The organism is Actinoplanes subtropicus (assembly GCF_000721705.1).
GTDB classification, from domain to species: Bacteria; Actinomycetota; Actinomycetes; order Mycobacteriales; family Micromonosporaceae; genus Actinoplanes; species Actinoplanes subtropicus.
The window spans coordinates 285,179-341,754 of record NZ_JOJL01000021.1 but is presented as its reverse complement, the minus strand read 5'-3'; the positions used below and the strand labels follow the sequence as shown (position 1 = coordinate 341,754).

The following is a 56,576-nucleotide window of genomic DNA, read 5'->3' as shown; positions in this document are numbered from 1 at the left end:
GAGCAGACGCAGTCCGAGGTTCGCACCGAGTTCCTCAACAAGCTGCAGAAGGGCCAGGTCCGCAAGGGCGTCGTCTCCTCGATCGTCAACTTCGGCGCGTTCGTCGACCTCGGCGGCGTCGACGGCCTGGTGCACGTCTCCGAGCTCTCCTGGAAGCACATCGACCACCCCTCCGAGGTCGTCGAGGTCGGCCAGGAGGTCGAGGTCGAGGTGCTCGACGTCGACCTGGACCGCGAGCGCGTCTCGCTGTCGCTGAAGGCGACCCAGGAAGACCCGTGGCGCCAGTTCGCCCGGACCCACGCGATCAACCAGATCGTGCCGGGCAAGGTCACCAAGCTGGTTCCGTTCGGCGCGTTCGTCCGCGTCGACGACGGTATCGAGGGCCTGGTGCACATCTCCGAGCTGGCCGAGCGGCACGTCGAGCTGCCCGAGCAGGTCGTCCAGGTGGGCTCCGACGTCCTGGTCAAGGTCATCGACATCGACCTGGAGCGCCGGCGCATCTCGCTGTCGCTCAAGCAGGCCAACGAGGGCTTCGTCGAGGGCGAGGAGCACTTCGACCCGACCCTGTACGGCATGGCCGCGACCTACGACGCCGAGGGCAACTACATCTACCCGGAGGGCTTCGACCCGGAGACGGGCGAGTGGCTCGAGGGCTTCGAGAAGCAGCGCGAGACGTGGGAGAAGCAGTACGCCGACGCCCGCGAGCGCTGGGAGGCGCACACCAAGCAGGTGCAGGCGTCCCGCGACGCCGACGCCGAGGCCGCGCTCAACCCGGCTCCGGCCGCCGCCGGTGGTCCCGCCGCCGCGTCGGCCACCTCGTCGAGCTCGCCGGCTCCGGCGCGGGCCGCCGAGGAGCCGGCCGGCACCCTGGCCACCGACGAGGCCCTCGCCGCCCTGCGCGAGAAGCTCGCCGGCGGCAAGAGCTGAGGTAACACACGGCAGTACGAAGGGCCGTCCCGGTTCGGGGCGGCCCTTCGCCGTGCCCGGGACCGTTCGTGGGCCGGCGGTCCTTCGCCAGCTCCGGACCGGCGAGCCGGGCCGGGCGGGCACGTGGGTCCGCCGGCGACGATAATTGAGCCGTGCTGAGGGTGGGATTGACCGGCGGGATCGGGGCGGGCAAGAGCGCGGTCGCGAGCCGGCTGGCCGAGCGCGGCGCGGTGATCATCGACGCCGACAAGCTGGCCCGCGAGGTGGTGGCGGCCGGCACGCCGGGGCTGGCCGAGGTCGTCGAGGCGTTCGGGTCCGGGGTGCTCACCGGCGACGGCGAGCTCGATCGGCCGGCGCTGGGTGCCAAGGTCTTCGGCGACGAGCCGGCCCGCCGCCGGCTCGAGCGGATCATCCATCCCCGGGTGCGCGCGCGGACCGTCGAGATGACCGCGGCGGCCGCGCCCGACGCCATCGTGGTCAACGACGTTCCGCTCCTGGTCGAGGCGGGGCTCCCCGGCACGTACCATCTGGCCCTGGTGGTGGAGACCCGGCTCGAGTCAAGACTGCGGCGTCTCCGGGAGACCCGCGGGATGGCCACCGAGGAGGCGACCGCGCGGATCAGCGCGCAGGCCGACGACGCCCGGCGCCGGGCCGCGTGCGACGTGCTGCTGGAGAACAACGGCACCCTGGAGCAGCTGCACGACCGGGTGGACCGGCTCTACCGGGAGCGGCTCGTGCCGTTCGAGAGGCACCTGCGGCTGCGCACCAGCGCGCCGCTCGGCCCCGAGTTGGTCATCGCCGAGCCCGACCCGACCTGGCCCGAGCAGGCGGCCCGGCTGATCGCCCGGATCCGGCACGCGACCGGCGCCGAGGCGGCGGTCGAGCACATCGGCTCGACCGCGGTCGCCGGGCTGCCGGCCAAGGACATCATCGACCTGATGCTCGCCGTGCGCACCCTCGACGAGGCCGACGCGCTGGCCGACCGGCTGGCCGAGGCCGGTTTCCCGCGGCGGCCGGGGGAGTGGGCGGACAACACGCGCGGCGTACCCGGCGAGACCTGGCCGAAAAGGCTGCACGGCAACGCCGACCCGGGGCGCCCGGTCAATCTGCACGTGCGGGTGACGGGTTCGCCGGGCTGGCGGTTCGCCCTGCTCATGCGGGACCACCTGCGCGCGATCCCGGCGGCCCGCGAGGCCTATGCCGCGGCGAAGGCTCAGTGGGCCCTTCAACATCAAGACCGTTCGGCGTACGGCGAGGCCAAGGAGCCGTGGTTCGACACCGAGGCGCGGGCGGCCGACGACTGGGCCGAGGAAACCGGCTGGGAGCCCGGCACATAGCCCCTCCCCGGCCGGACAAGAGAAGGGCGCTCGCGGCGGCCGGTCAGCGCTCAGCGCGACCCCCGCGGGTGCGCTCGCCCGGAAGAGCCGGGGCGCATCAACCACGGTCCGGCCGGACGGACCGTGTGGTGATCCGTCATCGTGCCGGGCGGCCGCCGCGAGCGGCCTACCCGAACAGGCTAGGCGAGGCGCGCAAGGCCGGACAACGCGGCGAATGTGCACCCTCAGCACGCCGGTTCGCCGAGAGCGGACCTCGACGGGGAGAACTTGTCATACCCCCGACGTACCGTGGTCCCCATGGCGCTCGACATCCCAGTTCTCGACGGCCGCTTCGAGGTCGTCAGTGAGTTTCAGCCCGCCGGTGACCAGCCGGCGGCCATCGACGAGCTGGAGCGACGGGTCCGGCGCGGCGACCTGCACACGGTGCTGCTCGGCGCCACCGGCACCGGCAAGAGCGCGACGACCGCGTGGCTGATCGAGCGGCTGCAGCGGCCCGCGCTGGTGCTCGCGCCCAACAAGACGCTCTGCGCCCAGCTGGCCAAGGAGTTCCGCGAGCTGCTGCCCAACAACGCGGTGGAGTATTTCGTCAGTTACTACGACTACTACCAGCCCGAGGCGTATATCGCGCAGACCGACACGTACATCGAGAAGGACTCCTCGGTCAACGAGGAGGTCGAGCGCCTGCGCCACTCCGCCACCATGTCCCTGCTGACCCGGCGCGACGTCATCGTGGTCGCCACGGTGAGCGCCATCTACGGCCTGGGCACCCCGCAGGAGTACATCGACCGGTCCGTCCGCCTGAAGGTCGGCGAGGAGGTCGACCGCGACAAGCTGCTGCGCCGCCTGGTCGACATTCAGTATGCGCGCAACGACATGTCCTTCCAGCGGGGGACCTTCCGGGTCCGCGGCGACACGCTCGAGATCATCCCGGCGTACGAGGAGCTGGCCGTCCGGGTCGAGCTGTTCGGCGACGAGGTGGAGAAGCTGTACTACCTGCACCCGCTCACGGGCGAGGTGATCCGCGAGGTCAACGATCTGATCATCTTCCCGGCGACGCACTACGTGGCCGGCCCGGAGCGGATGGAGCGGGCGATCCGCGGCATCGAGGCCGAGCTGGCCGAGCGGCTGGCCGAGCTGGAGCGGCAGGGCAAGCTGCTCGAGGCCCAGCGGCTGCGGATGCGCACGACGTACGACATCGAGATGATGCGCCAGGTCGGCTTCTGCAACGGCATTGAGAACTACTCGATGCACATGGACGGCCGCACCTACGGCGAGCCGTCGTACACGTTGCTCGACTACTTCCCCGATGACTTCCTGACGGTCATCGACGAGTCGCACCAGACCATCCCGCAGATCGGCGGCATGTACGAGGGTGACGCCTCCCGCAAGCGGATCCTCATCGAGCACGGCTTCCGGCTGCCCAGCGCCGCCGACAACCGCCCGCTCCGGTGGGACGAGTTCCTCGAGCGGGTCGGCCAGATGGTGTTCCTGTCGGCGACCCCCGGCCCGTGGGAGATGCAGCAGGCGCAGGGCGAGTTCGTCGAGCAGGTGATCCGGCCGACCGGCCTGGTCGACCCGCAGGTCGTGGTGAAACCGACCAAGGGCCAGATCGACGACCTGATGCACGAGATCCGGCTGCGCACCGAGCGCAACGAGCGGGTCCTGGTCACCACGCTGACCAAGAAGATGGCCGAGGACCTGACGGATTACCTGCTGGAAAACGGCATCCGGGTGCGGTATCTGCACTCCGAGGTGGACACGTTGCGCCGGGTGGAGTTGCTGAAGGAGCTGCGCAAGGGCGACTACGACGTGCTGGTCGGCATCAACCTGCTGCGCGAGGGTCTCGACCTGCCCGAGGTGTCGCTGGTGGCGATCCTCGACGCGGACAAGGAGGGCTTCCTGCGCAGCGGGCGGTCGCTGATCCAGACCATCGGCCGGGCCGCGCGTAACGTCTCCGGCGAGGTCCACATGTACGCCGACAAGGTCACCCCGTCGATGCGCGACGCGATCGACGAGACTGACCGGCGGCGGGCCAAGCAGATCGCCCACAACGAGGCCAACGGCATCACCCCGCAGGCGCTCCGCAAGAAGATCCACGACATCCTCGACGACATCTACCGCGAGGCCGAGGACACCGACGCCGCGGTCAGCGGCCCGATGGTCGGCGGCGGCGGCCGCCAGATCTCCCGCGGCAAGGCCCCCGTCCCCGAGACCAGGTCGAAGGCGCGGGCGTCGAGCGGCACGGCCCGCGAGGGCATGGCCCGAGCCGAGCTGGCCCAGCTGATCCAGGACCTGAACGACCAGATGCTGGCGGCCGCGCGCGAGCTGCAGTTCGAGCTGGCCGCCCGCATCCGCGACGAGATGCAGGAGCTGAAAAAAGAACTACGAGGCATGGACATGGCCGGCGTCAAGTAACCACCGGCGCCAGGCCAGCAGCCGCCCAGGATCGCCCGGCCGCCCCGGACCCCGGCCGCGTGAACCGGCGCAGGGCTCCGACGCGGGCGGTGTGACTCGGCGTGTGGGCCTCCGAGCCGGGCCGCGTGGCTCGAGTGCGCGGCTCCGGCCCGCCCGCGTGACTCGGCCCGCGCGGCCCGGACCCGGGCCGCTCAGCGTGCGTTCCCGAACTGGGCAGCGTAACTCGGCCTGCGCAGCCCCGACCCGAGCCGCGCGCGCGTTCCCGAGCCTCGCCTGCGTTGCGGAGGTGGGCGCGTGCCCGAGCTGGGCGCCGTGACTCGGCGTGCGCGGTCGTGAGCCCGGCCGCGTGTCTTGGTGTGCGGGGTTCCGAACCTGCCGTGCGAATCGGCGGCCGGGTCTGAGCTCGGGTGGGTGGGACTTTGTCGGTGGGGCCTGACCTGCTTGCGCGGGTTCGGCCGGCCTGGGTCGTTGCCTCGTCAGGTCGTGGGGTGGCGAAGTGAGCTAGCCTCCTAGGAAGCCTGGGTCGCTGCGGGTGGGGGCACGCCGGTGGAGTGATGGGGTCGGGCGACGTGGGACACAGTGGGGGTGATCTGGTCGTCCGCTGCGGATGACGGATGGCGGGTGGGGGCGCGGTAAGCTGGTTAGCGGAACCTAACTGGATGGGTGGTTCCGGCTGCGGCCGGGCTTGCTTTCCGGGGTGCCGTGCCATTGGGTCTGGGATGAGACACAATGGCTGCCGTAGGAGGGGAGTATTCCCTCGCGCCGGTCTCGTCAGCACGGAATGCCCACGTGGGCTACCCGGGGCCGGTGGTCGCTCAGGCGGCGGAAGAGACCTCCGACAGCCGCACGTCGCTGTGCTCGCTCGACCTCGGGCGGACATGGCGATGACTCGTGTCTGCCGGAGGTTTTCGTTGACTGTGTCGTCCTGGGCGTGGATCGCCACCCTAGTTGCCCTCGTCGCCGTGCTGGCCGTCGATCTGCTGATCATCGGCCGGCGGCCGCACGAGCCCTCGATGAAGGAGTCGGGCGCCTGGGTCGCGTTCTACGTCGGGCTGGCGGTGCTCTTCGGGGCCGGCGTCTGGCTCGTGGCGGGCGGCAGGTACGCGGGGGAGTTCTATACCGGTTGGCTCACCGAGTACTCGTTGAGTGTCGACAATCTTTTCGTCTTCGTCATCATCATGGCGCGGTTCGCGGTGCCCCGGCGGTTCCAGCAGGAGGTGCTGCTCGTCGGCATCGTGCTGGCGCTGGTGATGCGTGGCCTGTTCATCGCGGCCGGCGCGGCGTTGATCGCGCAGTTCTCCTGGGTCTTCTACATCTTCGGCGCGTTCCTGGTGTACACGGCGGTCTCGCTGTTGAGGGAGGGGCAGACCGACGAGGACGACTTCCAGGAGAACGTCCTGATCCGGTGGGCGAAGCGGGCCCTCCCGGTGTCCTCCTCGTTCGGGAACGGGCGGCTGACCATCCCGACGTCGAGTGGGAAGCGCCTGTTCACGCCGATGCTGATCGTGATGATCGCGCTCGGGACCACGGATCTGCTGTTCGCGCTCGACTCGATTCCGGCGATCTTCGGCATCACCAAGGAGCCGTACCTGGTCTTCACCGCGAACGTCTTCGCGCTGATGGGGCTGCGCCAGCTCTACTTCCTGCTGGGCGGGCTGCTCGAGCGGCTGGTCTACCTCAACTACGGGCTCGCCGCGGTGCTGGCCTTCATCGGGGCCAAGCTCTTCGCCGAGGCGCTGCACACCAACAGCCTGCCGTTCGTCAACGGCGGTGACGGGGTGGACTGGGCGCCGGAGATCCCCATCTGGCTGAGCCTGCTGGTCATTCTCGGCACGCTGGGCGCCGCGACGCTCGCCAGCCTGGCGAAATCGAGCCGCGACCGGAAAAGAGAACTGACCGAAGCGAAAGCCTGACCCGGCAGAGGACCCGCGCGGCGAGGGACGCGGCGGCCAAGCGGGCGCGGCAGGCGCGGCAGGCGCGCGGGCGCGGCGGGCAAGCGGGCGCGGCAGGCGCGCGGGCGCGGCGGCCGAGCGGGCGCGGCGGGCAAGCGGGCGCGGCAGGCGCGGCAGGCGCGCGGGCGCGGCGGGCGCGCAGGCGCGGCAGGCGAGCGAGCGGGGTGCGGCAGGCGAGCGAGCGGGGTGCGGCAGGCGAGCGAGCGGGGTGCGGCAGGCGAGCGAGCGGGGTGCGGGCGAGCGGGGTGCGGGCGAGCGGCGGGCGAGCGAGCGAGAGTGTGGACGGCCGCGGCGAGGAGCCTGACCCGGCAGCTCAGCCCGGTGGTCGCGGCAAAGGCGCGACCACCGGGAGAGCTTGCGAGGTGACGCGGGGGCGGCCTCGATGCGGTTGGGGAGCCGCCGGGCGTACGGCCGGATGGTTTTAGGCTTGGTGTTTGCGGCGGGCTGCCTGGCGACCGCGGGTCTGCTGGTCGAGGATGACCTTGCGGATGCGGACCGCGGAGGGGGTGACCTCGACGCACTCGTCCTCGCGGCAGAACTCGAGGGCCTGTTCGAGGGAGAGCTTGCGCGGGGGGATCAGCTTTTCAGTCTCATCGGCCGTCGACGAGCGCATGTTGGTGAGCTTCTTCTCCTTGGTGATGTTGACGTCCATGTCGTCCTGGCGGGAGTTCTCGCCGACGATCATGCCCTCGTAGACCTCCGTCGTGGGCTCGACGAAGAGTTGGCCGCGTTCCTGCAGGTTGGTCATCGCGAACGCGGTGACCACGCCGGCCCGGTCGGCCACCAGCGAGCCGTTGCTGCGGGTGCGCAGCTCGCCGAACCAGGGCTCGTAGTCTTCGAACAGGTGGTGCATGATGCCGGTGCCGCGGGTCTCGGTGAGGAACTCGGTGCGGAAGCCGATCAGGCCGCGCGCGGGGACCAGCCACTCCATCCGCAGCCAGCCGGTGCCGTGGTTGGTCAGCTGCTCCATCCGGCCCTTGCGGGTGGAGAGCAGCGTGGTGATCGCGCCCATGAACTCGTCGGGGGCGTCGATGGTCAGGCGCTCGACCGGCTCGTACACCTTGCCGTCGATGGTCTTGGTGACCACCTGCGGCTTGCCGACGGTGAGCTCGTAGGACTCGCGGCGCATCTGCTCGACCAGGATGGCCAGGGCGAGCTCGCCGCGGCCCTGCACCTCCCACGCGTCGGGGCGGTCGGTGGGGAGCACCCGCAGCGAGACGTTGCCGACCAGCTCGCGGTCGAGGCGGTCCTTGACCATGCGGGCGGTGACCTTGCCGCCCTTGACCCTGCCGACCATCGGCGACGTGTTGGTGCCCAGGACCATCGAGATCGCCGGCTCGTCGACGGTGATCAGGGGCAGAGGCTGCGGGTTCTCCGCGTCGGCCAGGGTCTCGCCGATCATGATGTCGGGGATGCCGGCGATCGCCATGATGTCGCCGGGGCCGGCGCTCTCGGCGGGCTTGCGCTCGAGGCCCTCGGTCATCAGCAGCTCGGAGATGCGCACGTTGGCGATCGTGCCGTCGGTCTTGCACCAGGCGACGGTCTGGCCCTTGCGGATGGTGCCCTCGTGCACGCGGCACAGGGCGAGCCGGCCGAGGAACGGCGACGAGTCGAGGTTGACCACGTGCGCCTGCAGCGGCGCCTCCTCGTGGTAGGTCGGCGCCGGGATGGTCTCGAGGATCGTGGTGAACAGGGTCTCGAGGTTGTCGCTGTCCTGCGGGACCGTGCCGTCGGCGGGCTGGGTGAGCGAGGCGATGCCGTCGCGGGCGCAGGCGTAGACGATCGGGAATTCGATCTGTGCCTCGTCCGCATCAAGATCGAAGAAGAGGGCGTACGTGTCGTCCACCACCTCCTTGATCCGGGCGTCGGGCCGGTCCACCTTGTTGATCACCAGGATGATCGGGAGGCGGGCCTGCAACGCCTTGCGCAGCACGAACCGGGTCTGTGGCAGCGGGCCCTCGGACGCGTCGACCAGCAGCACCACGCCGTCGACCATGGTGAGGCCGCGCTCGACCTCGCCGCCGAAGTCGGCGTGCCCGGGGGTGTCGATGATGTTGATGGTGACCGGACCGCCGTCGACCGGCTGGTAGCTGATGGCCGTGTTCTTGGCGAGAATGGTGATGCCCTTTTCCCGCTCCAGGTCCATGGAGTCCATGACGCGGTCGGTCATCTCGCCGCGTGCATGGGACTGTCCGCCTTGCCGGAGCATGGCGTCGACCAGGGTGGTTTTGCCATGGTCGACGTGAGCGATGATGGCGACATTGCGGAGGTCGGTGCGGGTCTGCATGCATCCATTGTCCCCGGTCTCGGTTGCTGTCACGGCTGCGGGGTCAATCGACGGAGGGTGGGCGCTTTATCCGTTTCGCCGGGCTGCGGGCCAGGTGCGAGGCCTGTTAGCGTTCGCCTTCGGCGCTTAACGGGGAGGTTGTTCGTCGATGGGTCATCGAGGAAAGTTGCTGGCCGCGGCCATCGCGCTGGTGGTGGCGGCCGGTTGCGGCCTGACCGGGCACGACAAGGGGACGGCCGCCGCGCCGCCGTCCGTCGATCCGGTCGGGGCGTCGTCGACGCCGTCCGAGGAGCCGACCTCGGCCGATCTGTCAGCGGAATCACCCAGCCCGACCCCGTCCAGGACGACCACCAAGCCGAAGCCGAAGGCGACCGAGCCGACGGCGCCGCCGTTCTGGAGCCAGCTGCCCGCCTGCGCGCACTACGACAAAACCACGCCGGTCGCCAAGGGCAAGGTCAAGGCGGCGCTGAAGTCGGCGGCCGGGCGCGTCTACTGGCAGACCGAGGCGCCCACGCTGAAGCTGAACTACCCGCTGGTCAAGGCCATCGCCTGGCAGGAGAGCGGCTGGAAGAGCAACATCCACAACTGCGACGGCGGGGCCGGCATCATGCAGGTCATGCCCGCCACGGTCGAGATGATCAACCAGCGCTTCGGCCTCACCTACGACCCGTCGAAGTACCAGGACAATGCGTACGTGGGCGCCAACTACCTGGCGTGGCTGACCAAGTGGGCGTCGTACAACTACTTCAACAACAGCTACGACTTGAGTGCGGGCAAGTGCAAGTCGCACACGTCGTGGTGCCTGCTCAACGTGGTGATCTCGGGCTACAACGCCGGCCAGGGCGGCATCGAGGCGGCGGCCGCGACCAAGACCCTGCCCAATCCCGAGTACGTGGCGGCGGTGCGCGCCCTGATGACCCGGTGTCAGTGCGACCAGTACTAGCGAGCTACACTTGCCGGTGGTACCCGGGACCTCCGTTTTGACCCGTCCGGCGACGCGGTTGTAAGGTCCCGGGGTTGTTGTGTGTTGATTTCAAGCTGGCGAGCTGCGACTTACGGCCCGTGCAGCTCACCTAAAGGAGCCCTACGCAATGCCGCCCAAGAAAAAGACCCATGAGGTAACCCTCGCGCTTGAGGCGGGTAACGCCGCGATGGTCGACCTCGGCAAGATGCTTGGTCCGACCGGGGCCAACATGCGTGCCGTGAAGGTGGAGTACGACGAGGCGACGGCGAAGAACCGTGGCGAGATCATCCCGGTGATCGTGTCGGTCTACGAGGACCGCAGCCACACGCTGGCCTACAAGACCCCGCCGACCAGCTTCCTGATCCGCAAGGCCCTGGGCATCCAGTCGGGCGCGTCGAACCCGTTGACGCAGACCGTCGGCACGCTCAGCGCGCAGCAGATCAAGGAGATCGCCGAGCGTAAGCTCCCCGACCTCAACGCGAACGACCTCGACGCGGCGATCAAGGTCGTCGCCGGCACCGCGCGCTCGATGGGCGTCAAGACCCCCTGAGCGACGCGCTGAAAAGCCCCCGGGATTCCCGGGGGCTTTTTTCATGCCTTCCCGACGATCTCGTCGATCAAGCCGTACTCGACGGCCTCCTGGGCGGTGAGCGACCGGCCCGCCTGCAGATCGTCCTCTATCCGGCTGCGGGTCTGCCCGGTCACCTCGACCAGCCGCAGCACGACCTCCTCCAGCTCGCGCAGGTGCTGCCCGGCGGCCCGGGTCACCTCGTCGGCGGTGCCGGTCACCCCGGCCGCGCGCGGCTCGGTGAGCTTGAATCGGGCGTGCCGATAGGCCGCCCGCTTGTCGGCGGCCGCCAGCACGGCCACCACGGCGCCGCCGGCCTGGGCGGTGACCAGCGCGTGCACCGGCGCGGCCATCGCATCGATCACGTCGATCACGGAGAGCGCCGCGGCGAGCTCGCCGCCGTCGCTGGCCACGTGCAGCTGGACCGGGGCGGGGCCGGCCGCGTCGAGGGTGAGCAGGGCGGCGGCGACGCCGGTGGCGGCCTCGCCGGTGAGCGCGCCGCGCACCATGACGATCCGCTGGTCGAACAGGCGCTCCTCGAGCCAGCCGGGCAGGGCCGGGCCGGCGCCGGGGTGGGACGCGGGCCAGGGCTCGGGGGAGTGGTGCGGGGGCTGGCCCCAGCGCATCGGGTCGTGTCGCAGCTCCACCAGGTACCTCCTACCTCATCAGCCTAGGTGCGGACCCTCGCTGGTATCGACCCATTCCGCTGTCGGCGGATGTGGTACGGTCTAGACAGTCTGGACAGAGTGTCGTTGCGGTTGGGGATTGATCGATATGCGCTGGCAAGTGCAAGAGGCCAAGCAGCGCTTCAGTGAGTTGCTCCGGGCCGCGGCAACGGGTGAGCCGCAGATCGTCACCCGGCACGGCGAGGAGATAGCGGTGGTGATGGACATGCGGGAGTATCGACGCCTGCAAGGCGAGGAACGCATGACGATCCTGGAATTCCTGATGAAGCGGCCCAAGGAGGGTGAGGAGATCCCGGACGACTTCGACATCGAGCGAAGCCGCGAGCCGCTCCGCGAGATCAACTTCTTCGACTGATGGTGGCGTATCTGCTCGATACCAACGTCATATCGGAGCTGCGCAAGGCCACTCCACACCGGCGGGTGGTGACCTGGCTGCGGCGCCTCGAGGCGGCGAGGGCCGAGGTCTACCTCAGCGTGCTGTCGGTCGGCGAGATCCGGAAGGGCATCGAGATGCTGCGCCCTCGCGATCCCCGGCGAGCCGTCGCGCTGGAGGCGTGGCTCGGGGAACTGGTCGAGGCCTACGGCGGCCGGATCCTGCCGGTAACGGTGGCCGTGGCCGAGGAGTGGGGGCGGATGGCCGCCGCGGCGCAGCCGCCGGTGATCGACGGGCTGATGGCGGCCACCGCCCGGGCGCACCGGCTCACGCTGGCCACGCGGAACGTCGCCGATGTCGCACGGACGGGCGTGCCGGTGGTCAATCCGTTCGAGGGCTGACGGGCCGGGCTCGCGTGGCATGCTGAAGGGAGTGATCAGGGCCACAGGAGGCTGGCATGGCGGAGGCGTTGCAGCTGGACCCGGCGAAGACCGCGGTCGTGCTGATCGAGTACCAGAACGAGTTCACCAGCGAGGGCGGCGTGCTGCACGGGGCGGTGGCGCCGGTGATGGCGAAGACCGGGATGCTGGAGAAGACCGTCGCGCTGGTCGAGGCGGCCCGGGCCGCGGGCGTGACCATCATGCACGCGCCGATCACGTTCGCGCCGGGGTATGGCGAGTTGTCGCGGCACCCGTACGGCATCCTGAAAGGCGTTGTCGACGGGAACGCCTTCGTGAAGGGGACGTGGGGCGCCGCGATCGTCGACGCGTTGACGCCGGCCGCGGGGGACATCGTGATCGAGGGCAAGCGGGGGCTGGACACGTTCGCGAGCACCAACCTCGACTTCATCCTGCGCAGCAAAGGCATCGAGACGGTCGTCCTCGGCGGGTTCCTGACGAACTGCTGCGTCGAGTCGACGATGCGCAGCGCGTACGAGAACGGCTACCGGGTCGTCACGCTCACCGACTGCACGGCGGCGACCTCGGCGGAGGAGCACGACAACGCCATCGCGTACGACTATCCGATGTTCTCGATCCCGGTGGAGTCGGCGCAGGTGATAGCCGCTTTGTAACGCGGGCGGTCTAGGGTCCGGGCATGCCTGGTCCACGCCGCCGGTCGGCTCTGGTCGCCCGGCTGGCCGGCCGTCCGCCGGCCGGGGCGCAGAGCGCGATAGTCGACGAGCTGCGCGGCGTCATCCTCGACGGGGAGGTGCCGCCCGGCTCGGCCATCCCGGTGGACGCGGTGGCGGCCGCGTTCGGGGTCAGCCGTATCCCGGTGCGCGAGGCGCTGATGACGCTGATCGGGGAGGGCCTGGTCGATCACCGGCCGAACGCCGGGTACCGGGTGGCGATGATGACGGCGCCCGAGTTCACCGAGATCTACCTGGTGCGCGAGGCGCTCGAGACGGCGGCGCTGCGGGCCGCCGTCGAGCTCGCCACGGCCGAGGACGACCAGCGGGCTGGGGCCGCGCTCGGCGCGCTGGACGTGGCCGTCCGCGCGTACGACGGCCGGCTCTACCACCGGGAGAGCCGGCGCTTCCATCTCGCCCTGATCCGGCCCTGCCGGATGCGGCGCCTGCTGCACATGCTCGACGTCGCGTGGAACATGACCGAGCCCCTCCAGCCGATGTCCCACCTCGGCGATGCCGAGCGGGCCGCGCTGCACGCCGACCACGCCGGCATGCTGGCCGCGTTCCTCGATCGGGACGCCGGCGGGCTCACCGCGGTCTTCGCCGCACACCATCATCGGCTGCAGCGGGCGATCGGTGCGCTTCCGCAGGACACGGGGTTGTTCGAGCCGGGCTGAGGTTCTGTTCTACATTGCTTGAATGACCTACATCATCGCCGAGCCCTGCGTCGATGTCCTCGACCGGGCATGCGTCGAGGAGTGTCCCGTGGATTGCATCTACGAGGGCAACCGGATGCTCTACATCCACCCGGACGAGTGCGTGGACTGCGGGGCGTGCGAGCCGGTCTGCCCGGTCGAGGCGATCTTCTACGAGGACGACGTGCCGGAGCAGTGGAAGGACTACACGAACGCGAACTACGAGTTCTTCGAGGATCTCGGCTCGCCGGGCGGTGCCGCCAAGCTGGGCAAGATCGACAAGGACGCGGCGTTCGTGGCGGCGCAGCCCTCGACGTGAACGCCGGTCGGTGAACGGAAGATATACAGTTCCGCTCATCGCCGCGAAACAGCGGGTTCCTAGCGTGATCGCATGGCCGACACCCGCGAGAGCACGCCACAGGACCTGGTCGAAGCCGCCGGCATGCCGGTCGGCAGCGGCATCGTCGAGCCGGGGTACGACCCTCGGCTCACCAACGAGGACCTCGCGCCCCTGAAGGACCAGCACTGGGGCTCGTACAACATCTTCGCGTTCTGGATGTCCGACGTGCACAGCGTCGGCGGGTACGTGACGGCGGGCAGCCTGTTCGCTCTCGGGCTGTCCAGCTGGCAGGTGCTGATCTCCCTGGTCGTGGGCATCACGATCGTCTACTTCTTCTGCAATCTGGTCGCCAAGCCGAGCCAGCGTACCGGCGTGCCGTACCCGGTGATCAACCGTTCGGCGTTCGGGGTGCTCGGGGCCAATGTCCCGGCGATCATCCGGGGAGCGATCGCGGTCGCCTGGTACGGCATCCAGACGTACCTCGCGTCGGCGGCGCTCGACGTGGTGGTGCTCAAGATCTGGCCGAGCCTGGCCCCGTACGCCGATGTCCATCAGCACGGCTTCCTCGGGTTGCCGCTGCTCGGCTGGTGCACGTACGCGATCCTGTGGGTCTTGCAGGCCGCCGTGTTCTGGACCGGGATGGAGACGATCCGCAAGTTCATCGACTTCTGCGGGCCGGCCGTCTACGTCGTGATGATCATCCTGGCCGGCTATCTGATCTACAAGGCCGGCTGGTCGTCGATCAACCTGAACCTGGGCACGGTCAAGTACACCGGGCTCGACGCGATTCCGATCATGCTCGGGGCGATCGCGCTGGTGGTCTCGTACTTCTCCGGACCAATGCTGAATTTTGGTGATTTTTCCCGCTATGGGAAGTCCTTTGCCGCCGTCAAACGGGGCAACCTGCTCGGGCTTCCGGTCAACTTCCTGGCCTTCTCGATTCTCGTCGTCGTGACCTCTTCGTTGACGATCCCGGTCTTCGGCGAGCTGATCACCGACCCGGTGACGACCGTGTCGAGGATCGACAGCACCTTCGCCATCGTCCTCGGCGCCCTCACCTTCACCATCGCCACGATCGGCATCAACATCGTGGCCAACTTCATCTCCCCGGCGTTCGACTTCTCCAACGTCTCGCCTCAGCGGATCAGCTGGCGGGCCGGCGGCATGATCGCCGCGGTCGGCTCGGTGCTGATCACCCCCTGGAACCTCTACAACAACCCCGAGGTCATCCACTACACGCTGGAGACGCTGGGCGCGGCGATCGGGCCGCTGTTCGGCGTGCTGATCGCGGACTACTACCTGGTCCGCCGGCAGCGGGTAGTGGTCGACGACATGTTCACGATGGCGCCGGAGGGCCGCTACTGGTACAGCAAGGGCTACAACCCCGCGGCGATCATCGCGACCGTGCTGGGCGCGGCCGTGGCCGTGATCCCGGTCCTGGCCACCGGCGTGCCCGGCATGCACACCACCGCGCAGTACAGCTGGTTCATCGGCATGGGCCTGGGCCTGCTCGGCTACCTCGGGCTCGCGTCCCGCTTCCGGGTGGCCGCGTCCAGCCGGGTCACCGAAGCCGTCCCGATGCCCGTGCCCGAGCCGGCCTGATGCACCTCCGGGTCGTCAATCCGAACACCACGGAGTCGATGACCGCGCTGATCGAGGAGAGCGCCCGGGCCGTGATCGGCCCGGGCACGACCCTCGACGCGGTCACCTCGGCCATGGGGCCGGCCTCGATCGAGAGCCACTACGACGAGGCATTGGCGGTGCCCGGCGTGCTGGCCGCCGTGGCCGAGGGGGAGAGCGCGGGCGTGGACGGCTACGTGCTGGCCTGCTTCGGCGACCCCGGGCTCGACGCGGCCCGGGAGGCCGCGGCCGGCCCCGTGGTGGGCATCGCCGAGGCCGCGATGCATGCGGCCACGTTGATCGGTCGCGCTTTCAGCGTGGTGACAACCCTTTCCCGTACGCGTGGGCGCGCCCACGATCTGGCGGCGCGCTACGCACCGGCGGGCGCGTGCCGGGGCGTCCACGCCTGCGACATCCCGGTGCTGGCCCTCGACAGCGACCCGGCCGTGCTCCAGCGGGTCGTCGCCCTGGCCCGCGCGGCGCTCGATCGCGACGGCTCCGACGTCATCGTCCTCGGCTGCGCCGGCCTGGCCGGGCTGGCCGCCGCCGTCCAGGCCGAGCTCGAGGTCCCGGTGATCGACGGGGTGGCCGCCGCGACCATGTTCGTCCAGTCACTGGTGACCCTGCGGCTGAGCACCTCACGGCGGAGCGAGTACGCCCGGCCGCCGGTCAAGCCGTACGCCGGGATGCTCGCGGCCTTCGCCCGTTAAAGCCAATGGTTGTCGTGCTCCAGGTAGAAGGCGAGCCGCTCCTGTTCGCTCATCTCGGAGAGGTGCAGCAGGCCCTCGAAGTAGCCCTCGCGCGGCGCGCCCGGCGCGAAGTGCAGCAGCATCGAGGCGGGCTCGCCGGACTCGTTCTTGAAGCCGTGCACGCCGCCGGCCGGGACGTGCACCCAGTCGCCGGGCTCGGTGTCGAGCCACTGCTTGCCGTCGTAGATCCGCATGGTGCCGGACAGGATGTAGAACGACTCGGCGAGGCTGCGGTGGAAATGCGGGTCGGGGCCGGTGACGCCCGGTCCGCACGCCCAGCGGTAGATGCCGAACAGGCCCCCGGTCGACGCGCCGGTCGACAGATAGTGGACCTTGGTCCCGTTGGGGTAGACGAGTTCCGGCTCGGTCGCGGCCGGCCGGTACGTCGCGCTGATCTCACCGGATTCGCCGTGGTAGAGCGGTGGTGGATAGGTCATACTGTGCCCTCCTTAGGCATGCCCTTCTGGCCTCGCCTGCGACGCCGCCCGCACGTTGCGGCAGGTGCCGCTCGGTGCAGGCGGTCATGCCCTCATCATGTGCGAAATGGATGAATTGCGCTGTCCCGGGTAATAACCGGGGATGACCAGTCCCGATCGCTACCCGCCGTTGGACCCGGGAGCACCGATTCCGGACGATCCGGGCGAACTCACCCCGGAAGCGCCGGATCCGTTGCCCCCGCCTCCGATCGAGCCCACACCCGAACCTGAACCGTCCCCGGGAGGGGTGCCCGAACCCGCCTGATGAATATTTCGTGGCCGCCGGCGATCATCGCCGGCGGCCACTTTTTGTGCGGCCCATGCAACCTCGTGGGGGCGGCGAATCGTCAGGGGCGTGTGAGAGCGAAGGAGGGAACGTGAGGACAGAGCGGGACGAGCAGTTCCACAGCTTCGTGCTCAACCACCGGGCGGCCCTGATCCGGACGGCGACGCTGCTGACGGCCGGCGACGGTCACCTGGCCGAGGACCTGGTCCAGTCGGCCCTGACCAAGCTTTATGTCGCGTGGCCGTCGTTCCGGCGGGCCGACAATCCCGAGGGTTACGTACGCCGCACGCTGGTGAACGCGCTGACCGACGAACGCCGCCGGTGGTGGCGCCGCCACGAGCGCAGCGTCGCGGAACTCCCGGATCGGCCGCACGCCGCGGGCACGGGCGAGGACGATCAGGACGACGGGTTGCGGGCGGCGCTGCGCGAGTTGCCGCCGAGGATGCGGGCCGCGCTGGTGTTCCGCTACTTCTACGACCTCGACGTCGCCGACACCGCCGATGCCCTCGGATGCACCGAGGGAACGGTGAAGAGCCAGACCGCGCGAGCGCTCGACCGGCTGCGCGGGGTGCTGGCCGAGACCGAGATTCCCCTGACAGGAGTGACCCGATGATGGATCTGCACGACCGACTCGCCACCCTCGCCGGGCCGTCCGGCGCACCCTCGGCCGAGCAGGCGGACGCGGACGTGGCCCGCGGCCGGCGGGCGCTGCGCCGGCGCCGGCTGTTCCGCTCCGCCGGCGCGTCGGCCTTCGCCGTTGCGGCGCTGGTGGCCGTGGTGGCCTACGGCACCTCGGCGGTGTCCCACCCGGCGACCACGCCCACCGTGGCCTCCGCCCACCTGGTCGCCTACCAGGGTGCGCAGCCGAAGGGCTTCACGATCGACAAGGTACCGGCCGGCTGGGAGGTGCAGGGCGTGAGCCCGGGCGCGCTGACCATCGCGCCGGTCGGCGCGAAGGACAAGAACCCGGACAGCTTCGTGGGCAAGATCGCCGTCATGCTGCAGTCGCAGGACGACCACTCCACGCCCTCCGGCACCGGGGTGACGGTGGGCGGTAGGCCGGGCGTCATCAACGGGGGCCTCGGCACCGAACACGGCAAGAACCTGTGGGTGAAGCAGCCCAACGGGATCTGGCTGCTGGTGCAGATCTGGGATGCCCGCGGGTGGACCGACGCCGACATGGTCGAGTTCGCCGGCGGTATCCACGTGCTGAAGGACGCCGTGCAGGGCCGCGGCTGACCCCGCCCGCGGCGAGGCGCCCCCATCAGCCGGCTCGGCAGGCGGGGGCGTGACGCCCTGAACGACGTGTGCTGGGTGGACCTGGGGCCGGTCTCCGGGCAGGCGGTGCCGGCGCACTACGACCCCGACGACGTCTGGCGCGTCGCCCGGACGCGGCAATGCGGCGAGTAACGAGGTGGACGGCTGGTCACCAGCCGCGGGTGCGCCACTCCGCGAGGTGGGGGCGCTCGGCGCCGAGCGTCGAGTCCTTGCCGTGGCCCGGATAGAAACAAATGTCGTCGGGGAGCCGGTCGAACAGTTCGTGCTCCACGTCGTCGATCAGGGACGTGAAGTTCTCCCCTGTTGCCGCGCGTGTTGCCGACGCCGGCGGGGAACCCTTGCGCGCCCGGTATCGACCGTGCCGACATCTGATCACTTGTGCTGTGGCCGTGGCGGCTTCACGGCGCCACGCGCCACAGCGCATCGAGCGGTACGGCCCGGATCTTGTCGCCGAATGGCAGGGTCTGTGCCCCGGTGTAAAGGACGAAGCCGGCGACGAAACGCTCACCGAGCGCCACGTTCATCGGACCAGGTGAGCTGCCGGGCCAGCCGAGTCAGATTCGAGGACCAGGCCGGGATGGTCTTGATGAGAAAGACCGAGGCAAGCAGTTCCAGGTAACGCACGAGCGTTGTGCGCGGAAGGCCCGACTGGCTCGACAGTGCGGCCGGCACGAGGAGCTGACCGGTACGGCTTGCCCGCAGGGCGAGGAGTTTCAGCAGGTCGCCGCGGCGGCAGCTGGCCGGTCGATCACCAGCCGCGGGCTCGCCACTCCGGGATTGACGGCCGCTCCTTGCCGAGCGTGCTGTCCCGCCCGTGACCCGGGTAGAACCAGGTCTCGTCGGGGAGCCGGCCGAAGACCTTGGTCTCCAGGTCCGTCATGAGTGAGTGGAATTCCGTCGGGTTTGTTGTCCGGCCAGGACCGCCGGGGAAGAGGCTGTCGCCGGTCCACAGGTGGGCGTGGCCGTTCGGGTCGCGGTAGAGCAGGGCGATCGAGCCCGGCGTGTGCCCGACCAGGTGGATCACCTCGAGCTCGCAGTCGCCGACGGTGACCGTGTCGCCCTCGGCCAGGGTGCCGGTGACGACCGGGATCTCGCCGGCGTCGGCGGCGTGCGCCAGCGAGCGGGCGCCGGTCGCCTCGACCACGTCCTCCAGGGCCTGCCAGTGGTCGCCGTGCCGGTGGGTGGTGACCACCGTCGTCAGGCCGGCGTGGCCGATCAGGGCCAGCAGGGTCTCGTCGTCGTTGGCCGCGTCGATCAGCAGCTGGTCGTCGCCGCAGCGCAGCAGGTACGCGTTGTTGTCCATCGGGCCGACCGAGACCTTCGTGATGGTCAGGTGGTCGAGCGTACGGACGGCGGGCGCGCTGCCCCGGGAGACGTCTCCGGTGTAGGCCATGGTCACTTCCACCTCGCGGGGGTCGGGAGCTCGCCGTCGGGCGAGACGGTCAGGTCGGCGCCGTCGCCGCGGCCGGAGAGCCAGGCGGCCAGCGACTTGGTCGGGCCGCCGACGACCGGCGGGTTGTCGGCGGTGCCGATGGTCAGCGGGTGGTCGATGCCGTACGGGCGCAGGACCATCGCCGGGAACTCGGCGCTCGCGGTGGTGACCACCTCGCGGAGCAGCCGCAGCGCGAACGCGTCGGACCAGTTGGCCGGCGTGTAGCCCTGGCCCAGGTCGACGTGATGCACCTCGACCTCGCGCAGCCGCGCCCACGGCACCCCGGCGGCGGGCAGCTTGATGAACTCCAGGTGGAAGGTCCACGCCTGGGCCGGCATCGCGGCGCCCGCGTCGGCGAACCGCTCGTGCGCCGCGCGGATGTCCTCGAGTTGCTCGCGCAGCGGCCGGGCGGCGCCCTCGGCGATCGCCGCCTCGCGGGCCGCCGGTGACGCGTAGGCCGGGGTCTCCACGCCGGTGCGGGCCCAGGTGAGCAGATTCGTGTACGCGTCGGCGTTGCGCGCGATGTGCGTCAGCACGTGCCCGACGGTCCAGCCGGGCAGCAGCGACGGCGCGGAGATCACCGCCGGGTCGAGGTCGGCGGCGGCGCGCAGCAGATTGTCGGTGGCGCGGTCGACGTCGGTGAGCAGAACCAGCGGATCCATCGTCACGAGGGCCACCCTACTGGCATGGCGCCGAAGAGGTTGGGGACTGGTACGGCCCCGCGAGGGCTCGGATTCTCCACGCCATCCGTAGGACCAGGCGTCGGTGGCAGCACAGCACAGAATTCGCTTTCGCTCGGGGTGGGCACGACCTACCGTCGATCGCAGACGCGCCGGTCCGACCCGCGGAGGAGGTGGGGAACGTGCCGTTAGTCGTTTTCGCGTCCCTTCACCCGGAGGTCGACGCCTGACCACCCGGCCAGGCGCCCTCCCGTCCCGCAAAGGGTTCCCATGTCGCACGACCTGTCCCGGCTCGGCTGGGACGACTCCCTGGCATCCTCGTACCGTCCCTTCGACCGTCCCGACGCCGAACCGGCGCGCGTGCTGCGGGCCGACCGCGGCGTCTGCACCGTGCTCGGCGAGTCGGGTGTCACCCGGGCCAGCCTGGCCGGCAGCGTGCTGCTGGGCGCCGCGCGGGACCCGGTCCGGCTGCCCTGCGCCGGCGACTGGGTGGTGACCCGCCGCTGGCCCGACCGCCGGGTCACGCTGGAGGCGATCCTGCCCCGGCGTACCGCGCTGATCCGCCGCACCTCCGACAAGGACGCCACCGGCCAGCTGCTGGCCGCCAACATGGACACGGTCGCCGTCGTCGAGCCGATCCATCCCGAGCCCGACGACGCCCGGGTCGAGCGGTTGCTCGCGCTGGCCTGGGAGTCCGGGGCGAAGCCCCTGCTCGTCCTGAGCAAGGCCGACACCTCCACCGATCCGGAAGCGGTGGCCCGGCAGCTCGCCGAGCTCGCGCCGGGGGTGCCGGTGGTTCCGGTGAGCGTGCGGGGCAGGAAAGGCATAGACCAAATTCGGGCGTACGCCGGGGGCGGGCGCACCCTGGCGTTGCTGGGCCGTTCGGGCGCCGGCAAGTCGACCCTGGTCAACGCGCTGGCCGGCGCCGCCGTCATGCCGGTGCAGGCGATCCGTGACGCCGACGGCAAGGGCCGGCACACCACCGCGTACCGGAATCTCGTTCCGCTGCCCGGCGGCGGCGCGGTGCTGGACACCCCGGGGATCAGGGGCGTCGGCCTGCTGGACACCGCCGAGGGGCTGGACCGGGCCTTCGCCGACATCGCCGAGCTGGCCGCGCACTGTCGCTACGGCGACTGCCGGCACGGAGCCGAACCGGGCTGCGCGGTCGCCGCGGCCCTGGCGAACGGGTCGCTCTCGGCGCGCCGGCTGGCCAGCTGGCGCAAGCTGCGGCACGAGGTGGAGGTGGAATCCGCCCGGCAGAAGGCCCGGCAGGCCACGGCCGCCGGTCACCGTCATCGGCGGGGCTGAACCCGGTCTGTAAGAATGCACCGATGCGTGCGGTGGACGAGGGTGTCGGACAGTCGGCCCCCGAGGCCTCGACGCCGCCGGTCGCCGCGCCGCGCCGCCGGGCCGATCTCTGGGCGCCGCTGAGCTACCTGGCGATCGCCGTGCTGGTGATGATCCAGCTCTGGCGGGACCCGAGCGGCCGGGTGCTGGCGAGCAACAAGGACGACCACGGCTTCTTCCTGTACGTGTTCGCGCACGGCGAGCGGGTGCTGTTCCACGGCGCGAACCCGCTCTTCGACGACCGGCTGAACGTGCCGGACGGCGTGAACATGATGGCCAACACGTCGGTGCTGGCGATCAGCCTCCCGTTCGCCCCGATCACGCACTTCCTCGGCCCGGGCGTCGCCGTGGTGCTGGCCCTGACGCTGGGCCTGTTCGGCACCGCCACCGCCTGGTACCGGGTGCTCTCCCGGCACCTGGTGACGAGCCGGGTCGCGGCCTGGATCGGCGGGCTGTGGTGCGGTTTCGCGCCGGCCCTGGTGTCGCACGCGAACGCGCACGTCAACTTCGTGAGCCAGTACGTGACCCCGTTCATCGTCTGGCAGGTGCTGCGGCTGCGCGAGCCGGGCCGGGCGGTCCGCGGCGGGATCATCCTGGGGCTGCTGGTCGTGCTGCAGGTCTTCATCAACGAGGAGACCCTGCTTTTCACCGCGCTTGCGCTCGGCGTCTTTGTCATTGCGTACGCAAGCATGTCTTTCCAGCAGGCGAAGCGTGCGGCGCGGCACTTCCTGGCCGGCCTCGGCATCGCGCTGGTGACCGCCGGCGTGCTGCTGGCCTATCCGCTGTACTTCCAGTTCACCGGGCCGGGCAGCTATCACGGGCAGCCGTTCCTGCCGGACAAGTATTCGACCGATCTGCTGTCGATCGGCGCGTTCGCCCGCCAGTCGCTGGCCGGCAACGCCTGGCTGACCCGGCACATGAGCGTCAGCGGCACCGAGGACAACACCTTCTTCGGGCCGGCCGGCCTCGCGATGATCGTGGTGTCGGTGCGGGTGCTGTGGCGCAACGTGGCCGCCCGCGCCGCGGCGATCGCCGGCCTGCTGCTGCTGGTCGCCTCGATGGGCCCGACGCTCAAGGTGTTCGGCTGGAACACTCGCGTGCCGCTGCCGTTCGGCCTGGTCAGCCGCCTGCCGATCATCGACCTGGTGAGCGTCACCCGGTTCGCTATGGTGGCCGCCACGATCGCCGGCCTGCTGGTCGCGCTGGCCACCGACCGGGTCCGCGAGTGGCCCGCCGGCCGGCGCCGCACCTGGTTCCGGGTCGGCCTGGCGCTCGCGCTGGTGCCGCTCGCGCCCAAGCCGCTGCCGGTCGTCGCGGGCGATCCGCTGCCCGCCTTCCTGGCCCAGGGAACCTGGCGGCAGTACGTGGCGGCCGACCGCACCCTGGTCACCGTGCCGCTGCCGGAGGTGACCACCGGGCGGGACGGGATGCGGTGGGCGGCGCTGACCAAGCTCGAGTACAGGTCGCCGCGCGGCTACTTCATGGGCCCGGTCAACCCGCCGGCCGACCGCACCGGCTCGTGGAACGCGCCCAGCCGGTTCACCTACAGACTGCTCTGGCGGGTCCGCGAGTACGGCGACCCGGCCGTGCTCGACGCCACCGACCGGCAGCGGATCCGGGACGACCTGATCTTCTGGCGGGCCGGGGTCGTCGTGCTCATCCCGAACAGCCGTAACGGGGACGCGCTGCTCGCGACGCTGACCGACGCGCTCGGCAAGCCGCAGCTCGTCGGCGGCGTGGAAGTATGGGACATGCGGTCGTTGCCGGTTCCCCCGGCCGAGTGAGCTTGGCCGCGCGAACTGCGGGAATGTGCAGCATGTGACAGTCGCTGCACCTGGACGGGCCGGTTCCGGCGAAAACTTGTCGTACCCCATGGCTAGAGTGGCCGCGGCTCTTTCAAACACATGTACGGAGAGGCTGGCTGGTGGCCGACCGTTTGATCATTCGAGGCGCGCGCGAGCACAACCTGCGCGACGTCAACCTCGACCTGCCCCGCGACGCGATGATCGTCTTCACCGGGCTGTCCGGCTCGGGCAAGTCCAGCCTCGCGTTCGACACGATCTTCGCGGAGGGTCAGCGGCGCTACGTCGAGTCCCTGTCGTCGTATGCGCGGCAGTTCCTCGGGCAGATGGACAAGCCCGACGTCGACTTCATCGAGGGCCTGTCCCCGGCGGTGTCCATCGACCAGAAGTCGACCTCGCGCAACCCGCGCTCGACGGTCGGCACCATCACCGAGGTCTACGACTACCTGCGCCTGCTTTTCGCCCGTACGGGCATCCCGCACTGCCCGGTCTGCGGCGAGCGGATCAGCAAGCAGACCCCGCAGCAGATCGTCGACCGGGTCCTCGCGATGGACGAGGGCACCCGCTTCATGGTCCTGGCCCCGGTGATCCGCGGCCGCAAGGGTGAGTATGTCGATCTCTTCGCCGAGCTGCAGTCCAAGGGGTACGCGCGGGCCCGGGTCGACGGCGTGGTGCACCCGCTCACCGAGCCGCCGAAGCTGAAGAAGCAGGAGAAGCACACCATCGAGGTGGTGATCGACCGGCTCAGCGTCAAGGCGTCCAGCAAGCAGCGCCTGACCGACTCGGTCGAGGCCGCGCTGGGCCTGGCCGGCGGCATCGTCCTGCTCGACTTCGTCGACCTGCCGGAGGACGATCCCGGCCGCGAGCGTCGCTTCTCCGAGCACCTGGCCTGCCCGAACGACCACCCCCTGGCGATCGAGGACCTCGAGCCCCGGGTCTTCTCCTTCAACGCGCCCTACGGCGCCTGCCCCGAGTGCACCGGCCTGGGGACGAAGAAGGAGGTCGACCCCGAGCTGATCATCCCGGACGTGGAGCGGTCGGTCCGCGAGGGCGCGATCCAGCCGTGGTCCGGCGGCCAGACCATGGAATATTTCCTGCGCCTGCTCGAGGCCCTCGCGGAGGCGGAGAAGTTCTCGGTCGACACCCCGTGGCGGGCGCTGCCGGCCCGCGCGCAGAAGACGATCCTGTACGGCTCGGAGGACCAGGTCCACGTCCGGTACCGGAACAAGTACGGCCGCGAGCGCTCCTACTACACCGGCTTCGAGGGCGTGGTGCAGTGGATCGAGCGGCGGCACAACGACACCGAGAGCGACTGGTCCCGGGACAAGTACGAGGGCTACATGCGCGACGTGCCGTGCCCGGTCTGCGGCGGCACCCGGCTCAAGCCCGAGGTCCTCGCCGTGACCATCGCCGGCAAGAGCATCGCCGAGGTCTGCAACCTGTCGGTGGGCGACTGCGCCGAGCTGCTGGCCACCATCGAGCTCGACGAGCGGCAGCACATGATCGCCGAGCGGGTGCTCAAGGAGATCAACGCCCGGCTGCGGTTCCTGGTCGACGTCGGCCTCGACTATCTGTCGCTGGACCGCGGCGCCGGCACCCTCTCCGGCGGCGAGGCGCAGCGCATCCGGCTCGCCACCCAGATCGGCTCCGGCCTGGTCGGCGTGCTGTACGTGCTGGACGAGCCGTCGATCGGCCTGCACCAGCGGGACAACCACCGGCTGATCGAGACGCTGGTCCGGCTGAAGAAGCTGGGCAACACGCTGATCGTGGTGGAGCACGACGAGGACACCATCCGGACCGCCGACTGGATCGTCGACATCGGGCCGGGCGCCGGCGAGCACGGCGGCCAGATCGTGCACAGCGGCTCGGTCGAGGGCCTGCTGAAAAACCAGAAATCGCCGACCGGGGCGTATCTCTCCGGCCGCAAGACGATCCCGACGCCGCGGACCCGCCGGCCGCAGACCCCCGGCCGCGAGCTGGTGGTGCAGGGCGCGCGCGAGCACAACCTGCGCAACCTGACCGTCGGCTTCCCGCTCGGGCAGTTCATCGCGGTCACCGGGGTCAGCGGCTCGGGCAAGTCGACGCTGGTCAACGACATCCTGTACACGGTGCTGGCCAACCAGGTCAACGGCGCCCGGCTGGTGCCCGGCCGGCACACCCGGATCACCGGCCTCGAGCACGTCGACAAGGTGGTGGGCGTCGACCAGTCGCCGATCGGGCGCACCCCCCGGTCCAACCCGGCCACCTACACCGGCGTCTTCGACAACATCCGCAAGCTGTTCGCCGAGACCACCGAGGCCAAGGTCCGCGGGTACGGTCCGGGCCGGTTCTCGTTCAACGTCAAGGGCGGCCGCTGCGAGAACTGCGCCGGCGACGGCACCATCAAGATCGAGATGAACTTCCTGCCCGACGTGTACGTCCCGTGCGAGGTCTGCAAGGGCGCCCGGTACAACCGGGAGACCCTGGAGGTGCACTACAAGGGCAAGACCATCTCCGAGGTGCTGGAGATGCCGATCGAGGAGGCGTCCGGCTTCTTCGAGGCGATCCCGGCGATCCACCGGCACCTCAAGACCCTGGTCGACGTCGGCCTCGGCTACGTCCGGCTCGGCCAGCCCGCGCCGACCCTGTCCGGTGGCGAGGCCCAGCGCGTGAAACTCGCCTCCGAGCTGCAGAAACGCTCCACCGGGCGGACGGTCTACGTGCTCGACGAGCCGACCACCGGCCTGCACTTCGAGGACATCCGCAAGCTGTTGCTGGTGCTCAACGGCCTGGTCGACAAGGGCAACACGGTGATCACCATCGAGCACAACCTCGACGTGATCAAGACGGCCGACTGGATCATCGACATGGGTCCCGAGGGCGGCAGCAAGGGCGGCCTGGTGCTGGCCACCGGCCGCCCCGAGGAGGTGGCGGAGGTGGCCGAGAGCCACACCGGCGCGTTCCTGCGGCACTCGCTCGGGCTCGAGGGCGAGCCGGCCGGGGCGCCCGCGGCGACCGCCCGCGCCGCCACGGCGAACGGGGCGACCGCCGCGAAACCGGCGGCGAAACGCTCGACGCGGGCCCGGACGAAGGCTACGGTCTGAGGGCTCGGTAACCAGCTAAGTCACAGGTAACTCATAGCTACGGCACCCGTTCCGGATCCTAGTCTCGGACGGGCGCCGAACCGTGTGTTAACAGCGCGCGAAGGCGCCGGGCAAAGGTGCCCAAAAGCGGGGAAACAACCGCGCTGAGGCGGGACAATTTCGTGGGATTCCTGAACCGGCCAGCCCGCGACCGCGTACACAACTGCGACGCCGCGTGACCACACTCGCGGACCATGCACTGGAGGGCCAACCGATGACAGACGTGCAGACGACGACCGAGACCGAGACCGAGACCGAGCACAACGCCGAGGAGCCGGGCCGTCCGGGTACCGGCTCGCCGCGCCGGCTCGTCCTGCTCGGCGCCGGCGCCGTCGGCGCCACGGCGGTCCTGGCCGCCTGCGGCACCAGCACCACCGCCAGCAACACCAGCGGCACGGACTACAGCAACGAGCCGGCGCCGGCCGGCAGCGGCAAGGCCAACGCCAACCCCGGCGACACCGGCGGCAAGGCGAACGGCTCGACCGGCGGCAGCGCGCTGGCCACCACGGCCGACGTGCCGAAGGGCGGGGGCATCATCACCGCCGACTACGTGATCACCCAGCCGACCGCCGGCGAGTACAAGGCGTTCAGCAAGGTGTGCCCGCACCAGGGCTGCGACGTGAACAAGGTGGCCGACGGGGTGATCAGCTGCCCCTGCCACGGCAGCAAGTTCGACGTGAACACGGGCGCGGTGACCGCCGGGCCGGCGACGAAGGGTCTCGCCGAGACCAAGGTCAAGGTGGACGGCAACAACATCGTCAAGGCCTGATCCGCCGAGCGTTCGACCTGCCAGGAGAATTGGGCGCAGTCGGCCGGAGGTCCGACGCCGTGGCGGCGGCAACGGACCTCCGGTCGGACAATAATGTCAGTCCCCCGCACTACTGTTGAGCCCGTGCCAGACCCGTCCACGTACCGTCCGGCGCCGGGGACCATTCCGGAGTCGCCAGGCGTCTACCGTTTCCGCGACCCGGCCGGCCGCGTGATCTATGTCGGCAAGGCCAAGAACCTGCGGAATCGCCTGAATTCCTACTTCGCCGACACCTGGTCGCTGCACGCCCGCACCCAGCAGATGGTGACCACCGCGGCCAGTGTGGACTGGGTCACCGTCGGGACCGAGGTCGAGGCCCTCCAGCTGGAGTTCTCCTGGATCAAGGAGTTCGACCCGCGGTTCAACGTGAAGTACCGCGACGACAAGTCGTACCCGTTCCTCGCGGTCACCCTCAATGAGGAGTTTCCCCGCCTGCAGGTGATGCGCGGGGCCAAGCGCAAGGGCGTGCGCTACTTCGGGCCGTATTCGCACGCCTGGGCCATCCGCGAGACGCTCGACCTGCTGCTGCGGGTCTTCCCGGCGCGTACGTGCTCGTCCGGGGTCTTCAAGCGGGCCGGCCAGATCGGGCGCCCCTGCCTGCTGGGGTATATCGGCAAGTGCTCGGCGCCGTGCGTCGAGCGGGTCAGCGCCGACGAGCACCGGGCGATCGTCGACGACTTCTGCGACTTCATGGCCGGGCGTACGGATACGTTCGTGAAACGCCTCGAGCGCGAGATGCTGCAGGCCTCGGAGGAGCTGGAGTTCGAGCGGGCGGCCCGGCTGCGCGACGACATCGCCGCCCTGCGCCGCGCGATGGAAAAGCAGACCGTGGTGCTGGGCGACGGCACCGACGCCGACGTGGTGGCCTTCGCCGAGGACCCGCTCGAGGCGGCCGTGCAGGTGTTCCACGTCCGCGACGGGCGGGTGCGCGGCCAGCGCGGCTGGGTCGTGGAGAAGGTGGAGGACCTGTCCACCGGCGACCTGGTGCACCATTTCTGCTCGCAGATGTACGGCGGCGAGTCCGGCGAGGGCGACGTGCCGCGCGAGCTGCTGGTGCCCGAGTTGCCGGAGGACGCGGCGGCCCTGGCCGACTGGCTCTCCGACCACCGCGGCAGCCGGGTGCACCTGCGGGTCCCGCAGCGCGGCGACAAGCGTGCCCTGCTGGAGACGGTGTCCCGCAACGCGGGGGAGTCGCTGCAGCGGCACAAGCTGCGCCGGGCCGGCGACCTGACCACCCGCAGCAAGGCGCTCGACGAGATCGCCGAGGCGCTCGGGATGGAGACGTCGCCGCTGCGCATCGAGTGCTTCGACGTGTCGCAGATCCAGGGCACCGACGTGGTGGCGTCCATGGTGGTCTTCGAGGACGGCCTGGCCCGCAAGAGCGAGTACAGGCGCTTCGCCGTGCGGGGCAACGCGGACGGCAGCGGGATGGACGATCTGTCCGCGATGAGCGAGGTGATGCGGCGGCGGTTCGCGCGGTACAAGGCGCAGGCGGGCGCCGGGCAGCTCATCGAGGAGGAAGCCATCATCCCGGCTTCGGAGGACGGCGACGAGATCGCCACCAACGAGCTGCCGGGGATCGACCCGTTGACCGGCAAGGCGCGGCGATTCGCCTACCCGCCGCAACTGGTCGTGGTGGACGGTGGGCAGCCGCAGGTCAACGCCGTCGCCGCGGTGCTGTCCGACCTCGGCATCACCGACGTGGCGCTGTGCGGGCTGGCCAAGCGCCTCGAAGAGGTGTGGCTGCCGGGGGAGGACTTCCCGGTGATCCTGCCGCGCACCTCGGAGGCGTTGTATTTGTTGCAGCGGGTCCGCGACGAGGCGCACCGGTTCGCGATCACGTATCACCGGCAGCGCCGGTCGAAACGGATGACCGCGTCGGCGCTGGACAGCGTGCCCGGCCTCGGCGAGACCCGGCGCAAGGCGCTGCTGCGGCAATTCGGGTCGTTGAAACGGCTGTCCGCCGCCACCGTGGAGGAGATTACCGAGGTGCCCGGGATCGGCAAGCGGACCGCCGAGGCGCTGCTGGCCGCGCTCAACCCGCCCCAGCCCGGGGCCCGTGTCCGGGGGCGCGCCCGTGTCCGGGGGCGCGCCCGTGTCCGGGGGCGCGCCCGTGTCCGGGGGCGCGCCCGTGTCCGGGGGCGCCTCCGTGTCGGGGGCCGCGCCGGTGTCGGGGGCCGCGCCGGTGTCGGGGGCCGCGTCTGTGGCGGGGGCCGCGCCCGTGTCCGCACTCGCTGTCACGGCGGCGCCGCCGAGCGAGGGCGCCGGGACGGGCGCCGCCGGGCTCGACGCGGCGAAGTCTGGAGGCGAAGAGTGAGCGGGGCGCGCGGTGAATAGGATTGTGTGTCCGCTCGACGAGGTGCGGGCGGGGCGACGCGGGAGGCGTTCGTGACGGAGTCGTTGCCGGATTTCCCTGACGGCGCGGTCGAGGGCGTGGTGGATCCGGACGAGTTGGCCACCGATCTGGTGGTCGTGACCGGCGTTTCCGGCGGCGGGCGCAGCACGGTGGCCCGCGCCCTGGAGAATGTCGGCTTCTACGTGGTGGACAACCTGCCGCAGGCGCTGATGCTCGACATGGCCCAGCTCGCCTTCCAGGCCGGCGGCGCCGCGCGGCGTACCGCCATGGTGCTGGATGTGCGGAGCCGGGCGTTCTCCACCGACCTGGCCGGCGCGGTGCGGGCCCTCAAGGAGCGCGGCTTCTCGCCGCGGGTGGTGTTCGTCGACGCCGATGACGAGGTGCTGATCCGCCGGTTCGAGTCGGTGCGCCGGTCGCATCCGCTGCAGGGCGACGGGCGGCTCGCCGACGGCATCGCGGCCGAGCGCAAGCTGCTCGAGGAGGCTCGCGAGCAGGCCGACGTGATCATCGACACCAGCCACCTCAACGTGAACCAGCTGCGCCGCCGGGTCGAGGAGCTGTTCGGCGGCGAGGACGTGCGGCGGCTGCGGATCACCGTGCTGTCCTTCGGTTTCAAGTACGGCCTGCCGCCGGATGCCGACTACGTGCTGGACGCCCGGTTCCTGCCCAACCCGTTCTGGGTGCCCGAGCTGCGCGACCACACCGGGCTGGAGGAGCCGGTCAGCAAGTACGTGCTCGACCAGGAGGGCGCGGACCAGTTCGTGCGGACTTACGCGGGGCTCGTCGCGTCGACCGCGCCCGGCTTCGAGCGCGAGGGCAAGCGGTACCTGACCGTGGCGGTCGGCTGCACCGGGGGCAAGCACCGCAGCGTCGCGATCGCCGAGGAGCTGACCGCCCAGCTGCGCGACATGCGGCTCGCGGCCCACGCCTCGCACCGCGACCTGGGGCGGGAGTGACGGCGCCGATCCGGGTGGTCGCGTTCGGGGGCGGGCACGGGCTGGCCGCTTCGCTGCGGGGCCTGCGGCGCGCCGCGAGCGAGCTCGACCTGGACATCACCGCGATCGTCACCGTCGGCGACGACGGCGGCTCCAGCGGCCGCCTGCTGCTCGAGCGGGACGCGTTGCTGCCCGTCGGCGACCTGCGCAAGGCGCTGGCCGCGCTGGCCTGCGACGACCCGATCCGCCAGCGCACCGCCGATCTGCTGCAGTACCGGTTCGCCGGCGACGACCCGCTCGCCGGGCACGCGGTCGGCAACCTGCTGCTGCTGGGGCTGATGGAAATGCTCGGCGACCCGGTCGTCGCCCTCGACCACGCGGCCGCGATGGTCGGCGCGCAGGGCCGGGTGCTGCCGATGGCCCGGCACGCGGTCGGCATCGAGGCGGAGATCCTGGGCGCCGACCCGGCCCGCCCCGGCGAGGTGGTCACCGTGCGCGGGCAGCACGCGGTGGCGGTCGCGCCCGGGCACGTCGAGGCGGTCCGGATCGAGCCGGCCGACCCGCCGACCTGCTCGCAGGCGATCGAGGCGATCCACGCCGCCGACTGGCTGATCTTCGGCCCGGGCAGCTGGTACACCAGCGTGCTGCCGCATCTGCTGGTTCCGGGGCTGGCCAGGGCGATCACGGCGAGCCCGGCCCGCCGGCTGGTCACGCTCAACCTCGCCGCCGACAACGAGACCTCCGGCCTCTCGGTGGCCGACCACCTGGCCGCCCTGCGCTGGTACCTGCCCGGGCTGCGGATCGACGCGGTCCTCGCCGACGCGAAGTGGGTCGGCGAGCCGGAGCCGGTGCACCGGGCGGCCGAGTCGCTGGGCGCCCGGCTGGTGTTGGCACCCCTGGCCGTTGCGGACGGCAGCCCCAGGCATGATCCTGAGTCGTTGGGTGTTGCACTGGTGCCAGTATTGGGCCCGGCTCGTTAAGCAGTGGCGTAGTGCCGTTGGCTTAGTAGTGCAGCACACACACCGATCAAGTTCAGTCGCATGAGGTGACCTAACGATGGCGATGACGGCAGCGGTCAAGGACGAGCTGAGCCGGGTCGACGTGCCCAAGCCGTGCTGCCGCCGCGCGGAGATGGCGGCCCTGCTCCGGTTCGCCGGCGGCCTGCACATCGTCTCCGGCCGGGTGGTGGTCGAGGCCGAGCTCGACACCGGCGCGGTGGCCCGGCGCCTGCGCCGCGAGATCGCCGACGTGTACGGCTACCCCAGCGAGGTGCACGTGCTGGCCAGCGGCGGCCTGCGCAAGGGCAGCCACTACATCGTGCGGATCGTCAAGGACGGCGAGGCGCTGGCCCGCCAGACCGGCCTGCTGGACGTGCGCGGGCGCCCGGTCCGGGGCCTGCCGCCGCACGTCGTCTCGGCCAACGTGTGCTGCGCGGTGGCCGCCTGGCGGGGCGCGTTCATGGCGCACGGCTCGCTCACCGAGCCGGGCCGCTCCAGCGCGCTGGAGATCACCTGCCCGGGCCCGGAGGCCGCGCTCGCGCTGCGCGGCGCCGCCCGGCGGATCGGGATCACCGCGAAGGAGCGTGAGGTCCGCGGCGTCGACCGGGTGGTGATCAAGGACGGCGACGCGATCGCCGCGCTGCTCACCCGGATCGGCGCGCACGCCAGCGTGCTGGCCTGGGAGGAGCGCCGGGTCCGCCGCGAGGTGCGGGCGACGGCCAACCGCCTGGCCAACTTCGACGACGCCAACCTGCGCCGCTCGGCCCGCGCCGCGGTCGCCGCCGCCGCCCGGGTCACCCGCGCGCTGGAGATCCTGGCCGACGAGGCGCCCAACCACCTGACCTCGGCGGGAGCGCTGCGCCTGGAGCACCGCCAGGCATCCCTGGAGGAGCTGGGCGCCCTCGCCGACCCGCCGCTGACCAAGGACGCGATCGCCGGCCGCATCCGCCGCCTACTGGCCCTGGCCGACAAGCGAGCCCGCGACCTGGGCATCCCCGACACCGAGGCGGCCGTCACCCCCGAGATGCTCGCCTGCTGAGCTGGCTGGCGTCGCCTCCGGCGCGGCGGGCGATCGCCGGCCGTTCCGTGGTAGAGGGTCCCGGCAATCGGGGGCCGGTTTTGCGCAACCCATCGCCACACGCGAGACGCGCGCTGCGGCCGTTACCCCGCGCTCAGCTCGCGTTGTCGACCGGGGACTTGACGTTGCGCGTACGTCCGAGTGGTTTTGAATTAAGTTTTGGGTGGCGGACTTAGGTCACGTTCAGGTATCCCACCCGGCCGTTGGGCCTGGGGGAGACTCGGCTAGGGTCGTTGTCGACGGCGACGGTGCCGGCAGTTCGGCCGACCGCGCTGCGACGCCGCCAGTCTGGTGCGGCGCGCTCATTCCGCTCGGCCGGACGCCTTACGCCGAACCTGAACGGCGTGCAGACCCTCCGCCGGTCGACCAAATCCGGCGGACCGAAACGAGGAGATCCACCTGTGACCATCCGGGTTGGCATCAACGGCTTCGGCCGTATCGGACGCAACTTCTTCCGGGCGGTGCTCGCCTCCGGCGCGGACATCGAGATCGTCGGCGTGAACGACCTCACCGACAACGCGACGCTGGCGCACCTGCTCAAGTACGACTCGATCCTGGGCCGTCTGCCGCAGGAGGTCAAGGCGACCGCCGACGAGATCACGGTGGGTGGCAAGACCTTCAAGGCGTTCGCCGACCGGGACCCGGCCAACCTCAAGTGGGGTGACCTGGGCGCCGACGTGGTGATCGAGTCGACCGGCTTCTTCACCGACGCCGCCAAGGCCAAGGTGCACGCCGACAACGGCGCCAAGAAGGTCATCATCTCGGCCCCGGCCAAGAACGAGGACATCACGATCGTCATCGGCGTCAACGACGACAAGTACGACGCCGCGCAGCACACGGTCATCTCGAACGCGTCCTGCACCACCAACTGCCTCGCGCCGATGGCCAAGGTCCTCAACGACACGATCGGCATCGAGCGTGGCCTGATGACCACGATCCACGCCTACACGCAGGACCAGAACCTGCAGGACGGCCCGCACAAGGATCTGCGTCGCGCCCGCGCCGCCGCCCTCAACGTGGTGCCGACCTCGACCGGCGCCGCCAAGGCCGTCAGCCTGGTGCTGCCGGAGCTCAAGGGCAAGCTGGACGGCTTCGCGATGCGGGTGCCGATCCCGACCGGCTCGGCGACCGACCTGACCTTCCAGGCGAAGAAGGAGACTTCGGTCGACGAGGTCAACGCCGCGATCAAGGCGGCCGCGGACGGCGCGCTCAAGGGCATCCTGACCTACACCGAGGACCAGATCGTCTCGTCGGACATCGTGACCGACCCGGCGTCCTGCATCTTCGACGCCGGCCTCACCAAGGTCATCGGCAACCAGGTCAAGGTCGTCGGCTGGTACGACAACGAGTGGGGCTACTCGAACCGCCTCGTCGACCTGGTCAAGCTGGTCGGCTGACGCATCGTGAAGACTCTCGACGATCTGCTCGGCGAGGGTGTCTCGGGTCGGCGCGTGCTGGTGCGCGCCGACCTGAACGTCCCGTTCGACAAGAATCAACCTGGCGTTATCACCGACGACGGGCGGGCGCGGGCTGTGCTGCCGACGCTCGTCGCGCTGCGTGACGCCGGTGCGCGTGTGATCGTGATGTCGCACCTGGGACGGCCGAAGGGTGCGCCGGACCCGAAGTTCACGCTGGCCCCGGTGGCGACCCGCCTTGGTGAGCTGCTCGGCACGCCGGTGATCTTCGCTTCCGATACGGTCGGCCCGGACGCCACCTCGAAGGCGGGCGGGCTCACGGACGGCGAGGTGCTCCTGCTGGAGAACCTGCGGTTCAACGAGGGCGAGACTTCGAAGGACGACGCGGCTCGTGCGGCTTTTGCGGGAGAGTTGGCGAAATTTGCTGACTTTTACGTGGATGACGCTTTTGGGGCGGTTCATCGGAAGCACGCCTCGGTGTACGACGTGCCGGCGCTGCTGCCGCACTACGCGGGCGGGCTGGTGCTGCGCGAGGTCGAGGTGCTCAAGCGGGTGAGTGAGAGCCCGGAGCAGCCGTACGTGGTCGTGCTCGGCGGCTCGAAGGTCTCCGACAAGCTCGCAGTGATCCAGGCGCTGCTGCCGAAGGTGGACAAGCTGCTGGTCGGTGGCGGCATGTGCTTCACGTTCCTGAAGGCTCAGGGGCATGAGGTCGGTAAGTCTCTTCTCGAGGAAGAGATGATCTCCACGTGCGCCTCGCTTCTGGAGCAGGCGGGTGGGCGAATTGTCCTCCCGGTCGACGTGGTCGCGGCAACGGCGTTCGCCGCCGATGCGGATCACGATATTGTCGGTATCTCGGACATTCCGGGTGATCGGCTCGGGCTGGACATCGGGCCGGAGTCGGTCGCGTTGTTCGCCGAGGCGATCGGCGGTGCGCGGACGGTCTTCTGGAACGGCCCGATGGGCGTCTTCGAGCTCGCGCCGTTCGCGGCCGGCACCCGGGGCGTCGCCGAGGCCATCACCAAGATCGACGGCTTCTCGGTGGTCGGCGGCGGCGACTCGGCCGCGGCCGTACGCACGCTGGGTCTCGACGAGTCGGCCTTCGGGCACATCTCCACCGGTGGCGGTGCCTCCCTCGAATACCTCGAGGGCAAGAAGCTGCCCGGCGTCGAAGCTCTGGAGAACTGAAATGAGCCGTACGCCGATCATCGCCGGCAACTGGAAGATGAACCTCAACCACTTCGAGGCCATCCTCCTGGTCCAGAAGTTGGCCGCCAGCCTCACCGAGCAGCAGCTCACCGAGGTCGAGACGGTCGTGATCCCGCCGTTCACCGACCTGCGCAGCGTGCAGACCGCGATCGAGGGCGACAAGCTGCTCCTCGGCCTCGGCGCGCAGGACGTGTCGAAGCACCCGAGCGGCGCGTACACCGGTGAGATCTCCGGCGCCATGCTGGCCAAGCTCAACGTCACCTACGTGCTGGCCGGGCACTCCGAGCGGCGCGAGTACCACGGCGAGGACGACGCTCTGGTCAACGCGAAGGTGAAGGCGGCCTTCGTGGCGAACCTGACGCCGATCCTCTGCGTGGGGGAGGGCCTGGTCACCCGCGAGGAGGGCACGCACGTCGCGCACTGCACCAACCAGCTGGCGGCCGGCCTCGACGGCCTCAAGGCGGAGCAGGTCAAGCAGGTCGTCGTGGCGTACGAGCCGGTCTGGGCGATCGGTACCGGCAAGACCGCCACCCCGCAGGACGCTCAGGAGGTCTGTGCGGCCCTGCGGGCGAAGCTGGCCGAGCTGCACGGGGCCGAGGTCGCCGACGCCGTCCGGATCCAGTACGGCGGCTCGGTGAAGGCGGCCAACATCGCCTCGATCATGGCGCAGCCGGACATCGACGGGGCCCTGGTCGGCGGCGCCTCCCTGGACGCCGAGGAATTCACCTCGATCGTCCGTTTCCGGGAGCATGTCGGCCGCTGAGACGGCGGCGCGTGCCCGGTCGCCGAGAGTGGCCGGGCACCCGCTATTGTTGGGGCGCAACTGTCCTCGAGAGGAATCAACCCGATCATGCCGAATTGGTTCGCGTACACGTTGATCGTGTTGCTGGTGATCACCAGCATCCTGCTGACCCTGCTGATCCTGCTGCATCGCGGCAAGGGTGGCGGCATGTCGAGCATGTTCGGCGGCGGCGTCACCTCCAGCCTCGCCGGCTCCTCGGTGGCGGAGAAAAACCTCGACCGCTACACGGTGCTGGTCGGCGTCGTGTGGTTCGCGTGCATCGTCGGGCTCGGCCTCTGGCTGCGCCTGGCCCTGCCTGCTTCCTGACCGGCCGCAATAGTCGTAGACTCTGCCGCGCGTCCGGTTCAGCCGGGCGCGCGGCGTTTCTTTGCCCTGCTTTGTGCCTTCTCACCAAACGCCCCTCGAGACAGGAGTGACGTCCGTGTCCAGTGGCAGTGCGATCCGCGGCAGCCGCGTCGGGTCCAGCCCGATGCGCCCCGACGAGCGCAGCGAACCCGCCCCGCGCCGGGAAGTGGTCTACTTCTGCGCGGCCGGGCACGCGAGCCAGATCAAGTTCGCGGCCGAGGCCCCGGCGCCGGAGACGTGGGACTGCCCGCGCTGCGGTCAGCCCGCGGGCCTGGACGGGGAGAACCCGCCCGGCCGATTGCGCGTCGAGCCGTACAAGTCGCACCTGGCCTACGTCAAGGAGCGCCGCTCCGCGGAGGACGGGGCGAAGATCCTCGCCGAGGCGCTGGCCAAGGTGCGCCAGCGCCGGGGCGAGTTCTAGTAGCGCTTGGCCGCGGCTGCCTCATCGAGCAGCCAGCAGGTGCGTGACTGACCGGTGGCGTGCGCGGCCGGCTTGGTGTGGTCGCCGTTGAGGGCCGCGCCGACCGCGTCCGTCTTGTCCGGACCGGCGGCGATCAACCACACCTCGTCGGCCGCCTGGATGGTCGGCATGGTCAGCGAGATCCGGATGGGCGGCGGCTTCGGGCTGTTGTGCACCGCGACCGCCGTGCCGGTCTCGTTCAGCACCGGGTGCTCCGGGAAGAGCGACGCCACGTGTCCGTCCTCGCCGACGCCGAGCATGAGCACGTCGAACGGGAGCCGGATCTCGGCGGCGTAGCGCGCGGCCGCCGCCTCCGCGTTGTCGCCGTCCGGGCCGTCCGAGGCGGGCATCGGGTGCACCCGGGCCGGGTCGAGCGGCAGCGCGTCCAGCAGGGCCGCGCGCGCCTGGGTCTCGTTGCGCTCCGGGTCGCCGGCCGGCAGGAACCGCTCGTCGCCCCACCACAGGTCCACGTGCGACCAGTCGATCGCCCGCGCCTCCGGCAGGTCGTTGACCGTGCGCAGCACCTTGGCGGCGATCCGGCCGCCGGTCAGCACGACGCTCGCCGCGCCGCGCTCGGCCTGCGCGTCCACGATCTTGGCGACGAGCCGGGACGCGACGGTGGCGGCGAGGACGTCCGCGTCGGGTACGACCACGACCAGGGTCTTGCTCACGTTGCCTCCTAAGTCGGAAGGGCCGCCCACCGGGTGGTGGGCGGCCCTGCTGAAGTTGCGTGCTCAGGCGGCCGAGCCGCCCGGCCCCGCCATGGCGCCCGCGTCGTTCGCGCGGGCGGCCAGGGCCGGGTCCTTCCAGACGTGCACCCGCATGGGCGGCTTCTGGTCGAGGTCGGCGATGCCGGCCATCGCGCCGAGCGCCTCGGCGTAGATCTGGTCGGCGTCCAGCCGGCGCAGCTCCTCGGCCAACTCGTCGCCGACCGGCCGCTTCGGCAGCGGCATGTAGCGGTCCTCCTGGCCGGTACGGCTGAACAGCGCCGTGTTCTCCTCGCGGGTGACCCGGACGCAGTCGCCGTTGGCGCACTGCAGCTCGACCGAGTGCATCCGCGGGGAGCGGTCGGTGAACTCCCACTTCGGCACGATCCCGAGGCGGGACTGCAGCCAGCCCTTCATCAGCGCCGCGGTCGGGTCCTTCTCGGGCGCCACGATGGTGGCCCCGATGACCTGCTCGTCGGTGGTGTCGAAGGCGCCGGCCACCAGGGTGCGCCAGAGGGTGATCCTGGTCCAGGTCAGATCCGTGTCGCCCGGGGCGTAGTCGGCGGCGCGCCGGCGCAGGGCGGCCACCGGGTCGGGGGCCTGCGCGCTGTCGGTGATCCGCCGGTCGGCGACGACGCCGAGGAAGTCGTTCGCGATCGTCTCCGGCGGCTCCTCGTGCCACCAGGTGACCACCGGCACGTCCGGGGCGAGCAGCGGCATCACCACCGACTCGGCGTGCAGGGCGAGCCGCCCGTACATCCGCATGACGACCGCCTCGGCCGGGCCCAGCCGGCCACCCACGACGATCTCGGCGTCCAGCCGGCTGCGACCCTCCAGATCGGAGCGGACCACGATGAGCAGGCGGCACGGGTGCGCCGCCGCGGCGATCGTGGCGGCCGCCTCGGCCTCGCGGACCTTCTTCTCCTCGACCACCGCGACCAGGGTCAGGGCGAGCCCGGAGGCCACGCCGCCGGCGCTGCGCCGCTCGGCGGCGAGCGCCTTGACGACCTCGTTGCCGGTGGTGTCCCACAGACCGATCATGCCCGCCTCCAAGCACGACCCTCACGGGCCAGCATCTCGTCCGAAGCCCGCGGGCCCCACTCGCCGGCCCGGTAGGGCTCCGGCTTGGTGTCCGCCCAGGCGGCCTCGAGCGGGTCGATGACCCGCCACGACTGCTCGACCTCGGCCGCATCGGGGAACAGGGTGCGGTCGCCGACCAGCACGTCGAGCACGAGCCGCTCGTACGCCTCCGGGCTGGACTCGGTGAACGCCTCGCCGTACTGGAAGTCCATCGCGATGTCGCGGACCTCCATCGTGGTGCCCGGCACCTTGGAACCGAACTTGAGCACCACGCCCTCGTCCGGCTGGACCCGGATCACCAGCTGGTTGTGGCCGAGCATCTCGACGTCGGCCGGGTCGAACGGCAGGTGCGGGGCGCGCTTGAAGAGGATCGCGATCTCGGTGACCCGGCGGGGCATCCGCTTGCCGACCCGCACGTAGAACGGGACCTCGGCCCAGCGCCTGTTCTGGATGCCGAGGCGGACCGCGACGTACGTCTCGGTCGTGGAATCGGAGGGGATGTTCTTCTCCTCCAGATAGCCCACCGCGCGCTCGCCGGCCACCCAGCCCTGCAGATACTGCCCGCGGACCGAGCCGGTGGCGATGTCCTTGGGCAGGCTGATCGCCTTGAGCACCTTGAGCTTCTCGGCGCGGACCTCCTGCGGGTCGAAGCTCGTGGGCTCCTCCATGCCGACCAGCGCGAGCAGCTGGAGCAAATGGTTCTGCAGCACGTCGCGGGCGGCGCCGGACGCGTCGTAGAACGCCGCCCGGGTGCCGATCCCGACGTCCTCGGCCATGGTGATCTGCACGCTGTCCACGTACTTGGAGTTCCACACCGGCTCGAACAGGCTGTTCGCGAAGCGCAGCGCCAGAATGTTCTGGACCGTCTCCTTGCCCAGGTAGTGGTCGATGCGATAGACGTCCTGCGGGGTGAAGACCTCGTCGACCAGCTGGTTCAGCGAGATCGCGGTCTGCAGGTCGTTGCCGAACGGCTTCTCGACGACCACCCGGCGCCAGCCGCCGGACTTGGCGTTGTCGGCCATCCCGGTGCGCGCCAGCTGGTTGAGCACCAGCGGGAAGGCGGCCGGCGGGATGGAGAAGTAGAAGGCGGCGTTGCCCGGGATGCCGTTGCGCTCGCGGAGGTCGTCGAGCGTGGCGGCCAGGTTGTCGAACGCCGCGTCGTCGTCGAACGATCCGGGCACGAACTGGAACTGGCTGGCCAGTCGCTGCCACACGTCCTCGCGCCACGGGGTGCGGGCGCCTTTCTTGGCCGCCTCGATGGCCAGCGACTCGAAATCGCCGTCGCCCCAGTCGCGGCGGGCGAAGCCCAGGACCACGAAACCGGGCGGCAGCAGACCGCGGTTGGCCAGGTCGTAAACGGCCGGGATGAGCTTCTTTCGGGACAGGTCACCGGTGACTCCGAAGATCACCAGAGCGCACGGCTCCGGGATGCGCGGGAGCCTGCGGTCCTGTGCGGTACGCAGCGGATTGCCCACGTGGTCCATCCTGCCAGGTCGCACGGGGGCCCGCCTACGATCGGCGGGCCCCTCGTGATGATCAGACTCCGGTACCGGCCTGCAGGGACTTCTGCACGCTCTCCAGCAGTTCCTTCCAGCTGACCTCGAACTTGTCGACGCCCTCGTCCTCGAGGACCTTGACGACGTCGTCGAAGTCGATGCCGACCGCCTTGAGGTCGGCCATCACCTGGTGGGCCTGCGCGTATGCGCCGGTGATGGTGTCGCCCCGGACCTCGCCGTGGTCGGCGAAGGCGTGGATCACCGATTCCGGCATGGTGTTGACCGTCCCGGGGGCGATCAGCTCCTCGACGTAGATGGTGTCCTTGTAGTCCGGGTTCTTGGTCGACGTGGATGCCCACAGCGGCCGCTGCGGGTGGGCGCCGGCCGCGGCCAGGGCCTTCCACCGGTCGGTGCCGAAGACCTCCTCGTACGCCTCGTACGCCAGCTGCGCGTTGGCGATCGCGGCCTTGCCCATCAGCGACTTCGCCTCGTCGCTGCCGATCTTCTCGAGGCGCTTGTCCACCTCGGTGTCGACCCGGGACACGAAGAACGACGCCACCGAACCGATCTTGGTGATGTCGTGGCCGTTGGCCTTGGCCTGCTCGACGCCGGCCAGGAACGCCTCCATGACCGCGCGGTAGCGCTCCAGCGAGAAGATCAGCGTCACGTTCACGCTGATGCCCTCGGCCAGGGTCGCGGTGATCGCGGGCAGGCCCTCGACGGTCGCCGGGATCTTGATGTAGAGGTTCTCCCGGCCCACCAGCCACCAGAGCGTCTTCGCCTCGGCGACGGTGCTCTCGGTCTCGTGCGCCTTGCGCGGGTCGACCTCGATCGACACCCGGCCGTCCACGCCGTTGGAGGCGTCGTAGGCCGGCCGCTCGACGTCGCAAGCGCCGCGGACGTCCTTCGCGGTCATCAGGCGCACGGCCTCCTCGACCGTCACGCCCATCACCTGCAGGTCCTTGACCTGGGCGTCGTACGCGTCGGCGTCGGCGAGCGCCTTCTGGAAGATGCTCGGATTGGTGGTCACGCCGACGACGTGCTGCTCGTCGAGCATCTTCTTCAGCGAGCCGCTGGTCAGTCGGACCCGGGAGAGATCGTCGAGCCAGACCGCCACACCCTGGGCGGAGAGCTCGGCTAGCCGATCAGTCATGTTTCCTGCACTCCCTCAGTTACCGGTCGTGTGACCGGTGATCTCGCCGACCTTGGCCAGGGCGGCGTTGGCCTTGGCCACCACGTTGTCCGCGGTGAACCCGAACTGCTCAAAGAGGATCTTGGCGGGCGCGCTGGCGCCGTAGTGCTCGATGCTCACCGGCTCGCCCGCGTCTCCAAGAATGCGATCCCAGCTCATCCGGATGCCAGCCTCCACCGTCACCCGCGCCTTGACCCCACGGGGCAGGACTTCCTGCTGGTACGCGGTCGGCTGCTGGTAGAACCACTCCTGGCAGGGCATCGACACGACCCGCGTCGGGGTGCCGGCCTCCTCGAGGCGCTCCTGGGCGACGAGGCAGTGCTGCACCTCGGAGCCGGTGCCGATGAGGATCACCTCCGGCTCGCCGTTCGAGGCGTCGGACAGCACGTAACCGCCCTTGAGCACGCCCTCGGCCGACGCGTACTTGCTGCGGTCGATGGTCGGGACCGGCTGCCGGGTAAGGGCCAGCGCGGTGGGCGCGTCGGTGTGCTCCAGTGCGCCCCGCCAGGCCCACGCGGTCTCGTTGGCGTCGGCCGGCCGCACCACGTTGAGGCCGACGATGGCGCGCAGCGCGGACAGCGTCTCGATCGGCTGGTGGGTCGGGCCGTCCTCGCCGAGGCCGATCGAGTCGTGCGTCCACACGTAGATCACCGGCAGCTTCATCAGCGCGGAGAGCCGGACGGCGCCGCGCATGTAGTCGCTGAAGACCAGGAACGTGCCGCCGTACGGCCGGGTCAGCCCGTCGGCGGTGATGCCGTTGAGGATCGAGCCCATGCCGTGCTCGCGGATGCCGAAGTGCAGGGTCCGGCCGTACTCGTTGCCGGGGAACTCCTTGGTCGCGTACTCGGCCGGGATGAACGACGGCTCGCCCTTCATCGTGGTGTTGTTGCTCTCGGCGAGGTCGGCCGAGCCGCCCCACAGCTCGGGCAGCACCGGCGCGAGCGCGTTGAGCACCTGCTGCGACGCCGCGCGGGTGGCGATGCCCTTGGCGTCGGCCGGGAATTCGGGCAGCGACTTCTCCCAGCCCTCGGGCAGCTTGCGCCCGGCGAGCCGGTCGAACAGCTCCTTGCGCTCGACGTTGGCCTGCGCCCAGGCGCCGAACGCCTTGTCCCACTCGGCGTGCGCGGCGCGGCCCCGCTCGGCGACCTTGTTCGCGTGCTCGAGCACGGCCGGGTCGACGGCGAACGTCTCGTTCGGGTCGAAGCCGAGGATCTCCTTGGTGGCCTTGACCTCGTCCGCGCCCAGCGCCGAGCCGTGGATCTTGCCGGTGTTCTGCTTGTTCGGCGCCGGCCAGCCGATGATCGTCTTGAGCACGATGAACGACGGTTTGTCGGTGACCCGCTTGGCCTCCTGGATCGCCGCCCAGAGCGCCTCGACGTCCTCGTGGTAGTCGCCCTTGGCCGGGTCGCCCTTGCGCCACGAGACGGTCTGCACGTGCCAGCCGTACGCCTCGTACCGCTTGCCGGCGTCCTCGGCCTTGGCGATCCGGGTGTCGTCCTCGATGGAGATCTCGTTGTCGTCGTAGATCAGCGTGAGGTTGCCGAGCTTCTGCACCGCGGCGATCGCGCTCGACTCGTGGCTCACGCCCTCCTCGATGTCCCCGTCGGAGCACATCGCGTAGACGTGGTGGTCGAAGGGCGACTCGCCGGCCGGGCCATCGGGGTCGAACAGGCCGCGCTCGCGGCGGGCGGCCATCGCCATCCCGATCGCGTTGCCGATGCCCTGGCCGAGCGGGCCGGTCGTGACCTCGACGCCCGGGGTGTGGCCGAACTCGGGGTGGCCGGGGGTCAGCGAGTCCCACTGGCGCAGCGACCGCAGGTCGTCCAGCGACAGGCTGTAGCCGGAGAGGTAGAGCTGAATGTAGAGGGTGAGGCTGGAGTGCCCACAGGAGAGCACGAACCGGTCGCGGCCGGGCCAGTGCGGGTCGGTCGGGTCATGGCGCATGACGCGGTTGAACAGCAGGTAGGCGGCCGGCGCGAGGCTCATCGCCGTACCGGGGTGACCGTTTCCGGCCTTCTCCACGGCGTCCATGGCCAGCACCCGGACGGTGTCGACCGTTTTACGGTCGAGGTCGGACCAATTGAGAGCAGGATCTGTGGCAGCCACGTCGGTTGTGCTCCTCGGGGCATGGATAAGGGACCCTTTTGAGGTTGACCCTATCCACTTGGCGTAAACCCGCGCCGTGGGAACGCCCGAGGCCCATACGCTGAGAGCGGACACGCCACTGTGACGCCCTGCACCCGGCCCGGGTCGCCGGAGCAGCGCATTCCGCTGAGCGTAGGCTGTCCGGGCGTGCCGCCGGCTGCCGTCGGCAACGGTCGTGATGTGGCTAGTGCCGATGCCGGAAGGTGGCAGTCCGTGAGCATGATCACCGAGCGTCCCGCTCCTGGACGGGCGCCGGCGGCTCCTGTTGTCGCCGCGACTCGCCGCGAGCCGATGGCGGTGTTCCGCGCGTATCTCGCGCTGACCAAGCCGCAGATCGTCGAGCTGCTGCTGGTGACCACCGTTCCGGCCCTCATGCTCGCCGCCGGCGGGTGGCCCGACCTGCGCATTCTCGCCAGCGTTCTGGTCGGCGGGGCGCTCGCGGGCGGCGCGGCCAGCGCGCTCAACTGCTACATCGACCGCGACATCGACGAGCTGATGCGGCGCACCAAGCGGCGTCCGCTGCCGGCGCACACCGTCACCCCGCGGGCCGTGCTGATCTTCGGCCTGACCCTCGCGGTGATCTCCGTGGCGCTGATGGCGGTCTTCACCAACTGGCTGGCCACGGCGCTGACCGCGGGCGCGATCTTCTACTACGACGTGGTCTACACGCTGTGGCTCAAGCGGCGCACCCCGGCCAACACGTTCTGGGGCGGCGTCTGCGGCGCGGCCCCGGTGATCATCGGCTGGGCCGCGGTGACCGGCTCGGTGTCGCCGCTCGGGTGGGCGCTTTTCGCGGTTGTGTTCTTTTGGCAGATGCCGCACTTCTACGCACTCGCCATAAAGTACAAGGCCGACTATGCCCGCGCCGGCGTCCCGATGCTCCCGGTGGTGCGCTCCATGGCCCGGGTGAACGGGGAGATCGCCCTCTACACGGTGCTCACCGTGGCCGCCTCGCTGGCCGCCTGGCCGCTCGGCCTAGGCCCGATCTACGGCGTCACCGCGCTGATCACCGGCGGGTTGTTCCTCGGCGAGGCCTTCCTGTTGGTCCAGCGCACCCGCAAGGGCGAGCCGGCGAAGCCGATGCGGCTGTTCCACTGGTCCATCACGTATCTGACGATCCTGTTCATCGCCGTCGCCGTGGACGCCCTCTTCTGACGGTATGTCCGTATTTAAGGTAACGGGTGATCACTCTATCGATGGAAGTCCGTTGATGCGGGCAATTCGGGCGCAATTCGGCCATACCAATGCGGCGTTGCGGTAAACCCGCAGGTAATAGGCATCACAAAATGGCACTGACGGTGCTTGCTCCCGGGGGAGAAGTGCTTACGCTGCCCGTCATGGCTCAAGGTTCCGATACGACACTGACCGCGGGGATCAAGTCCTTCGCCACCGGCCACGGTGGCGCCAAGGCGGTCATCGAGTACGTCGGCAAGCGTGGTGCCCGCATCGTCCTCGTCGGCCAGGACGGCGAGTGGTCCGACCAGTTCGCCGACAGCACCGACGTCGCCCGCCAGGCGTGCGAGTCCGCCGGCGTCGAGGTGGAGAACGAGTGGGAGCGTGAGCTCCTCGAGCAGATGCGACCCAGCAACGACCTGTGGCGTTCGATGTCGCGCCGCGCCATGGCCCGCTGATCTTGTCCCAACCGCACCCCACCCACGCGACCCGGGAGCCTTCCCGGGTCGCTCTCGTTACCTGTGATCTCTTCCCGGGCCTCTGGGACGACGACTTCCCGCTGCGCGACGAGCTCCGCGCGCGAAACCTCCAGGTCGAAGCGGTGAGCTGGGACGATCCCGGCGCCGACTGGGACGCCTACGCGCTGGCGATCCTGCGCTCGCCGTGGGACTACGTGCCGCGCCGCGCCGACTTCCTGGCCTGGGCCCGGAGCGTGCCCCGCCTGCTCAACCCGGCCGACATCCTGCTGTGGAACACCGACAAGGTCTACTTGCGCGACCTCGAGGCGGCCGGCGTCCCGATCAGTCCGACGACCTATGTGTCCCCCGGCGAGACGTGGACCCCGCCCATCGACGGCGAGTGGGTCGTCAAGCCCACGATCAGCGCGGGCAGCCAGGACACGGGCCGCTATTCGCTGCCGTCGCAGGCATCCCTGGCGGCCGCGCACGTGGACCGCCTGACCGCGGCCGGCCGCACCGCGATGATCCAGCCGTACCTGAAGGCGGTCGACACCGACGGCGAGACCGCACTGCTCTTCTTCCCCGACGCCACCGGCCGCCTGACCTTCAGCCAGGCCGCACGCAAGGGCCCGATGCTCACCGGCCCCGACGAGGGCTGGATCGACCCCGGCAGCGAACAGATCACGGCCCGCACCCCCAGCCCGTCCGAGCTGACGACGGCCGCGCAGGCACTGGCAGCCATCCCCGAGTCGTCGACCCCGCTCCTCTACGCCCGGGTCGATCTCATCCCGGGCCCCGACGGCACCCCGGTCCTCCTCGAACTCGAACTGACCGAGCCGTCCCTGTTCTTCCGCACGTCCCCGTCCTCCGCGGCGCGCCTGGCGGGCGCCATTCAAAACCGCCTTTAAACCTTCCGGCCGTACGAGGTCCGCCGATCCCACGCGGAAGTGCGGCCGCCCCCGCCGCACCCCGCGACCACTTGCATCCTTCCGGCCGCAGCGCGCCTCTCGCGTGTGGCGTTCCCCTACGCCCGCGCGGTCTCCCTTGGGCGCAACGAAACGCGCTGACCAGCGGTTCCGTGTTTCGCCCCTGTGGACGACCCGGCGTGTCGTCCACAGGCCACGAATCGCTCCTTCATTGATCGGCCCCACCCGGCACGCTGCTCCCATGTCCCACCGGAGCGCCACCATCACCAGCCCGACGTCCCCGCTGGTTCCCGCCCGCCGATCGCCGTCGGTCCTGCTGACGTCTCAGCCCGCGCCCTATCGCCGGTCGCCCTCGGTCCGGTCGCGGATCTCCCCCGTGCTCGGCGGTCGATCGCCGACCGCAGGCCGGCTCCCGGGCTGAGCCCGCCGGCGACCGCCCGCCAGGTCGCCGTCTCAGCCCGGTAGTGCCGCGGCCGGGGCCCGGTTTCGCCCGCTCCTGTCCCACGGGGTCACCGCCGGAGCGGCGAACTCTCACCCGAGCCCCGGCCGCGGCCGAGCCCAGCCACACCCGACCGGGGCCACCCCGCGGCGTTCCCTCTCCAGCGCCAGGGACCCCAGAAAGGAGGCGCCTAGGAAGACCCCCCTCCGAGTCCGTGCGTCGCGGCCGCACAAGACTCCCGATGCGGCCGCCGTCCACCGGCACCGTCCCGGCGCACCTCCACGATGGTGCCGGTGGACCCCTCCGCCCCGTCCGCAGCCGGCCGCCGATCCCGCTCGCGCCGAAGCGCTGTCCAGCGTGTCAGCCGGACCTGCGGGCAAGCCGGTGGTCGAGTCGCCGTCCGCCGATGAGGCGCGGCGTGCCGGCACGGCCCGCGGCGACGCGTGACGGCGTCATGCCGATCCGGACCCGGTGACGCGTGGCGGTGGCGTGTCGGTCCGGCCCCGCAGCGACCCGCGGCGGTGGAGTGTCGGTCGCCCGATAGTGGCGCGTGGCGCGGCGTGTCGGTCGGCCCGGTGGTGGCGCGTGGCGACGGCGTGTCGGTCGGCCCGGTGGTGGCGCGTGGCGACGGCGTGTCGCCCTGGCCGGCGACCGCTGAGCAGCCCCGGCGCCGGGCAGATCTTGAAGGCGTGGCGTTCACAGGGGCGCGTAAGGAAATAACTCGGCGTGTCGCACGCTCCGGCTCGTCGATCTGCTATGTCAGGCGCTTGACGTGGGCGGACTTCAAGCGAGCGATCGCCAGTCGCGCCGACCAGCTTCCGGCGTCGTTGCAGCTCAGGACGGTTCATCAGATCAACTTGACGAAATCGGCAAAACACCAAGTTACTTCTTTACACGCCCCAGCCAACGGGAACCCACCACCTTTCACCGGAGGCGAGCGCAACGACGAAGAACTGCTGTTCGCGCCGAACGCCGCGCCTTCAAGATCTGCCCGGCGCGGGGGAGCGGTGCGGTGTGCCATCGCGCAGGGGCGTGGTGCGCGGGGTGGCGGCTGCTCGGCTTTGGCCAATTGCCTCGCGCGAGACGCGCGCTACGGCCTTGGTTAGCACTTGGTCGCGGGGAGTGGTGGTGGCGGCTGCTCGGCTTTGGCCAATTGCCTCGCGCGAGACGCGCGCTACGGCCTTGGTTGGCACTTGGTCGCGGGGGAGGGGCGGGGGCGGCCGGGTCGGCGGGGAGCGGTCGACGCGTACGGCGGAAGGAATTTCAGCGGGAAGGGGAGGGGGCGGGGGTGGGGAGGGATGCCGGAATCGCCTCCGTCGGGGCCTCGGGGATGGCGGGGCGGGTGCGGAGGGCGAGGAGGACGGCGATCGTGGCGGTCCAGACCAGGCTGGCGCCGAGCATGTGGGCCGCTACCAGGGCTACCGGGAGGTGGGTGAAGTACTGGACGAAGCCGATCAGGCCCTGGGACAGCTCGATCACCAGGAGGGTCAGGGCCGCGCGGGCCGGGACGGGGGCGTTGACCGCGCGGAAGGCCAGCCACACGGCAGCCGTGAGACCGATCAGCAGGAAGACCAGGTCGGCGTGGGCCTGGGCGATGGCGGCCGGGTCGAGGCCGTTGCGCTTGGCGCCGTTGTCGCCGGAGTGGGGGCCGCTGCCGGTCACCACTACGCCCAGGACGATCACGCCGGCGCTGGCCAGGGTCAGGAGCAGCGTGAGGTGGCGCAGGGGAGTGGTCACCAGGTGGACCGGGGGGCCGTCGCCCTCCGCGGTCGAGTGCCACAGGGCGTAGGCGGCGGCGATCAGGGCCATCGAGAGCAGGAAGTGGAGGCCGACCACCCACGGGTTGAGATCCGTCAGCACCGTGATGCCGCCGACGACGCCCTGGCCGGGGATGCCCAGCAGCACCAGCAGGCTCAGGCGTACCTGGCGGCGGCGCCTCGGTTTCTGCAGCCAGGCGACCACGAAGCAGGCCAGGGCGACCACGAACAGGGCGATGCCGAGCAGGCGGTTGGTGAACTCGATGACGCCGTGCACGCCCATCGCCGACGTGGTCGTGTAGGAGCCGTCGGTGCATCGGGGCCAGGTGGGGCAGCCTAGACCGGAATCGGTGAGCCGGACCGCCGCACCGGTGACGACCAGGGCGATATTCGCGATCAGGGACGCCAGGGCCATCGGGCGCAGGGCGGGGAGCTTCACCTCTGCGATCGTACGCAGCGTGCCCGGCCGGAAATCGGGGGCTCCGGATGTCCCGTGGTCTGGATCACCGCGGAGCCGGTTTGCAGGGCCCGGCGGAAATACGTAACGTTGGCGTAGTGAAAAACGAGGTGCTGATCCGGAGCGGTGCGGTGGCGTCTGCCAGCGCGTCGGACGGGCGCACCCGTGATCGCGTCGCCCAATTGTTGCTCGAGCGGGGCGCGGCCACCGCCGCCGAGCTCGGGGCCGAGTTGGGGCTCGGGTCCGCGGCGATCCGTAAGCATCTGGACGCGATGCTCGCCGACGGCCTGGTCGAGACCCGAGAGGTCCGCAACCGGGGGCCGCGCGGGCGTGGCCGGCCGGCGAAGGCGTTCGCGCTGACCGCGTCGGCGCGCGAGAACCTGAATCCGCATCACTACGACGGCATCGCCACCGCCGCCCTCCGGTGGATCGCGCTGCGCAGCGGTCCCGAGGCGGTCAGCGAGTTCGCGGCCACTCAGGTCGCGGCGCTCGAGGAGCGGTGCCGGCAGGCGATGTGCGAGGCCGGCGACGACCCGATCAAGCGGGCGGAGGCGCTCGCCGAGGCGCTCACAGCCGAGGGCTACGCTGCCAGCGCGACCACGATCGCGTCCGGCGGCCAGCTGTGCCAGCACTCCTGTCCGGTGGCCCACGTGGCCGCCGAGTTCCCCCAGCTGTGCGACGCCGAGACCGAGGTCATCTCCCGGCTCATCGGCACCCACGTGCAGCGTCTCGCCACCATCGCGCACGGCGACGGGGTGTGCACCACGCATATTCCGGGACCCGCCAGGAAAGCACCCACGGTTAGGACAGATACATGACCGACCAGATCGTCACTCAGGAAGAGCACCTCGCCGCCCTGGGCAAGTACGAGTACGGCTGGGCCGACGCCGACGTCGCGGGCGCCGCGGCTCAGCGTGGGCTGTCCGAGGCCGTGGTGCGCGACATCTCCGCGAAGAAGAACGAGCCCGAGTGGATGCTCAACCTCCGGCTCAAGGGCCTGCGGCTGTTCGACCGCAAGCCGATGCCGTCGTGGGGCGCCGACCTCACCGGGATCGACTTCCAGAACATCAAGTACTTCGTGCGGTCCACCGAGAAGCAGGCGGCCTCCTGGGACGACCTGCCCGACGACATCAAGGCGACGTACGACAAGCTCGGCATCCCGGAGGCGGAGAAGCAGCGCCTCGTGGCCGGTGTCGCGGCTCAGTACGAGTCCGAGGTGGTCTACCACAAGATCCGTGAGGACCTGGAGGAGCAGGGTGTCGTCTTCCTCGACACCGACACGGCCCTCAAGGAGCACGAGGACATCTTCAAGGAGTACTTCGGCACGGTGATCCCGGTCGGCGACAACAAGTTCGCCGCCCTGAACACCAGCGTGTGGTCCGGCGGGTCGTTCATCTACGTGCCGAAGGGCGTGCACGTGGAGATCCCGCTGCAGGCGTACTTCCGGATCAACACGGAGAACATGGGCCAGTTCGAGCGGACCCTGATCATCGTGGACGAGGGCGCCTACGTGCACTACGTCGAGGGCTGCACCGCGCCGATCTACTCGTCCGACTCGCTGCACTCCGCGGTCGTCGAGATCATCGTGAAGAAGAACGCCCGCTGCCGGTACACGACCATCCAGAACTGGTCGAACAACGTCTACAACCTGGTCACCAAGCGCGCCACCTGCGAGGAGGGCGCGACCATGGAGTGGATCGACGGCAACATCGGCTCCAAGGTGACGATGAAGTACCCGGCCGTCTACATGACCGGCCCGCACGCGAAGGGCGAGGTGCTCAGCGTCGCGATGGCCGGCGAGGGCCAGCACCAGGACGCCGGGGCGAAGATGGTGCACGCGGCGCCGTACACGTCGTCGACGATCGTGTCGAAGTCGATCGCCCGGGGCGGCGGCCGCACCTCGTACCGCGGCCTCGTGCAGGTATTGGAGGGCTCGTCGCACTCGAAGAGCACGGTCAAGTGCGACGCACTCCTGGTCGACACCATCTCCCGGTCGGATACCTACCCTTACGTCGACATCCGCGAGGACGACGTTTCGATGGGGCATGAGGCGACCGTCTCCAAGGTCAGCGAGGACCAGCTCTTCTACCTGATGAGCCGCGGTCTCACCGAGGACGAGGCGATGGCGATGATCGTGCGTGGCTTCATCGAGCCCATCGCCAAGGAACTGCCGATGGAGTACGCCCTCGAGCTGAACCGTCTTATCGAGCTCCAGATGGAAGGCGCTGTCGGTTAAACCATGACCACCGAAACAAAGAGCCCCCCGCCCAGCACCAAGTCGCAGCTGCTGCGGTCGTTCGACGTCGCCGACTTCCCGGCCCTCAACGGGCTGGAGGAGGAGTGGCGTTTCACCCCGCTCAAGCGGCTCGGCGAGCTGGTCACCGCCGCGCGGCTGACCGGTGTCGCGCCGGCCGTCGAGCACGGTGAGCTGCCGGCCGGCGTCGCGGTCAAGCACGTCGACGAGGCCGAGGCGGTGCTGACCCCGTTCGACCGGATCAGCGCGCTGGCCTACGGCTCGGCCGACGGCGTCACCCTGATCGAGGTGGCGCCGGAGACGTCGACCGACGAGGCCGTCGTCGTGCGCGTGGTGGGTAAGGGCGGCGATGCCGCCGCGGCCAGGACCGTGGTCAAGGTGGGTGCGTTCGCCAAGGTCACCGTCGTTCTGGAGCAGGTGGGTACGGCGTTCCTCGCCGACAACATCGAGGTCGTCCTGGGGGACAGCGCTCAGCTGACCTTCGTGACCCTGGCCGAGTGGGACGCCGGCGCCGTGCAGGCCCAGCACGTCAAGTTCCGGGTCGGCAAGGACGCCCGGGTGCAGCACGTGCAGGTGGCGCTGGGCGGCGACCTGGTCCGGCAGTACACCAGCGTGGAGTACGCGGGCCGGGGCGGCGACGCCGAGCTGTGGGGTCTCTACTTCGCCGACACGGGTCAGCACTTCGAGCACCGCCAGCTGGTCGATCACAGCGTGCCCGACTGCCGCAGCTACGTGGGCTACCGCGGGGCGCTGCAGGGCGCCTCGACGAAGACCGTGTGGGTCGGCGACGTGCTGATCCGCGCCGCAGCGACCGGCACCGACACGTACGAGATCAATCGGAACTTGATTTTGACGGACGGGGCGATCGCTCATTCCGTGCCCAATCTGGAGATCGAGACCGGTGAGATCGTCGGCGCCGGGCACGCGAGCGCGACCGGCCGCTTCGACGACGAGCAGCTGTTCTACCTGATGGCTCGTGGCATCCCCGAGCGGGAGGCGCGCAAGCTGGTCGTGCGCGGCTTCTTCGTCGAGCTGATCAACAAGATCCCGGTCGAGGAGCTGCGCGAGCGCCTGGGCGACGCGATCGAGGCGCGGCTGGCCGAGGCCGGCGCGTGAGCAGCTTCGAGCTGGTCGGCCCGGCCGACGACGTCGCGAAGGGCGCCGCCATCTCGGTGGAGGTGGCCGGCGTCGAGATCGCCGTCGTGCACGCCGACGACGACAACTTCTACGCCGTACGGGACGAGTGCAGTCACGCCGCGGTGGCCCTCTCCGAGGGTGAGGTGGACGGCTGCACCCTCGAATGCTGGCTGCACGGCTCGCGCTTCGACCTGCGCACCGGCGAGCCCACCGGGCTGCCGGCCACCGAGCCGGTGGCGACCTTCGCCGTGGAGATCCGTGACGGCGACATCTACGTTTCGACCACACCGAGCAATGGAGTCAACCCGTGAGCACCCTCGATATTCGTGGCCTGAAGGTGTCGGTGAAGCTGCCCGACGGCGAGCTGAAGCCCATCCTGGCCGGAGTCGACCTCACCGTGAAGGCCGGCGAGACCCACGCGATCATGGGGCCGAACGGGTCGGGCAAGTCGACGCTGGCCTACTCGATCGCGGGCCACCCGAAATACCAGATCACCGGCGGCTCGGTGACGCTCGACGGCGACGACGTGCTGGCCATGACCGTGGACGAGCGCGCCCGGGCCGGACTGTTCCTGGCGATGCAGTACCCGGTCGAGGTGCCCGGCGTCTCGGTGGCGAACTTCCTGCGTACCGCCAAGACCGCGATCGACGGCGAGGCGCCGAAGCTGCGCACCTGGGCCGGCGAGCTGCGCTCGGCGATGGAGAAACTGCAGATGGACCCGGCGTTCGCCCAGCGCAACGTCAACGAGGGCTTCTCCGGCGGCGAGAAGAAGCGGCACGAGATCATGCAGCTCGAGTTGCTCAAGCCGAAGGTGGCGATCCTCGACGAGACCGACTCCGGCCTGGACATCGACGCGCTGCGGGTGGTCAGCGAGGGCGTCAACCGGGTGCGCGAGACCGGCGACACCGGCCTGCTGCTGATCACCCACTACACCCGGATCCTGCGCTACATCAAGCCGGACTTCGTGCACGTCTTCGTGGCCGGCAAGATCGTCCAGGAGGGCGGCCCGGAGCTGGCCGAGCAGCTGGAAGCCGAGGGTTACGAGCGCTACGTGGCCGCGCGCGTCTGAAGCGGGGAGAGAACGATGACGTTCGACGTGGCCCGGATCCGAGCCGACTTCCCGATCCTCGGGCGGGAGGTCAACGGGCACCCGCTGGCCTACCTGGACAGCGGGGCCACCTCCCAGAAACCGGTGCAGGTCCTGGACGCCGTGCGCGCGCACAACGAGCGGCACAACGCCAACGTGTCCCGCTCGGTGCACACGCTCGGGACCGAGGCGACGATGGCGTACGAGGGCGCCCGCGCCAAGGTCGCGGCGTTCATCAACGCCGGCACGCCCGACGAGATCGTCTTCACCAAGAACTCGACCGAGGCGATCAACCTGGTGGCGTACTCGCTCGGCCAGCACCTGAAGCTCGGCCCGGGCGACGAGATCGTGATCTCCGAGATGGAGCACCACTCGAACATCGTGCCGTGGCAGCTGCTCTGCGAGCGGACCGGCGCCACGCTGCGCTGGTTCGGCATCACCGACGAGGGCCGGCTCGACGAGTCGGGGCTCGAGGAGCTGGTCAACGAGCGCACCAGGCTGGTCGCGCTGGTGCACGTCTCCAACGTGCTCGGCACGATCAACGACGTGTCCCGGATCGCGGCGCGGGCCCGCCAGGTCGGCGCGCTCGTGCTGCTCGACAGCTCGCAGGCGGTGCCGCACCTGCCCGTGGACGTGCGCGAGCTGGGCGTCGACTTCATCGCCTTCACCGGGCACAAGATGCTCGCGCCGACCGGCATCGGGGTGCTCTGGGGGCGGTTCGAGCTGCTCGCCAAGATGCCGCCGTTCCTCGGTGGTGGGTCGATGATCGAGACGGTCACGATGGGCGGCACGACCTACGCGGCGCCGCCGGCCCGGTTCGAGGCGGGCACGCCGCCGATCGCCGAGGCGGTCGGGCTCGGTGCGGCGGTCGATTACCTGACGGCGCTGGGCATGGCCGAGGTTCACCAGCACGAGCAGGACATCACGGCGTACGCGTTGAAGGCCCTGGCCGACGTGCCGGGCGTGCGCGTCGTCGGCCCGCTCACGCCGGAGGGCCGCGGGGGAACGGTGTCGTTCGCCGTCGACGGGGTACACCCGCACGATGTGGGGCAGATCCTCGACGCGCAGGGCGTGCAGGTGCGGGTCGGGCATCATTGTGCGAAGCCGACCTGTGTGCGCTTCGGCGTGCCGGCACTGACCCGGGCGTCCTTCTACCTCTACACGACGACGGAGGAGGTCGACGCGCTGGTGCGCGGCCTCGACCAGGTGAAGAAGGTGTTCGGCTGATGATGCTGGACGCGCTGTACCAGGAGATCATCCTCGATCACTACAAGCATCCGCACGGCCGTGGCCTGCGGGATCCGTTCGATGGCGAGGCCCATCACGTGAACCCGACGTGTGGCGACGAGATCACCGTACGGGTTGTGTCAGATTTTTCTGATATTTCGTACGATGGCCTCGGGTGTTCGATCTCGCAGGCGTCCGCGTCCGTGCTGCACGAGCTGGTCGTCGGTAAGGCCCCGGCCGAGATCGCCGCGATCCAGGAGGCGTTCGTCGAGCTGATGCAGGGTCGTGGCCAGGTCGAGCCGGACGAGGACGTGCTCGGGGATGCGGTGGCGTTCGCGGGCGTGGCGAAATTCCCGGCGCGGGTGAAGTGCGCGCTGCTGCCGTGGATGGCTTTCAAGGATGCCGCGGCGCGCGCGGGTGTCGATGTGGGCGTGAGCCCGGAGGTGAAGGCATGACTACCGAACAGACCCCCGCGTGGCTGGCCGAGGAGCGGGCGGCGGCCGGAAATGTCGCCGATGCGCCCGACGTCGACCTGAACGCGGCGGCGGAGAAGCCCGCCCTGAGCAAGGCCTCGATCGCGGACATCGAGGAGGCGATGAAGGACGTCGTCGACCCCGAGCTGGGGATCAACGTGGTCGACCTCGGGCTGGTGTACGGCACGTTCGTGGACGACGAGAACGTCGCCACCCTGGACATGACGCTGACCTCGGCGGCCTGCCCGCTCACCGACGTGATCGAGGAGCAGACCCGGGCGGCGCTCACCACCGGGCCCGGCGGCGGGCTGGTCAGCGACTTCCGGATCAACTGGGTGTGGCTGCCGCCGTGGGGTCCCGACAAGATCACCGACGACGGGCGTGAGCAGCTGCGGGCGCTCGGTTTCAACGTCTGAGCCGGTTTCGTCGTACCCCGCTGGTAGAACCGGGGCATGACCTTCGATGAGCTGCTGACTCTCGTCGACGACCGGTCCGCGGCGTTGCGCTCTGCCGCCGCGGCCGCGTCGTCGCTCGAGGCGCGGGTGCCCGGCTGCCCCGACTGGACGCTGGGCGACCTGGTCCACCACCTGGGCACGGTGCAGCGCTTCTGGGCGGTGGTGACCCGGCTGGCCGACGTCTCGGCCCCGCCATCCGCCGAGCAGCGCGGCGACCTCGACCCCCGGGGTGACCTGCTGGAGTGGTCGGCGGAGTCGACGGCGCTGCTGCTGGCGGCGCTGCGCGCGGCCGGGCCGGAAAGTCCCGCCTGGGCGTGGTGGGCCGGGTCCGGCGCGCCGATGACCGCCGGGGCGATCGCGCGCCACCAGGTGCAGGAAGCGGCCGTGCATGCGTATGACGCGCAGGAGTCCGTCGGCCGGCCGCAGGCTGCCCGCCGCGGTCGCGGTCGACGGGGTCGCCGAGTTCGTGAGCGTCGGCATGGCGTCGCTCGGGAAGTGGCCGCATCGCCCGGCGCGCGTCGCGTTCACCGCGGTCGAGGGGCCGTCCTGGGTGGTCGATTTGTCGCCGGCGGGGGTGCAGCTCGATCCGGCCGCGAGCGGCGAGCCGGTGACGACCGTGCACGGGGCGGCGAGCGATCTTGTGCTGGCGCTCTACAAACGCATCCCCGCCGACGCCGTGCGCGTCGACGGGGATCGTTCCGTCTTCACCGAGTTGCTGGGCTGGTCGGCCACCGAGTAGGGGTCAGACGCTGGGCAGATGGTCGACGTCGTTGTAGCGGACCAGTTCGAGGCGGCCGTCGCGGGCGAGGAACTGGGAGATCGAGGCGTTGCGGACGGTTCCGGCCGCCCGTTCCATGGCGACCACCTCGTCCCAGGTCAGCCCCTCGATCGTGGCCCGCATCATCAGCACGACGGCGTCGTGGGCGACCACCACGACCCGCTCGCCCGCGTGCTCGACGTTGAGGTCGGCCAGGAAGGACGCCAGCCGCGCCGCCACGTCGGCGAAGGACTCGCCGTTCGGCGGGGCGTAGCGGTACTCGCCCGCCTCGGCCCGGCGGCCCGCCTCGGCCGGAAAACGCTGGGCGATCGTCGCCCGGGTCATCATCTCCAGGTCGCCGAGCAGCCGGTCGACCAGCCGATCGTCGGTCTTCGGGGCGGGCAGGGCCAGGCCCGAGGTCTCGGCCGCGATCCGCCACGTCTCGCGGGCGCGCAGGTAGGGCGAGGTGATCACCACCTGCGGCACCT

General features: G+C 70.3%; 53 protein-coding genes and 3 pseudogenes (2 of these 56 running past the window's edge). 41 read left to right on the top strand and 15 right to left on the bottom strand.

Translation table 11 applies throughout. The features are described from left to right. From rpsA to IH26_RS0128855, 4 genes are all read left to right on the top strand, one after another. Window positions 1-927 carry the 3' portion of a 30S ribosomal protein S1 gene (gene rpsA, locus IH26_RS0128870; protein WP_030439392.1) on the top strand. 582 nt of this gene lie to the left of the window's left edge, so 927 of the gene's 1,509 nt are visible here — the last part of the coding sequence; the start codon falls outside the window, past its left edge; its stop codon occupies window positions 925-927. A gap of 152 nt (window positions 928-1,079) precedes the next feature. Next, window positions 1,080-2,264: a dephospho-CoA kinase gene (gene coaE / locus IH26_RS0128865; RefSeq protein ID WP_030439391.1), complete on the top strand. Its 1,185-nt coding sequence runs from the start codon at window positions 1,080-1,082 to the stop codon at window positions 2,262-2,264. A gap of 297 nt (window positions 2,265-2,561) precedes the next feature. Continuing rightward, window positions 2,562-4,679 (top strand): excinuclease ABC subunit UvrB, encoded by a 2,118-nt coding sequence (uvrB, locus tag IH26_RS0128860; protein ID WP_030439390.1) that lies wholly within the window; start codon window positions 2,562-2,564, stop codon window positions 4,677-4,679. 911 nt (window positions 4,680-5,590) lie between these two features. Continuing rightward, on the top strand, window positions 5,591-6,592 hold the full coding sequence (locus IH26_RS0128855; protein ID WP_030439389.1) for a TerC family protein: 1,002 nt from the start codon (window positions 5,591-5,593) through the stop codon (window positions 6,590-6,592). Window positions 6,593-7,052: 460 nt separating this feature from the next. Here IH26_RS0128855 and typA read toward each other — a convergent pair whose 3' ends face one another. After that, complete coding sequence (gene typA, locus IH26_RS0128850; protein ID WP_030439388.1) at window positions 7,053-8,918, bottom strand: translational GTPase TypA; 1,866 nt, start codon at window positions 8,916-8,918, stop codon at window positions 7,053-7,055. 148 nt (window positions 8,919-9,066) lie between these two features. Here typA and IH26_RS0128845 point away from each other — a divergent pair, with 148 nt between their 5' ends. Then, on the top strand, window positions 9,067-9,861 hold the full coding sequence (locus tag IH26_RS0128845) for a lytic transglycosylase domain-containing protein (RefSeq protein WP_030439387.1): 795 nt from the start codon (window positions 9,067-9,069) through the stop codon (window positions 9,859-9,861). 148 nt (window positions 9,862-10,009) lie between these two features. Then, a complete protein-coding gene (locus IH26_RS0128840; protein WP_030439386.1) occupies window positions 10,010-10,432 on the top strand; it encodes an uL11 family ribosomal protein in 423 nt (140 codons plus the stop codon). Between the two features lie 41 nt (window positions 10,433-10,473). Here the strand turns inward: IH26_RS0128840 and IH26_RS0128835 are convergent, their stop codons facing one another. Then, on the bottom strand, window positions 10,474-11,097 hold the full coding sequence (locus IH26_RS0128835; RefSeq protein ID WP_030439385.1) for an ATP-dependent Clp protease proteolytic subunit: 624 nt from the start codon (window positions 11,095-11,097) through the stop codon (window positions 10,474-10,476). Between the two features lie 127 nt (window positions 11,098-11,224). Here IH26_RS0128835 and IH26_RS0128830 point away from each other — a divergent pair, with 127 nt between their 5' ends. From IH26_RS0128830 to IH26_RS0128800, 7 genes are all read left to right on the top strand, one after another. Beyond that, window positions 11,225-11,491, top strand: coding sequence for a type II toxin-antitoxin system Phd/YefM family antitoxin (locus IH26_RS0128830; protein WP_030439384.1), 267 nt, complete (start codon window positions 11,225-11,227; stop codon window positions 11,489-11,491). Then, window positions 11,491-11,910, top strand: coding sequence for a type II toxin-antitoxin system VapC family toxin (locus IH26_RS0128825; RefSeq protein WP_245665589.1), 420 nt, complete (start codon window positions 11,491-11,493; stop codon window positions 11,908-11,910). The genes IH26_RS0128830 and IH26_RS0128825 overlap by 1 nt, the downstream gene beginning before the upstream one ends. A gap of 56 nt (window positions 11,911-11,966) precedes the next feature. Next, window positions 11,967-12,581: a cysteine hydrolase family protein gene (locus IH26_RS0128820; protein ID WP_030439382.1), complete on the top strand. Its 615-nt coding sequence runs from the start codon at window positions 11,967-11,969 to the stop codon at window positions 12,579-12,581. Between the two features lie 23 nt (window positions 12,582-12,604). Beyond that, a complete protein-coding gene (locus IH26_RS0128815) occupies window positions 12,605-13,315 on the top strand; it encodes a GntR family transcriptional regulator (protein WP_030439381.1) in 711 nt (236 codons plus the stop codon). Window positions 13,316-13,337: 22 nt separating this feature from the next. Then, window positions 13,338-13,652: a ferredoxin gene (fdxA, locus tag IH26_RS0128810; protein WP_030439380.1), complete on the top strand. Its 315-nt coding sequence runs from the start codon at window positions 13,338-13,340 to the stop codon at window positions 13,650-13,652. Between the two features lie 72 nt (window positions 13,653-13,724). Beyond that, entirely contained in the window at window positions 13,725-15,275 is a 1,551-nt protein-coding gene (locus IH26_RS0128805; protein WP_051808613.1) for an NCS1 family nucleobase:cation symporter-1, read from the top strand. Further along, window positions 15,275-16,003: an aspartate/glutamate racemase family protein gene (locus IH26_RS0128800; RefSeq protein WP_030439378.1), complete on the top strand. Its 729-nt coding sequence runs from the start codon at window positions 15,275-15,277 to the stop codon at window positions 16,001-16,003. Before IH26_RS0128805 ends, IH26_RS0128800 begins: the two co-directional genes overlap by 1 nt. Here the strand turns inward: IH26_RS0128800 and IH26_RS0128795 are convergent. Continuing rightward, window positions 16,000-16,479 (bottom strand): cupin domain-containing protein, encoded by a 480-nt coding sequence (locus tag IH26_RS0128795; protein WP_030439377.1) that lies wholly within the window; start codon window positions 16,477-16,479, stop codon window positions 16,000-16,002. The two genes, IH26_RS0128800 and IH26_RS0128795, sit on opposite strands and share 4 nt — an antisense overlap. A gap of 416 nt (window positions 16,480-16,895) precedes the next feature. Here IH26_RS0128795 and IH26_RS0128790 point away from each other — a divergent pair, with 416 nt between their 5' ends. Both IH26_RS0128790 and IH26_RS0128785 read left to right on the top strand, forming a co-directional pair. Continuing rightward, window positions 16,896-17,417: a SigE family RNA polymerase sigma factor gene (locus tag IH26_RS0128790; RefSeq protein WP_030439376.1), complete on the top strand. Its 522-nt coding sequence runs from the start codon at window positions 16,896-16,898 to the stop codon at window positions 17,415-17,417. Beyond that, the gene (locus IH26_RS0128785; RefSeq protein ID WP_157437443.1) at window positions 17,414-18,043 is read left to right on the top strand and encodes a hypothetical protein; all 630 of its coding nucleotides are present in this window, start codon (window positions 17,414-17,416) and stop codon (window positions 18,041-18,043) included. Before IH26_RS0128790 ends, IH26_RS0128785 begins: the two co-directional genes overlap by 4 nt. Window positions 18,044-18,230: 187 nt before the next feature. Here the strand turns inward: IH26_RS0128785 and IH26_RS58430 are convergent. The 5 genes and pseudogenes from IH26_RS58430 to IH26_RS0128760 all read right to left on the bottom strand — a co-directional run. Further along, window positions 18,231-18,417 (bottom strand): annotated as a pseudogene (locus IH26_RS58430) (MBL fold metallo-hydrolase); the annotation flags it as partial. Between the two features lie 63 nt (window positions 18,418-18,480). Beyond that, on the bottom strand, window positions 18,481-18,606 hold the full coding sequence (locus IH26_RS64000; protein WP_281179795.1) for a hypothetical protein: 126 nt from the start codon (window positions 18,604-18,606) through the stop codon (window positions 18,481-18,483). Beyond that, a complete protein-coding gene (locus tag IH26_RS64655) occupies window positions 18,587-18,799 on the bottom strand; it encodes a DUF4143 domain-containing protein (RefSeq protein WP_425394409.1) in 213 nt (70 codons plus the stop codon). The genes IH26_RS64000 and IH26_RS64655 overlap by 20 nt, the downstream gene beginning before the upstream one ends. 31 nt (window positions 18,800-18,830) lie before the next feature. Next, window positions 18,831-19,475 (bottom strand): MBL fold metallo-hydrolase, encoded by a 645-nt coding sequence (locus tag IH26_RS0128765; RefSeq protein WP_030439374.1) that lies wholly within the window; start codon window positions 19,473-19,475, stop codon window positions 18,831-18,833. A gap of 2 nt (window positions 19,476-19,477) precedes the next feature. Continuing rightward, the gene (locus IH26_RS0128760; RefSeq protein ID WP_030439373.1) at window positions 19,478-20,182 is read right to left on the bottom strand and encodes a maleylpyruvate isomerase family mycothiol-dependent enzyme; all 705 of its coding nucleotides are present in this window, start codon (window positions 20,180-20,182) and stop codon (window positions 19,478-19,480) included. Between the two features lie 282 nt (window positions 20,183-20,464). Here IH26_RS0128760 and rsgA point away from each other — a divergent pair, with 282 nt between their 5' ends. The 13 genes and pseudogenes from rsgA (at window position 20,465) to IH26_RS0128695 (ending at window position 36,829) form a co-directional block, all read left to right on the top strand. Beyond that, window positions 20,465-21,502 carry a ribosome small subunit-dependent GTPase A gene (gene rsgA, locus IH26_RS0128755; protein ID WP_030439372.1) on the top strand — a complete coding sequence of 346 codons (1,038 nt, stop codon included), beginning with the start codon at window positions 20,465-20,467 and terminating at the stop codon, window positions 21,500-21,502. A 23-nt stretch (window positions 21,503-21,525) separates the two neighbouring features. Further along, on the top strand, window positions 21,526-23,325 hold the full coding sequence (locus IH26_RS0128750) for a hypothetical protein (RefSeq protein WP_030439371.1): 1,800 nt from the start codon (window positions 21,526-21,528) through the stop codon (window positions 23,323-23,325). Window positions 23,326-23,465: 140 nt separating this feature from the next. Continuing rightward, window positions 23,466-26,426, top strand: a complete 2,961-nt coding sequence (uvrA, locus tag IH26_RS0128745) for an excinuclease ABC subunit UvrA (RefSeq protein WP_030439370.1) — start codon at window positions 23,466-23,468, stop codon at window positions 26,424-26,426. A gap of 253 nt (window positions 26,427-26,679) precedes the next feature. Next, complete coding sequence (locus IH26_RS0128740; protein ID WP_030439369.1) at window positions 26,680-27,234, top strand: Rieske (2Fe-2S) protein; 555 nt, start codon at window positions 26,680-26,682, stop codon at window positions 27,232-27,234. Window positions 27,235-27,357: 123 nt separating this feature from the next. Then, a pseudogene (gene uvrC, locus IH26_RS0128735) lies at window positions 27,358-29,310 on the top strand (excinuclease ABC subunit UvrC); the annotation flags it as partial. Between the two features lie 363 nt (window positions 29,311-29,673). After that, window positions 29,674-30,585, top strand: a complete 912-nt coding sequence (rapZ, locus tag IH26_RS0128730; RefSeq protein ID WP_425394408.1) for an RNase adapter RapZ — start codon at window positions 29,674-29,676, stop codon at window positions 30,583-30,585. Then, window positions 30,582-31,544, top strand: a complete 963-nt coding sequence (locus IH26_RS0128725; protein ID WP_030439366.1) for a gluconeogenesis factor YvcK family protein — start codon at window positions 30,582-30,584, stop codon at window positions 31,542-31,544. The genes rapZ and IH26_RS0128725 overlap by 4 nt, the downstream gene beginning before the upstream one ends. A 76-nt stretch (window positions 31,545-31,620) precedes the next feature. Further along, window positions 31,621-32,601, top strand: a complete 981-nt coding sequence (whiA, locus tag IH26_RS0128720; RefSeq protein WP_030439365.1) for a DNA-binding protein WhiA — start codon at window positions 31,621-31,623, stop codon at window positions 32,599-32,601. Between the two features lie 440 nt (window positions 32,602-33,041). Beyond that, window positions 33,042-34,037, top strand: a complete 996-nt coding sequence (gene gap, locus IH26_RS0128715; RefSeq protein WP_030439364.1) for a type I glyceraldehyde-3-phosphate dehydrogenase — start codon at window positions 33,042-33,044, stop codon at window positions 34,035-34,037. A gap of 6 nt (window positions 34,038-34,043) precedes the next feature. Continuing rightward, the gene (locus IH26_RS0128710; RefSeq protein WP_030439363.1) at window positions 34,044-35,240 is read left to right on the top strand and encodes a phosphoglycerate kinase; all 1,197 of its coding nucleotides are present in this window, start codon (window positions 34,044-34,046) and stop codon (window positions 35,238-35,240) included. 1 nt (window position 35,241) lies between these two features. Then, the gene (tpiA, locus tag IH26_RS0128705) at window positions 35,242-36,024 is read left to right on the top strand and encodes a triose-phosphate isomerase (RefSeq protein ID WP_030439362.1); all 783 of its coding nucleotides are present in this window, start codon (window positions 35,242-35,244) and stop codon (window positions 36,022-36,024) included. Window positions 36,025-36,111: 87 nt separating this feature from the next. Continuing rightward, entirely contained in the window at window positions 36,112-36,369 is a 258-nt protein-coding gene (gene secG, locus IH26_RS0128700; protein ID WP_030439361.1) for a preprotein translocase subunit SecG, read from the top strand. A gap of 115 nt (window positions 36,370-36,484) precedes the next feature. After that, window positions 36,485-36,829 carry an RNA polymerase-binding protein RbpA gene (locus tag IH26_RS0128695; protein ID WP_030439360.1) on the top strand — a complete coding sequence of 115 codons (345 nt, stop codon included), beginning with the start codon at window positions 36,485-36,487 and terminating at the stop codon, window positions 36,827-36,829. On the opposite strand, the gene pgl is transcribed toward IH26_RS0128695, so the two are convergent. The 5 genes from pgl to tkt all read right to left on the bottom strand — a co-directional run bounded on the left by pgl (window position 36,826) and on the right by tkt (window position 43,449). Beyond that, a complete protein-coding gene (gene pgl, locus IH26_RS0128690; protein WP_030439359.1) occupies window positions 36,826-37,539 on the bottom strand; it encodes a 6-phosphogluconolactonase in 714 nt (237 codons plus the stop codon). The genes IH26_RS0128695 and pgl overlap by 4 nt on opposite strands. Before the next feature lie 63 nt (window positions 37,540-37,602). Continuing rightward, window positions 37,603-38,616 carry a glucose-6-phosphate dehydrogenase assembly protein OpcA gene (locus IH26_RS0128685; protein WP_030439358.1) on the bottom strand — a complete coding sequence of 338 codons (1,014 nt, stop codon included), beginning with the start codon at window positions 38,614-38,616 and terminating at the stop codon, window positions 37,603-37,605. Then, entirely contained in the window at window positions 38,613-40,130 is a 1,518-nt protein-coding gene (zwf, locus tag IH26_RS0128680) for a glucose-6-phosphate dehydrogenase (RefSeq protein ID WP_169789836.1), read from the bottom strand. Before zwf ends, IH26_RS0128685 begins: the two co-directional genes overlap by 4 nt. A gap of 61 nt (window positions 40,131-40,191) precedes the next feature. Next, complete coding sequence (gene tal, locus IH26_RS0128675; RefSeq protein ID WP_030439356.1) at window positions 40,192-41,304, bottom strand: transaldolase; 1,113 nt, start codon at window positions 41,302-41,304, stop codon at window positions 40,192-40,194. 15 nt (window positions 41,305-41,319) lie between these two features. Then, the gene (tkt, locus tag IH26_RS0128670) at window positions 41,320-43,449 is read right to left on the bottom strand and encodes a transketolase (protein ID WP_030439355.1); all 2,130 of its coding nucleotides are present in this window, start codon (window positions 43,447-43,449) and stop codon (window positions 41,320-41,322) included. Between the two features lie 252 nt (window positions 43,450-43,701). Here tkt and IH26_RS0128665 point away from each other — a divergent pair, with 252 nt between their 5' ends. From IH26_RS0128665 to IH26_RS0128655, 3 genes are all read left to right on the top strand, one after another. Beyond that, window positions 43,702-44,643, top strand: a complete 942-nt coding sequence (locus IH26_RS0128665) for a heme o synthase (RefSeq protein ID WP_030439354.1) — start codon at window positions 43,702-43,704, stop codon at window positions 44,641-44,643. Between the two features lie 182 nt (window positions 44,644-44,825). Then, window positions 44,826-45,119 (top strand): hypothetical protein, encoded by a 294-nt coding sequence (locus IH26_RS0128660; protein ID WP_030439353.1) that lies wholly within the window; start codon window positions 44,826-44,828, stop codon window positions 45,117-45,119. A 2-nt stretch (window positions 45,120-45,121) separates the two neighbouring features. Then, window positions 45,122-46,027, top strand: coding sequence for an ATP-grasp domain-containing protein (locus IH26_RS0128655; RefSeq protein ID WP_030439352.1), 906 nt, complete (start codon window positions 45,122-45,124; stop codon window positions 46,025-46,027). A gap of 1,720 nt (window positions 46,028-47,747) precedes the next feature. On the opposite strand, the gene IH26_RS0128650 is transcribed toward IH26_RS0128655, so the two are convergent. Continuing rightward, window positions 47,748-48,656 carry a COX15/CtaA family protein gene (locus tag IH26_RS0128650; protein ID WP_051808611.1) on the bottom strand — a complete coding sequence of 303 codons (909 nt, stop codon included), beginning with the start codon at window positions 48,654-48,656 and terminating at the stop codon, window positions 47,748-47,750. Window positions 48,657-48,796: 140 nt separating this feature from the next. Here IH26_RS0128650 and IH26_RS0128645 point away from each other — a divergent pair, with 140 nt between their 5' ends. The 10 genes and pseudogenes from IH26_RS0128645 (at window position 48,797) to IH26_RS63190 (ending at window position 56,070) form a co-directional block, all read left to right on the top strand. Next, entirely contained in the window at window positions 48,797-49,516 is a 720-nt protein-coding gene (locus IH26_RS0128645; RefSeq protein ID WP_030439350.1) for a helix-turn-helix transcriptional regulator, read from the top strand. After that, window positions 49,513-50,934, top strand: coding sequence for a Fe-S cluster assembly protein SufB (gene sufB / locus IH26_RS0128640; RefSeq protein WP_030439349.1), 1,422 nt, complete (start codon window positions 49,513-49,515; stop codon window positions 50,932-50,934). Before IH26_RS0128645 ends, sufB begins: the two co-directional genes overlap by 4 nt. A 3-nt stretch (window positions 50,935-50,937) precedes the next feature. After that, window positions 50,938-52,068, top strand: coding sequence for a Fe-S cluster assembly protein SufD (sufD, locus tag IH26_RS0128635; RefSeq protein WP_030439348.1), 1,131 nt, complete (start codon window positions 50,938-50,940; stop codon window positions 52,066-52,068). Continuing rightward, window positions 52,065-52,400: a non-heme iron oxygenase ferredoxin subunit gene (locus tag IH26_RS0128630; protein ID WP_245665587.1), complete on the top strand. Its 336-nt coding sequence runs from the start codon at window positions 52,065-52,067 to the stop codon at window positions 52,398-52,400. Before sufD ends, IH26_RS0128630 begins: the two co-directional genes overlap by 4 nt. Beyond that, on the top strand, window positions 52,397-53,158 hold the full coding sequence (gene sufC, locus IH26_RS0128625; protein ID WP_030439346.1) for a Fe-S cluster assembly ATPase SufC: 762 nt from the start codon (window positions 52,397-52,399) through the stop codon (window positions 53,156-53,158). The genes IH26_RS0128630 and sufC overlap by 4 nt, the downstream gene beginning before the upstream one ends. 15 nt (window positions 53,159-53,173) lie before the next feature. Then, window positions 53,174-54,403 (top strand): cysteine desulfurase, encoded by a 1,230-nt coding sequence (locus IH26_RS0128620; protein ID WP_030439345.1) that lies wholly within the window; start codon window positions 53,174-53,176, stop codon window positions 54,401-54,403. Beyond that, window positions 54,403-54,858, top strand: coding sequence for a Fe-S cluster assembly sulfur transfer protein SufU (sufU, locus tag IH26_RS0128615; protein WP_030439344.1), 456 nt, complete (start codon window positions 54,403-54,405; stop codon window positions 54,856-54,858). The genes IH26_RS0128620 and sufU overlap by 1 nt, the downstream gene beginning before the upstream one ends. Next, complete coding sequence (locus IH26_RS0128610) at window positions 54,855-55,292, top strand: metal-sulfur cluster assembly factor (RefSeq protein WP_030439343.1); 438 nt, start codon at window positions 54,855-54,857, stop codon at window positions 55,290-55,292. The genes sufU and IH26_RS0128610 overlap by 4 nt, the downstream gene beginning before the upstream one ends. Window positions 55,293-55,328: 36 nt before the next feature. Beyond that, window positions 55,329-55,853 (top strand): annotated as a pseudogene (locus IH26_RS63195) (maleylpyruvate isomerase N-terminal domain-containing protein); the annotation flags it as partial. Continuing rightward, the gene (locus tag IH26_RS63190; protein ID WP_425394407.1) at window positions 55,810-56,070 is read left to right on the top strand and encodes a hypothetical protein; all 261 of its coding nucleotides are present in this window, start codon (window positions 55,810-55,812) and stop codon (window positions 56,068-56,070) included. The pseudogene IH26_RS63195 and the gene IH26_RS63190, both read left to right, overlap by 44 nt. Window positions 56,071-56,073: 3 nt before the next feature. On the opposite strand, the gene IH26_RS0128600 is transcribed toward IH26_RS63190, so the two are convergent. Beyond that, window positions 56,074-56,576: the 3' portion of a histidine phosphatase family protein gene (locus IH26_RS0128600; protein WP_030439342.1), read on the bottom strand. Its footprint extends 193 nt past the window's final position; the window shows 503 of its 696 coding nt (coding positions 194-696); the start codon falls outside the window, past its right edge; the stop codon is at window positions 56,074-56,076.

What these genes read in the sequence shown, in the direction of transcription:
- typA (WP_030439388.1), bottom strand. Translation starts at nt 8,918, where the DNA reads ATGCAGACCCGCACCGACCTCCGCAATGTCGCCATCATCGCTCACGTC.
- IH26_RS0128620 (WP_030439345.1), top strand. Translation starts at nt 53,174, where the DNA reads ATGACGTTCGACGTGGCCCGGATCCGAGCCGACTTCCCGATCCTCGGG.
- IH26_RS0128800 (WP_030439378.1), top strand. Translation starts at nt 15,275, where the DNA reads ATGCACCTCCGGGTCGTCAATCCGAACACCACGGAGTCGATGACCGCG.
- IH26_RS0128805 (WP_051808613.1), top strand. Translation starts at nt 13,725, where the DNA reads ATGGCCGACACCCGCGAGAGCACGCCACAGGACCTGGTCGAAGCCGCC.
- IH26_RS0128740 (WP_030439369.1), top strand. Translation starts at nt 26,680, where the DNA reads ATGACAGACGTGCAGACGACGACCGAGACCGAGACCGAGACCGAGCAC.
- sufD (WP_030439348.1), top strand. Translation starts at nt 50,938, where the DNA reads ATGACCACCGAAACAAAGAGCCCCCCGCCCAGCACCAAGTCGCAGCTG.
- IH26_RS0128795 (WP_030439377.1), bottom strand. Translation starts at nt 16,479, where the DNA reads ATGACCTATCCACCACCGCTCTACCACGGCGAATCCGGTGAGATCAGC.
- secG (WP_030439361.1), top strand. Translation starts at nt 36,112, where the DNA reads ATGCCGAATTGGTTCGCGTACACGTTGATCGTGTTGCTGGTGATCACC.
- IH26_RS0128765 (WP_030439374.1), bottom strand. Translation starts at nt 19,475, where the DNA reads ATGGCCTACACCGGAGACGTCTCCCGGGGCAGCGCGCCCGCCGTCCGT.
- IH26_RS0128815 (WP_030439381.1), top strand. Translation starts at nt 12,605, where the DNA reads ATGCCTGGTCCACGCCGCCGGTCGGCTCTGGTCGCCCGGCTGGCCGGC.
- IH26_RS0128660 (WP_030439353.1), top strand. Translation starts at nt 44,826, where the DNA reads ATGGCTCAAGGTTCCGATACGACACTGACCGCGGGGATCAAGTCCTTC.
- rsgA (WP_030439372.1), top strand. Translation starts at nt 20,465, where the DNA reads ATGTCGCACGACCTGTCCCGGCTCGGCTGGGACGACTCCCTGGCATCC.
- IH26_RS0128750 (WP_030439371.1), top strand. Translation starts at nt 21,526, where the DNA reads ATGCGTGCGGTGGACGAGGGTGTCGGACAGTCGGCCCCCGAGGCCTCG.
- IH26_RS64000 (WP_281179795.1), bottom strand. Translation starts at nt 18,606, where the DNA reads ATGAACGTGGCGCTCGGTGAGCGTTTCGTCGCCGGCTTCGTCCTTTAC.
- IH26_RS0128685 (WP_030439358.1), bottom strand. Translation starts at nt 38,616, where the DNA reads ATGATCGGTCTGTGGGACACCACCGGCAACGAGGTCGTCAAGGCGCTC.
- IH26_RS0128785 (WP_157437443.1), top strand. Translation starts at nt 17,414, where the DNA reads ATGATGGATCTGCACGACCGACTCGCCACCCTCGCCGGGCCGTCCGGC.
- IH26_RS0128840 (WP_030439386.1), top strand. Translation starts at nt 10,010, where the DNA reads ATGCCGCCCAAGAAAAAGACCCATGAGGTAACCCTCGCGCTTGAGGCG.
- uvrB (WP_030439390.1), top strand. Translation starts at nt 2,562, where the DNA reads ATGGCGCTCGACATCCCAGTTCTCGACGGCCGCTTCGAGGTCGTCAGT.
- IH26_RS0128825 (WP_245665589.1), top strand. Translation starts at nt 11,491, where the DNA reads ATGGTGGCGTATCTGCTCGATACCAACGTCATATCGGAGCTGCGCAAG.
- IH26_RS0128845 (WP_030439387.1), top strand. Translation starts at nt 9,067, where the DNA reads ATGGGTCATCGAGGAAAGTTGCTGGCCGCGGCCATCGCGCTGGTGGTG.
- tal (WP_030439356.1), bottom strand. Translation starts at nt 41,304, where the DNA reads ATGACTGATCGGCTAGCCGAGCTCTCCGCCCAGGGTGTGGCGGTCTGG.
- IH26_RS0128610 (WP_030439343.1), top strand. Translation starts at nt 54,855, where the DNA reads ATGACTACCGAACAGACCCCCGCGTGGCTGGCCGAGGAGCGGGCGGCG.
- IH26_RS0128650 (WP_051808611.1), bottom strand. Translation starts at nt 48,656, where the DNA reads ATGGCCCTGGCGTCCCTGATCGCGAATATCGCCCTGGTCGTCACCGGT.
- sufB (WP_030439349.1), top strand. Translation starts at nt 49,513, where the DNA reads ATGACCGACCAGATCGTCACTCAGGAAGAGCACCTCGCCGCCCTGGGC.
- IH26_RS0128830 (WP_030439384.1), top strand. Translation starts at nt 11,225, where the DNA reads ATGCGCTGGCAAGTGCAAGAGGCCAAGCAGCGCTTCAGTGAGTTGCTC.
- tpiA (WP_030439362.1), top strand. Translation starts at nt 35,242, where the DNA reads ATGAGCCGTACGCCGATCATCGCCGGCAACTGGAAGATGAACCTCAAC.
- sufU (WP_030439344.1), top strand. Translation starts at nt 54,403, where the DNA reads ATGATGCTGGACGCGCTGTACCAGGAGATCATCCTCGATCACTACAAG.
- whiA (WP_030439365.1), top strand. Translation starts at nt 31,621, where the DNA reads ATGGCGATGACGGCAGCGGTCAAGGACGAGCTGAGCCGGGTCGACGTG.
- IH26_RS0128820 (WP_030439382.1), top strand. Translation starts at nt 11,967, where the DNA reads ATGGCGGAGGCGTTGCAGCTGGACCCGGCGAAGACCGCGGTCGTGCTG.
- fdxA (WP_030439380.1), top strand. Translation starts at nt 13,338, where the DNA reads ATGACCTACATCATCGCCGAGCCCTGCGTCGATGTCCTCGACCGGGCA.
- IH26_RS63190 (WP_425394407.1), top strand. Translation starts at nt 55,810, where the DNA reads ATGGCGTCGCTCGGGAAGTGGCCGCATCGCCCGGCGCGCGTCGCGTTC.